A 57,345-nucleotide genomic window follows, 5' to 3' on the forward strand; every position below is an offset into this window, starting at 1 on the left:
AGCCATCACCGACGGCATGACCATCGACGGCCTGGGCAAGGTGAAGGTGGATAGCCAGACCCACACCATCCTCGGCAACACCACCGAGAGCCTGGATAAAACCAACCTGCCGAAACTGGTCAAGATGGGGCTGTAAGCGATGAACGCGGCCGAACCACAGACGCTGATTGCGCTGGATAATCTGTCGAAGACCTTTGGCGGCAACCGGGCGCTGAGCGATATCTCGCTGTCGCTGATGGCGGGCGAAGTGCACTGTCTGGCCGGCACCAACGGCTGCGGCAAAAGTACCTTGATCAAGGTGATCGCCGGGGTGCATGCCCCGGACAGCGGCAGTTGCATCCGGCTGGGGGAGGGCGACACGATCTCCCGTCTCACCGCCCGGCAGGCGCGCGATTTTGGCGTTCAGGTGATCTATCAGGATCTGTCGCTGTTTCCCAACCTGAGCGTGGCGGAAAACATCGCTTTCGAGCATAACCTGAACGGGCTGTTCGGCTGGTACAGCGCCCGCCGGGTGCGGGACACCGCGCAGCGCATCATCAGCGAGTTGCAGTTTGACTTGCAACTGGATGCAAAGGTAGCGGCGCTGTCCATCGCGCAGCGCCAGCAGGTGGCGATCTGTCGGGCGCTGGTGGCGGACGCGCGGTTGGTGATCATGGACGAGCCGACCGCCTCGCTCACCCGCACCGAAGTCAATCAACTACTGCGCACCGTGCGCTACCTGAAGGACAAAAACATCTGCGTGGTGTTCGTCAGCCACCGGCTGGACGAGGTGCTGGAGATCTCCGACCGGGTGACGGTGATCCGCGATGGCCGCAAGGTCGGCACCTGGCCCGCCAGCGAGATGGACGGCGCCCGGCTGACCGAACTGATGACCGGCCTGAAGCTCGACTACCAACTGAAAACGCCTACCGGCGATCCGGATCGGGTGCTGCTGGAGGTGGAACGGTTGAGCCGCGCCGGGCAGTACCACGATGTCAGTTTCCGGCTGCATCAGGGCGAAGTGCTGGGGCTGTGCGGCCTGCTTGGCTCCGGGCGCACCGAGCTGGCGCTGTCGCTGTTCGGTATGACCCAACCCGACGGCGGCAAAATCTGGCTCGACAGCAAACCGGTGCGCTTTCGCAACCATGAGGACGCCATCAAATCCGGTATCGGCTATGTATCGGAAGACCGGCTGACGCTGGGGCTGATCCAACAGCAGTCGGTGGCGGACAACATGGTGCTGACCATCCTCGATCAACTGCGCAACCGCTTCCACCTGATCGACGAATACCGCAAGAACACGCTGATCCTGCGTTGGATCCAGCAATTGGGCGTGCGGGTGGCGGATCCGGAACAGGCGATCTCCACGCTGTCCGGCGGCAATCAACAGAAGATCGTGCTGGCGAAATGGGTGCTGACGCAGCCGCGGATCCTGATCCTCGACTCGCCCACCGTCGGGGTGGACGTGGGCGCCAAGGCCAGCATCTATCAGTTGATCCACCAACTGGCCCGCGAGGGGCTGGCCATCATCCTGATTTCCGATGAAGTGCCGGAGGTCTACTACAACTGCGACCGGGTGCTGCATTTTCAGGACGGCACCATTCACGCCGAATACCGGCCGCACGACATCGCGCAGCAGCAACTGGCGGAGGTGATCAATGCCTGACGTATCCTGGTTGAAACCGCAGTCGAGCCAGGGCTGGCTGGCCTGGGTGCTGCTGTGTTTCGTGGTGTTTTTCTCGCTCGCCAGCGACCAGTTCCTGACGTTGCAGAACCTGCTCGACCTGGCGGATACCTACGCCGTCACCGGTATTTTCGCGCTGGGGCTGTTCGTGGTGCTGGTGACCGGCGGCATCGACATTTCGTTCGCGGCGGTGGCCTCGGTGACGCAGTACCTGATCGCCTCGCTGTTCGTACGCGCCGGCATCGATAACCCACTGTTCGGCATCGGGCTGGCGGTGCTGTGCGGCGCGCTGTTCGGCATGATCAACGCGGTGCTGATCTATTCGCTGCGCATTGTGTCGATCATCATCACCATCAGTATGCAGTCGCTGCTGTTCGGGCTGCTGATGTGGCTCACCAACGGCCACAGCCTGTATAGCCTGCCGGAGTGGTGGGTGACATTGCGTAGCGTGCTGCCGTTTAGCGTCAATGGTCAGAGTTATCAGCTCGGCCTGCCGCTGACGTTGATGCTGGCGATCGCGCTGTTCACCTGGATCCTGCTCAACAAAACCCACCTTGGCCGCCAGTTGTACGCCACCGGCGGCGATCAGGAGTCGGCGCGGCGCATCGGTATTCGCGTCGGGCTGATCCACCTGTTGGCTTACGGTTACCTCGGCGTGATGGCGGCGGTTGGCGGGCTGGTGCAGGTTTACCGCGTCGGTGAAGTGGTGCCGAACGCGCTGGTGGGCGGCGAACTGGATGTGCTGGCCGCCACCGTGCTGGGCGGAGCCAGCCTGATGGGCGGCAAAGGCACCGTCACCGGCACGCTGATGGGCGTATTTCTGATCGCCATCCTCAAAAACGGCCTCAACCTGATTGGCGTCTCCAGCTACTTCATGAACATCGTCATCGGCGCGGTGATCATGCTGGCGATAACCGTTACCCACTACAAGAAACGGAAGGAAACCGATGTCAGTTTTACCTGAACGACAGGCGTATTCCGCCATGAACCCCGCAACCCGGTTACGCGCCGCTGCCCGTCTGGTGGGCGGCGCGCATCCCGGTCTGTTGCTGCTGATCGCCGTCGCTGTCGCCGCCTTTACGCTGGCGCTGCCGGGGCGCTTCTTCACCGGCTCCACCTTCATGAGCATGGCGTTCCAGTTGCCGGAGCTGGGGCTGTTCACGCTGGCGATGTTCGTCGCCATCCTGAGCGGCGGCCTGAATCTGTGCATCATCGCCACCGCCAACCTCACCAGCCTGTTTATCGCCTGGGTACTGCTGAATTATCTGCCGTCCGGCGCGGGCACCGCGCTGCAACTGCTGTGGCTCGGCATCGGCGTGCTGGGGGCGGTGGCGATTGCGGTGCTGATCGGCGGCGTCACCGGGTTGATGGTGACCAAAGTGGGCGCGCACCCGATTCTGGTGACGCTCGCCACCATGATGACGGTCAACGGCATCGGCATCTGGCTGACGCGCGGCGCGGCGGTGAGCGGTATGCCGGAGGTGGTGCGCACGCTCGGTTCCGACACCTTGCTCGGCGTGCCGCTGCCGCTCTACCTGTTCCTGCTGGCGGCCGCGGCGATGGCGCTGTTCCTCGGCAAAACCCGCGCCGGCAAGTGCATCTATATGGGCGGCAGCAACATCAACGCCACCTGGTTCAGCGGCATCAACACCCACCGCATGTTGGTGCTGGTGTACGTCATCTCCAGCTTGCTGTGCGTGCTGGCCGGGCTGGTGATGATGGCGCGCTTTAACTCGGCGCGCATCGGCTACGGCGATTCCTACCTGCTGCTGACGGTGCTGGCGATTATCCTCGGCGGCGCCGACCCCAACGGCGGTTTCGGCCGCGTCACCGGCGTGGTGCTGGCGCTGGTGGCGCTACAGATCCTCTCCACCGGTTTCAACCTGCTGAACATCAGCCAGCACTTCAGCCTGGCGATGTGGGGCGCGGTGCTGATCGTGGTGCTGTCGCTCAAGTTCTTCAAAAACCAGTACATCCATTACCGGGCCGTGCGCCGCAGCGTGCGGCTGGCCCGCCAGTCACCGTTAAACGATAAAAAGGACGTCTGATGCGTACTCAACTCTCCCCCTCGCTGATGTGCATGAATCTCATGGAGATTAAGCAGCAACTGGCGGTGCTGGACACCCGGGCCGATTTTCTGCATGTGGACATCATGGACGGGCACTACGTCAAGAACATCACCCTGTCGCCGTTTTTCATCGAGCAAATTCGGCCGTTTACCCGCGTGGCTATCGACGTGCATCTGATGGTGGAAGCGCCGACCGATTTTATCGACGCGGTGGCGAAGGCCGGTGCGGACGTAATCTGCCCGCACGCCGAAACCATCAACCGCGACGCGTTCCGGGTCATCAACCAGATCCGCGCGCTGAATCGCCGGGTCGGCGTGGTGCTCAACCCGGCGACGCCGGTGTCGTTCATTCGTCACTACATTCACCTGCTGGACAAGATCACGGTGATGACGGTGGATCCCGGTTATGCCGGCCAGCCGTTTATTCCGGAAATGGTGAACAAGATCGAGGAACTGCGCGATCTGAAAGCGCGACACGGCCACCGCTATCTGATCGAGGTGGACGGCTCCTGCAACCAGCGCACTTACGGCACGCTGCTGGCGGCTGGGGCTGAGGTGCTGATCGTCGGCACCTCCGGTCTGTTCGGCCTGCACGACCGGCTGGAGCAGGCATGGGACCTGATGCAGGGGCACATCGCGCAGGCGAAGGGCGCGCTAAGCGAGTCCGCGTGATGACCGGCTGGTTGGGGGTGGATATCGGCGGCACCAGCACCCGGCTGCTGGTGATGGACGCGCAGCGCCGCTGGTCAGGATTTCACAAAGTGCCTACCGCCAGTTGGGCGCGTCAGCCGGACGCGCTCGGCGCGCTGGCCGGGGAGCTGCGCCCGGCGCTGGCGGCGGCTGACTGCACTATCGGCGGCGTGATGTTAGGGCTGCCGGGTATCCTCAGCCACGACCGCCAGCAGGTGGTGTCGCTGCCGTTTATCCCCGCGCTGGATAATCAACCGGTAGCGCGCCAACTGGCGGAGCGGGTGGGCGTGCCGGTGGCGATGGACAAAGACGTCAACCACCTGATGCTGTGGGACCTGCTGCAACTGGAACGCCTGCCGCAGCATGCGGTGGGGGTGTACCTCGGCACCGGCATGGGCAACAGCCTGTGGCTCAACGGCCAGTTTTACCACGGCCGGCACGGCGGCTCCGGCGAACTGGGGCACATTCCGTGGCCGGATAATCCGCTGGCCTGCCCGTGCGGTAACGAGGGCTGCGTAGAGACTATCGCCAGCGGTCACTGGCTGAGTCAGTGGGCGCAGGCGCACTGCCCGGAACTGCCGCTCTCAGCGCTGTTTTCGGCGCAGCGTGACCACCCGGATCTGCGCGCGTTCATCGACCGACTGGCGAAAACCATCGCGGCGGAAATGAATATTCTGGACCCGGAATACCTGATTCTGGGCGGCGGGGTGCTGGCGATGGCGGACTTTCCGCTCGAACAGCTTCAGTCGCTGCTGGTGCGCCATCTGCGCCCGCCGGTGACCAAGCGCGGGCTGAAACTGGTCGTCAGCGCCGCCACCGATCACACCGGGTGCCGCGGCGCCTGTCTGGCGGCGGAACGTTATTTCGGGAGATAACGTTGTTTGAGGCGATGGCATATGTGGGGAGAGCAAATATGAAAGGCAAGGTGTGCGTGTTTGGCTCGTTCAATCTGGATATCGTCTCGCACATGCAGCGCTTTCCGGCGCCCGGCGAGTCGTTGATTGCCCAGCACAGTATGATGGGGCCGGGCGGCAAGGGCGCTAATCAGGCGATGGCGGCGATGCGGGCCGGGGCGCGGGTGCATTATATCGGCAAGGTCGGGCGCGATGACTTCGGCTCCTACGCCCGTCGCCATCTGGAACACAGCGGCTTTGACGCTATCACCCTGTTCACCTGCAAGGAAAAACCGACCGGCAACGCGCTGATTTATGTGGCGGGCGACGACGCCGAGAACATGATTTCGGTCTACCCCGGCGCCAATCTCACCGTCACCGCCGCCGAAGTCGCCCGCTGTCGGCCGACGGTGGCGGCGGCCGACATCCTGCTGATGCAACTGGAAAATAACCTGAGCGCCATTCAGCGCATGATGGACACCGCCCGCGAGGCGGGCACCTACGTCATCGTCAACCCGGCGCCGTGGCAGAAGGTCAGCAACGCTTTTCTGCGTCACGTCGATCTGCTCACCCCCAACAGCACCGAAGCGGCCCAGCTCACCGGCGTCGCCGTCAGTGACTGGGACAGCGCCCAACGCGCCGCCGAGGTGTTGCACGACAAAGGCGTGGCGAAACTGCTGATTACGCTGGGTACGCAGGGCGCGCTGCTGTCCACCGGCGACAGCCTGGCGCGCATTCCGGTATTCCCGGCGCAACCGAAAGACACCACCGGCGCGGGCGATGCCTTCAACGGCGCGCTGGCGGCCCGGCTGGCGGCGGGGGAAGCGCTGGCCGAGGCGGCGCTGTTCGCCTCCGCCTACGCGGCGGTGTGCGTTGAACGGGAGGGCGCAGCCAACGCCATGCCGCTCTACGCCGATGCGCTGGCGCGCCTGCAAGCCTGGCCGACGCTGGCAATCGAGTGGCTGCGCGGCGGAGCGGCCGCGTCGGATAGCGTTATTGCTGATACAGAAAACGACACAGCTGAAACGCCATAAAAATCATGTAGCAGCCGATCAGGCTATCGATGATGCGCCAGGTGAGCGGATTGGCGAAATAGCGTGAGCAGGCGGCGGCTGTATAGCCAATGGTGTAGAACCAGATCAACGACGCGCTGATGGAGCCGGCCAGATAGAACAGTTTCAGGTCGGGGGCGATGCCGGAGGAAATGCCGCCGATGATCGCCACCGTGTCCAGATAGACATGCGGATTCAGCAGGCTGACCGCCAGGCAGGCGCCGATCACCGTGCGCCGACGGCGCAGGCCGTCGCCCTGCGTGGTGAGCGTCAGCTGATTGTTGCCGCGCCAGGCGCTTTTCAGCGCGTTGTAACCGTACCACAGCAGAAACAGCACTCCGGCCAGCGTCAGCGCGGTGATCGCCGGTTTGTTGTCGTTGATGATTTTGCCAAGACCCAGCACGCCGAGCGTCATCAGCGCCATATCGCATAAAAAGCACACCGAACTGACCCAGAACACGTGCTCCCGGCGCATCCCTTGGCGCAGCACGAACGAATTCTGCGCGCCGATCGCGACGATCAAACCGGCACTGGTCATAAAACCGGTGATAAAAACAGGCATTGGCATAGTTTCTCTTTAATCCGAATGAATCAATAACGTGAGGAATGAGGCCGGGCCGGGCATTATTCCCCGCGTCCGGCGTGCATCATTGATAAATTACGGGGCTAAGGCCAATGAATAGATTTAATCGGCAATCAGGCAGGCTAATGCTTTAAAAAGATATTATCCCGATGGTGCTGAATATGTGCGAGCTTCGGCGTATGTTTCTCTTCTTTGGGTAGATGCAGCGGCTTGCCTTCATATTGTTCGAACTGGCTTTGAATAATATCGCTGTTCAAGACTTTGATACGCGGCGAGAGCAATAACTCCAGATGATCGTTAAAACCGATCAGCCCTTGGTCAAAGGCTTTGTCGTGCAGTGCGGACAGGCATAGTCCATTGCTGGGGTCCAGCCGATGTTCAGCGATGTCTTTCCACGGGCGAATATGACTGGCAATCAATAAGATCGGCTCTTCCAGCCCGGTAATACAGCAGCGTTCGTTGTACGCATTCAACACCCGCTTGCGAAACTGTTGCTGGCCGACGCGTACTTTGGTGGCGGTCAGACGTTCGTGGCCGTAGTAATCGGGCGCCTCTTCTTCCTGCGCGTGTTGCGGTGTTTCATCCGGTGCCGTCAGCGCAGCGATCGCCTGTTGGCATTGCTGGTCGAAAGCGTCCGGGTCGTGCTCCAATTCCTGCCAGAGTTCCCGGTCGGCTTTGGAGGCCTGACTTAATCCGGTACGACCGGAGTTGATGATCACCGGGTCCAGACTGGCGATATTCACCAGCTTCATCGCTAACGCGGAAGGGGTTCTGCCAATCAGCTTGGCGTAGTGGATAATCTCGGGATTGCGCGAGTGGAGCTTGCCGAACGGTAATTGGCTGTACAACGTAAACGCAACCAATAATTGGTCACGCGTCCAGAGTGTGGGGGCTGCCATGCATTTTCCTGCGAGTTAGCGTATCGCGTTAGTCGATGCGTTAACTATGCCAGGCGAGGTCGGAAAAATCATGCGCTTCGTCAACGAGATGAAGCACGAATTGCCGGGCGCATCAATTGCACCCCCCAGCCAAACCCAGTAGGGTAACGGGTACGAAAAACGTGCGGCGGCGGTCTGCCGCGCACTCCACGCCTTTCATCTTCGGACACTATTTTGAACGCTGCTGTTACCTCTCAGAACGCGGGACCCGCCGTCGACGGATTACCGATGCCGGCGCGTATCGGCGCCATTTTCGCGATTGCCTTCGGCATCGCTATGGCGGTGCTGGACGGCGCGCTCGTCAACGTGGCGCTGCCTACCATCGCCGCCGATTTCAACACCAGCCCGGCGTCGTCTATCTGGATCGTCAACGCCTATCAGCTGGCGATCACCATGACGTTGCTGTCGCTGTCGTCGCTTGGCGATATCGTCGGTTATCGCCGCGTCTATCTGGTGGGGCTGGTGCTGTTTACGCTGATGTCGGTGGTGTGCGCGCTGGCGGATTCGCTGCCGACGCTGACGCTGGCGCGCATTCTGCAAGGGCTGGCGGCCGCGGCGCTGATGAGCGTCAACACCGCGTTGATCCGGCTGATTTACCCCAAAGTCCGGCTCGGGCGCGGCATGGCGATCAACTCGCTGGTGGTGGCGGTGTCCACCGCCGCCGGGCCGACCGTCGCGGCGGGGATTCTGGGCGTGGCGTCGTGGCAGTGGCTGTTCGCCATCAACGTGCCGTTCGGTATTGTGGCGCTGCTGCTGGGCTGGCGTTTCCTGCCGCGTAACGACGGGGTGAAGTCGCAGCGCTTCGATGCCCCGAGCGCGTTGCTGAACGCGCTGACCTTCGGGCTGTTTTTTATCGCGCTGGGCGGATTCGCTCACGGTCAAAACCTGTGGCTGGTGCTGGGCGAACTGGCGCTGACGCTGCTGGTCGGCGGCTATTTCTTCCGGCGGCAACTGAATCAGTCTTACCCGCTGCTGCCGGTGGACCTGCTGCGCATCCCGGTGTTTGCGCTGTCGATGGGCACGTCGATCGGTTCGTTCTGCGCGCAGATGCTGGCGATGGTGTCGCTGCCGTTCTATTTCCAGAGCGCGCTGGGGATGAGTGAAATCGAAACCGGCCTGCTGCTCACCCCCTGGCCGCTGGCGATCATGGCGACGGCGCCGCTGGCGGGGCGCTGGCTTGAGCGCGTCAACGCCGGGGTCTTGTGCACCATCGGGCTGTCGTTGTTCGCGCTGGGATTGTTTTCGCTGGCCTGGCTGCCGGCTTCGCCGGGCTATCTGGATATCTGCCTGCGAATGATGCTGTGCGGCGTCGGTTTCGGGTTGTTCCAGTCGCCGAATAATCACACCATCATCAGCGCGGCGCCCCGTCATCGCAGCGGCGGCGCCAGCGGTATGCTGGGCACCGCCAGGCTGGTGGGGCAGACCACCGGCGCGGCGCTGGTGGCGCTGATGTTCAACCTGTTCGGCGGGCAAGGCACCCATGCATCGCTGATCGCCGCCGGGATATTCGCCACGGTGGCCGCCGTGGTCAGCGGCCAGCGGATTTCGCGTCTGGCTTCGTCCTGAGGTGTGTCAACGGCAGGAATAGGTAACGGATGCAACCGCTGGTGGCAGGGAACGGATGATTTGCTCCATTCCCTGCATTTTCTTAACGATATACCAGCTGCAATAGCATGGTCACCAGGTCGGTTTGGATATACGCGTTGTGGTCAGGATATTCCCTTCGCTTAGCGGTTTCATTATCAATCACGCTGGCGTCAGTACGTATGTTCCACATTTTTCCCCTGGCAGGTAGCGGGTTGGGGTGTGCGGCCGTGTCAAAATCTTCTCTTAATCCAGGGCAGAGAGGCGAGCTATTGAGCGCCGCTTTTGCCTGCTCTGTTAATGGGTAGCGGGTTAACAGCACGCATTGGGTCAGCGGTGGGCGTTTGTTCAACCGTGGTTTGGCCCCATAAGTCAGAACGCTGAAGTGATAGGGTTCCGCTGTGGTCCAGACAGGGTGAATAGCGCTGAACAATTTTTCCCACGGCGCGCATTGAGACGGCGTGTTTTTATCCGGTGAACAAAACTGCACGCCGAGCTGGTGCGTGATGCGCTCCGTCGTATGACCGAGGGTTTTTATATTGGAGAATCCCCAGGGAGCGAGGTATCCCATTCGGTGGGCCCAGGGATAATAGACTTTGGTGGCGGTGTCTTCCTTTGAGGTCAGGTTGAGCCATATTGGGTAGTCAGGCTGCGATGAGAGCTGATCCGGGCGATAGGCATCGTCGAACGTGGTGGAATCGACGGCGGCGTTAATCGTGACCAGTAACGTATTATCGCCGAGGGTCTGAGCGTTATGGACCAGACCCGGCAAAAATGCGCGAGCGATCATTCGCCCGCCAAGCGAATGTCCCATGACAATCATATGATTGTCGGCGTTGGCTTTACGCATGGTGTCGGCCAGTTCTGTCAAATCCTGCTTTAAACCCCGGCCGGAATGATTGATAGCCGCTCCCCGGCTGCCGATGACGTCGGCAACGTTAGCCCGGTTACCAATCGTTTGAAAATTAAATGCCCCTTTGTATATCTCACCTTGCCAGCCGACATAAATACCCAGCACCTCAACATCTTTTTTGCCAAGTTGTTGCAGCCCGCCGACATAACGAGCCAGCAGATTATCGAACTGGATAAGATTACTATCTTTCGGGGCGGCATTATGGTGCCAGCCATGAATATAAACGGCGATCAGTATGTTTTTCCCGCTATCGACCTTTTGTTGAATATATCCCTTAATTGCCTTGAGTTGCTGCGGGTCTCTGAGAGAACCATCTACTGCGTTGTATTCAAGGTAGCTCTTTTGGAAGGCGGTAATGGTGCGTGTGCTGGTCATCGTATTATCAGGGCATTTAGCATTCCTGTTATTGGTGTCTATAGTGCAATACTTTGTTTGAATGAAATTGGCCAATTCCTCTTTGGTGCACACGCCGCTTTTACATACGTGTTGCCATTGTTTATCCGGGATTGTATTAACACAGCCGGTTAACAGCAGACAAGAGGTAATCAACATGAATAATAACGAGCGGTATTGAGTGGTAGTCAGCATAGTCGTCTTCCTCACTTGCAATGAATTATATGAATGGAAAACAATGAAATAATTTCTGCGTTTATTATGTGTTTTGTTTCGTACTGGGAAGGTCTCCTGTTATCGGGGTTTTTAAATTTAGACTATATGCTTTTTGTTTTTTATCCATTGGCGTGAGGAATGATTATTTTCATCAAAACAGGGTTTGTTATTTATTTAAATTATTTATTTTTCATAATGTTTTGATTGAAAGTCGGCTTTTAACGTTGATCTGTCTTTGGGGCTAAGACGTGAGGTGTTCGTCGAGGTTTTTATCAATATTTATGATTTTAAAGATTTTTCTGGAGAGTGAGGTTTTTATTGGCGAGGTTAATATGGATTAGCCATCAACGAATTATTTTTATTCCTGATTTTTATATACTCTGTTTTGCTTTCCTTTCCTTCTCTCGTAACGCTGTTTTCGCAAAACAAGAAATAACCTCCCCTTATCGATAATCACGCAAATGGTGCAGGCTGGTGGGTTTTTGCACTGAAATAGTACCCGGCGTTGTCAATGCGGCGTCGGCAGCGGCTTGCCGCGTAATCAATATCATTCATTTTTATTATTGTCTGGACAAATGAATCCAGCTGTTATCGGTGGTTTCTCTTTTTGAGAAAGTGTGTATCGAAAATCGGTAACGGTAATAATCCTTATCTGGCGCTGCTCTTGCAACGTAACGGACGAATGTTTTTGTTGGTGACCATTTTTATTCGTCCTTTATTGTGGTGGAGAACAGCATGGCTCGTAATCTGGCAAGACATATCCGTCAATATGCATTAACCGCGTTACTGGCAGGTTTTGCCTGCGCCAGTTATGCCGGCAAACAAAATGACACGCTGGTTTACGCCTCCGACAGCGAGGTGGAAAACGTCAGCCCGTACCACAATAACATGCGCGAAGGGGTGATTCTGGCGCATCTCGCCTGGGATACGCTGATCTATCGCGATCCTAAAAGCGGGGAATACAAAGGCGAGCTGGCGACCGACTGGAAATGGGAGTCGCCGACGGTGTTGCTGCTGCATCTGCGTAAAGGCGTGACCTTCCATAATGGCGATGCCTTTAGCGCCGATGATGTGGTGTATACCTTTCAGAGTATCGCCGGGCCGAATACCGCCTCGGTGATCCCGCAAAGCGTCGATTGGATCGACCACGTGGAAAAAGTCGATGACTACAGCGTGCGTCTGCATCTGAAAAAACCGTTCCCGGCGGCGCTGGAATACCTCTCCGGCCCGACGCCGATTTACCCCGCCAACTATTTCCAGCAGGTGAAGCTGGAGGGCTTTAGTAAAGCGCCGATCGGCACCGGCCCGTACAAAATCGTCAAAGTGACGCCGGGTCAGGGCGTATCGATGGTGAAAAACCCGGACTATTTCAAAGACAGTCCGATCGGGCAGCCGAAAATCGGCAAGCTGCAGTTTGTGGTGATCCGCGACCCGGAAGCGCGCGTAGCCCAGTTGATGACCGGCCAGGTGGACTGGATCTGGCGCGTGGCGTCGGATCAGGTGGAATCGCTGTCCGCCATGCCGAACATTGCGGTGAAAAGCGGCGAAACCATGCGCGTCGGCTTTCTGGAGCTGAACACCAACGCCAGCGGCCCGGAAGGCGCGCCGTTCAAAGACGTGCGCGTGCGTCAGGCCATCAATTACGCCGTCAACCGCCAGGCGATGGTGGATAATCTGGTGCGCGGCGGCAGCAAACCGGTGTATTCCGCCTGCTTCCGCACCCAGACCGCCTGCGACGCCAGCCAGGTGATCCAATACCCCTACGACCCGGCCAAAGCCAAACAACTGCTGGCGGAGGCGGGCTACGCCAACGGCTTCGACACCGATCTGTGGGCCTACCGCGAGCGTGATTACGCCGAAGCGATTATCGGCGATCTGCGCAAGGTCGGCATCCGCGCCCGTCTGCACTTCGTGCAATACCCGGTGATGGCCAACGCGCTGGCGTCCGGTCAGGCGCCGCTGGCGTTCAGCACCTGGGGTTCCTTCTCCATCAATGACGCCACCGCGTTCGTTACCCCCTATTTCGGCGGTAAAGGCAGCGATATCTGGAAAGACCCTAGAGTCATCGCCGAACTGGCGAAAGCGGACGAAGTGGTGGACCCGCAGCAGCGCAGCGCGCTGTACGCCGCACTGCTGGGCCGTATTTCAGCGCAGGCGTATATGGCGCCGCTGTTCTCCTATTCCACCCATTACGCCTTTACGTCCGATCTGAACTTCCAGGACTGGCCGGACGAACTGCCGCGCTTCGCCGAAGCGAGCTGGAAGTAACCGCCGCCGGGGAACCGGCCGCGCTTGAGTTGTGAGGAGTTCGCTTATGGTGAAGTACATGTTTCATCGGTTACTGGTGGCGTTGGCGGTGCTGTTCACCGTGGCGGCGGTCAGCTTTTCGCTGCTGCACCTGTCCGGCGATCTGGCGACCGCCATCGCCGGACCGGACGCCACCGCGGAAACCATCGCCCAGATCCGGGTGCAGAACGGGCTGGATAAGCCGCTGATGAGCCAGTTTTCCAGTTGGATGTGGTCGGCGCTGCATCTGGATTTCGGGCGCTCGTTCTACTTTGAAAACACGGTGATGGAACTGGTCGGCCAGCGGATGCCGGTCACCCTCAAGCTGGGCGGGGTGTCGCTGCTGCTGGCGCTGGTGGTGGCGATTCCGCTCGGGGTGCTGGCGGCGGTGTTCCGCGACACCTGGGTCGATCGCCTCGCCATGCTGGTGTCGGTGATAGGTCAGGCGATGCCTAATTTCTGGTTCGCGCTGGTGCTGATCCTTATCTTCGCCGTCGGGCTGAAATGGCTGCCGGTGGCGGGCAACGCCAGCTGGCAGAACTTCGTGCTGCCGGCGGTGGCGCTCGGTTACTACGCCATGCCGTCGCTGATGCGTCTGACCCGCTCCGGCATGCTGGACGTGCTCGGCTCCGATTACATCCGTACCGCGCGCGCCAAAGGGTTGAGCGCCTTTAAGGTGGTGGTCAAGCACGGCCTGCGCAACGCCATTATCCCGGTGGTGGCGCTGGCGACGGTGGAACTGGGGTTCATGCTCGGCGGCTCGGTGGTGATCGAATCGGTGTTTTCGTTGCAGGGGCTGGGACAGCTGGCGTGGGACTCGATCTCGCGCAACGACTTTCCGGTAGTGCAGGCCATCGTATTGATTATCGCCGTGTTTTATATCGGGCTGACGTTTCTGGCGGATGTGCTCAACGCCGCGCTGGATCCACGACTGCGCAGCAAATAAGGAGCCGTGATGAGAACTGCAATGGCACGACTGGCCGTGATGATGAAAACCGCTCCGCAGCCGGGCCTGCTGCCGGAACCTGGGCCGTGGCGGCGCTGGCAGCGCAAGGTGCTGGGTCACCACGGCATGACGCTGGGGCTGGTGATTCTGGGGGCGATCGTGCTGCTGGCGGTGCTGGCGCCGTTCATCAGCCCGCACGACCCTTACGCGCAGGAGGTCAGCCGCCGGTTGATCCCGCCGGTGTGGCATGAAAAGGGCAGTTGGGAACATTGGCTCGGCACCGACAAGCTGGGGCGGGATTACTTAAGCCGCCTGCTGTACGGCGCGCGGGTGTCGCTGACCATCGGGCTGGTGTCGGTCATGCTGGCGGGCACCATCGGCATTGCGCTCGGGGTGCTGGCGGGCTACTTCGGCGGCCGGGTGGACGCGGCGGTGAGCTATCTCCTCACCGTGCGCCTGTCGATGCCGGTGATTCTGGTGGCGCTGGCGCTGGCCTCGCTGGTGGGCGGTTCGGTCAAGGTGGTGATCATGCTGCTGGGCCTGCTGCTGTGGGACCGCTTTCTGATCGTCTCCCGCTCGGTGACGCGCCAGCTGCGCGAGGCGGAATTTATCGCCGCCGCCCGCACGCTCGGCGCCTCGTCGCTGTTCATCATGCTGCGTGAGATTCTGCCCAACCTGCTGGGGCCGCTCACCGTGGTGGCGACGCTGGAGATCGCCCACGCCATTTTGCTGGAGGCGACGCTGTCGTTCCTCGGCCTCGGGGTGCAGCCGCCGATGCCGTCCTGGGGACTGATGGTGGCGGAAGGCAAAGCCTACATGTTCTTCCAACCGTGGGTGATTGTGATTCCAGGCGTGGTGCTGGCGCTGCTGGTGCTGAGCATCAATCTGGTGGGTGACGGCCTGCGCGATATTACCGCGCTGGACGGGCGTGCGTAACTAAGAGCCTAGTGGGATAGGCGCTAAGGAGATCGCTATGCATTCTGCTGTTGAGACAACCCCGTCGGCCAGTCGCTCGGACGAGGTGGTGCTGGAGGTGAAGAACCTGCGGGTCGATCTGACGACGCCGCGCGGCACGTTGCACGCGGTACGCGGCATCGATTTTTCGGTACGGCGCGGCGAAATGCTGTGCCTGGTGGGGGAGTCGGGCTGCGGCAAGTCGATGACCTCGCTGGCGCTGATGGACCTGCTGCCGCGCAACGCGGTGCGCACCGCCGATACGCTGCGCTTTCGGGATACCGACCTGCTGTCGCTGCGCCCGCGTGAACGGACGGCGCTGCGCGGCAACCAGATGGCGATGATCTTTCAGGAGCCGATGACCTCGCTCAACCCGTCGTTCACGCTGGGGGACCAACTGTGCGAAACCCTGCTGGCGCACCGCAAGGTCTCTAAAGCCGAGGCGCGCGAACGGGCGGTGTACCTGATGGATCGCGTCGGCATCCCGATGGCGGCGGAGCGGCTGCGGCAGTACCCGCATCAGCTCTCCGGCGGCCTGCGCCAGCGCATCATGATCGCCATGGCGCTGATGTGCGGCCCGGAACTGATCATCGCCGACGAACCGACGACTGCGCTGGACGTTACCATTCAGGCGCAGATCCTGCGGATGCTGCGTGAACTGCAACAGGAGTTCGGCACCGCGGTTATCTTCATTACTCACGATCTGGGCGTGGTGGCGCGCATCGCCGACCGGGTGGCGGTGATGTACGCCGGGCAGGTGGTGGAAACCGCGCCGGTGATGGAGCTGTTTCATCAGCCGTGTCACCCCTATACCCGCGGGCTGCTGGAATGCATTCCGGTAGCCGGGCGCACCGTGCCGGGTGAGCCGCTGCACGCCATTCCCGGCGTGGTGCCGAGCCTGATTGGCCCGCAGCACGGCTGCGCGTTTCGCAACCGTTGCAGCCAGTGCCGCGATCGCTGCGCGCAGGAAACGCCCTACGTGCCGGTGACTGAGCAGCACGCGGTGCGCTGTGTCGATGCGCTGATGACGGAGGAGCCGGTATGAGCCAGATGACGGAAGAACGCGGTCGCCCGCTGCCGCACATTCCAGGCAACGACGATATCGCGCTGGAACTGTGCGCGTTAAGCCGGGTGTTTCGCCTTAATCGCGGGCTGTTCTCACGGCCCGGCGAGATCCGCGCGGTGGACAATGTGTCGCTGCGCATTCGCCGGGGCGAGACGCTGGGGCTGGTGGGCGAGTCCGGCTGCGGCAAGAGCACGCTGGCGAAAATGCTGCTCGGCCTGCTGGCGCCGACCTCCGGCAACGTGCTGATCGAAGGGCGCGAGATCGACGCCGGCGATCGCCGCGAGCTGGCGTCGCGCATCCAGCCGATCTTTCAGGATCCTTATTCCTCGCTCAATCCGCGCCGCACGGTGGCGGATATCGTAGAGGTGGCGCTGCGGCTGCACGACATCGGCACGCCGGCAGAGCGCAAGCAACGGGTGCGCGAGATGCTGGACGTGGTAGGGATGCCGGAGCGTACCCACGGCCAGTATCCCGGCCAGCTCTCCGGCGGTCAGCGTCAGCGGGTGGCGATCGCCCGCGCGCTGATCCTGCAGCCGGAGATCCTGATTTGCGACGAGCCGACTTCCGCGCTGGATGTGTCGGTGCAGGCGCAGATCCTCAATCTGCTGCTGACGCTAAAAAAAGAATTCGGCCTCACCTACCTGTTCATCAGCCACAACCTGTCGGTGGTGGAACATCTGGTGGATCACGTGGCGGTGATGCGTAAAGGCACGATTGTGGAGCAGGGCACCCGCGAGCAGGTGTTCGGCGCGCCGCAGCATCCTTATACCCGCGCGCTGCTGGCGTCGGTACTGACGCCGGAGCCGGGGCTGGGCATTCCGGATATTGGGGCGGCGTAAGCCGCAAGGCCGGTATGGCGTGAACAAAAAAGGACAGATGATGACACGTGAAGAGATGATGCAAGCCGCGGCGGCGTATTTCGAATCCGGCGCATTTCGCGACACTCTGGCGCGCCGGGTGGCCTGCCAGACCGAAAGTCAGAACGCGGATCGCGCGCCGGCGCTGATGGATTACCTAACCGACGAGATGATCCCATTGTTGCAAGAGATGGGGTTCGAGTGCCGGATTGTTCCCAACCCGGTGGCGGACCGCGGGCCATTCCTGCTGGCGCGGCGCATTGAACCGGACGCGGCGCTGACGGTGCTGAGCTACGGTCACGGCGATGTGGTGATGGGGGACGCGTCGCGCTGGCGCAGCGGGCTGTCGCCGTGGGAACTGACGCCGGACGGCAACCGCTGGTACGGGCGCGGCACCGCCGACAACAAAGGCCAGCACACCATCAATCTGGCGGCGCTGGCGCTGGTGCTGGAGGCGCGCGGCGGCCGGCTGGGCTACAACGTGAAGCTGATTCTGGAAATGGGCGAAGAGTGCGGTTCTCCCGGCCTGGAGGCGGTGTGTCAGCAATACCGCGACTGGCTGGCGGCGGACCTGTTTATCGCCTCGGACGGCCCGCGTGTATCCGCCGACCGGCCGACGTTATTTCTCGGTTCGCGCGGGGTGTTCAACTTCGGCCTGCAACTGACGCTGCGCGACGGCGCGCACCATTCCGGCAACTGGGGCGGGTTGTTAAGCAACCCCGGTATCCGGCTGGCGCACGCCATCGGCTGTCTGGTGGACGCCAACGGCCGTATTCTGGTGCCGGAATTACTGCCGCCGCCGCTGTCGGCGTCGATCCGCAGCGCGTTATCGGATCTGGATCTTGGCGGCGCGCCGGGCGACCCGGCTATCGATCCGCACTGGGGCGAGCCGGGGTTGAACGCGGCGGAAAAGGTATACGGCTGGAACACGCTGGATGTGCTGGCGTTCGTTACCGGCAATCCGGACAAACCGGAACACGCCATTCCGCCCAGCGCCCGCGCGCAATGCCATATGCGCTACGTGCCGGGCAGCGATGTCGATAATTTTGCCGGGCATATTCGCCGCCGTCTTGATGCCTGCGGGTTCGAAGATGTGGAGATCGTTAAACCGGATAACTGTTTTGAAGCCACCCGCATCGACCCGGACGACCCCTGGGTGCGCTGGGGCGTGGATTCTATCGAGCGCTCGGTCGGCAAGCAGGCGGCGGTGCTGCCCAACTTCGGCGGCGGCCTGCCCAACGCCTGCTTCCTGCGCACGCTCGGCCTGCCGACGCTGTGGGTGCCGCACTCCTATCCCGCCTGCTCCCAGCACGCCCCCAACGAACACCTGCTGGCGGACGTGGCGTGCGAAGCGCTGCAAATCATGAGCGGCCTATTTTGGGATCTGGCGGAAGAGGGCAGCAAGGTGAAGCAGTTAAGAGATCAACAGGTAATGGTGTAAGTTCGCAGATGTCACTCATATCTTGATACTAGCGTGTTGTCTTCTGGCGTAAAAAATTTTGCTGAGGGATAAGTGGCCGTAGGGTGAGCCGCATGGACGCGGCGAAAGCTCGTGCCGCGCCGGGAGCGCGTCACGAGCGGCCCGTTAAGCGGCCGCGTATTCCGAAGGGACCGCGTTAGCGGCAAAATTTAGCCAGCAGCCCGGGTTCACAGGGAGGCGGCGTTTGAGCCTCCCTGTGTCGGGCGGAGCGGTAGATATTAAAGAGAAAATATGAGGTTAATTCGCCCGAAATCCTCTCGGATTCTGAATGTGATGACATAACGTTTCCGAAAGATTCTATCTCTCGGAGATAATCCATGCACAATAGCGAAATTCGTTACTTTATGGCGGTGGTGAGTACCGGCTCCATCAGCGCCGCCAGTCAGCAGCTGTTTGTGGCGGTTTCCGCCATCAGCCGGCAGATCCAGCGGCTGGAAACCCGGCTGGGTATGCCGCTGTTTGAGCGCAGCACCCGCGGTATGGTATTGAACGACGCCGGGCACATTCTGGCGAATCATGTGCGGCGCAGTATGGCCGACATGGAACTGGCGATGGCGGAAATCGAAGGTATGAAGTCGGCGCGCCAGACTACCCTGCGGGTGGTATGTACCGACGGGCTGGCGCTCAACCTACTGCCGGCTCTCATGTCGCGCTTTCGCGAACAGCACCCGCGCGTCAATTTTTACCTGACGGTCGGCAGCGCCCGGCAGGTGCCGGAACTGCTGCGTAACGGCGAATGCGACGTCGCCATCAAATTCAGTCTGGCGCCGGAGCATGGCGTGGAGGTGTTGGCGTCGTTTCCGGCGCCGGTGCTGGTGTTCATGGCGGCGGACCACCCGCTGACCAGCCGGGATTTTCAACTGGCGGATCTCAACGCCTGGCCGGTGGTGCTGCCGGATCAGTCCGCTACCATTCGGCAACTATTTGATCTCTCCTGCCGGATGAACAACGTGTTTATCGAACCGGTATTCACCTGTAATCACTTTTCTTCGTTGTACGAGTATGTGCGCAACACACCGGCAGCGGTCAGCGTGTGCAGTCATTTCTCTATCCTGTGCAGCGCCCGGCGCGATGGCCTGACGATGAAGGCGGTCAATCTGGATCAACTGAGCCAGCGCACGCTGCAACTGCAAACCGAAATGGGTAAACCCCGCAGCGCCATTCTCAACAGCTTTTTCACCTTCCTGAAGCAGGCGTTGCAGCAATACGACCTGCAATGCCGGCAGGATTTCGGGCTGCCGCTGCGCTGAGCGGCACCGGTTTTAATGCGTCAGTCTGCGATTTAATTTTATTTCTATTTTTCGTTTTTATTTTTATTTTAAGTTTCATAAAAAGATAAATTGGTTAATTTTTTAAAAAATTAATGATTAAAAACGCAATTTAAATCAAGTTGGTTTTCTGTAATATCAGGGGTAAGCGATGACGCGGTTTTCCTGCCGGAAAGCAGTCATCTGATGCCTGATTGACCCACGTTAGCCACCGGAGCCTGACTATGAACCTGGAAAAATTTCCGCGTTATCCCTTAACCTTCGGACCGTCGCCGATTACCCCGATGAAACGCCTGAGCGAATACCTGGGCGGTGATGTGGAGATCTACGCCAAGCGTGAAGACTGCAACAGCGGCCTGGCGTTCGGCGGCAACAAGACCCGCAAGCTGGAGTACCTGATTCCGGAAGCGCTGGCGCAGGGCTGCGACACGCTGGTGTCGATTGGCGGCGTGCAGTCGAACCAGACCCGTCAGGTGGCCGCCGTCGCCGCGCATCTGGGCATGAAATGTATTCTGGTGCAGGAAAACTGGGTGAATTACGCCGACGCGGTGTACGACCGGGTGGGGAATATCGAGCTGTCGCGTATTATGGGCGCCGACGTGCGTCTCGATCCGGCCGGTTTCGACATCGGCATCCGCGAAAGCTGGCAGCAGGCGATGGACGAAGCGGCGCAGAACGGCGGCAAACCGTTCCCGATCCCGGCCGGCTGCTCCGAGCACCCTTACGGCGGTCTGGGCTTCGTTGGCTTCGCTGAAGAAGTGCGCCAGCAGGAAAAAGAGCTGGGCTTCAAATTTGACTACATCGTGGTGTGCTCGGTAACCGGCAGCACCCAGGCCGGTATGGTGGTCGGGTTTGCCGCCGACGGCCGTTCCCGCAACGTGATCGGCATTGACGCCTCCGCCAAGCCGGAAAAAACCAAGGCGCAAATCCTGCGCATCGCGCAGAACACCGCCGGGCTGGTGGAACTGGGCCGCGAGATCACTGAAGAAGACGTGGTGCTGGATACCCGCTACGGCGGCCCGGAATACGGCTTGCCGAACGACGGCACGCTGGAAGCGATTCGCCTGTGCGCGCGTCTGGAAGGGGTGCTGACCGACCCGGTGTACGAAGGCAAATCCATGCACGGCATGATCGACATGGTGCGCAACGGCGAATTCCCGAAAGGCTCCAAAGTGCTCTACGTCCACCTCGGCGGCGCGCCGGCATTGAGCGCTTACAGCTATATTTTCCGCAATGGCTGAGTGTCGTTGTGATGTACCACGCCGGGTATATCCCGGCGTTATCGTTTGTGTGCTCGCCTTTAAAACACCAACTGCGTCGTCGACAGCACTTCCCGCAGGCCGATAAACGAGCGGATCTGGCGTACGCCCGGCAGGAACAGTAACTGTTCGGCGTGCAGTTTGTTGAAGCTCTGGTTGTCTTTGGTGCGGATCATCAGGATGTAATCGAACTCGCCGGTGACCACGTGGCACTCCATGCAGCCGCTGATTTTCTGCACCGCCGCTTCAAAGTCTTCAAAGCTTTTCGGGGTCGAGCGGTCAAGCACCACGCCGATTAACACCACCATGCCGACATTCAGCGCCTGCGGGTTCAGCAGGGCGACATAACCTTTGATCAACCCTATCTGTTTTAATCGTTCCACTCGGCGCAAGCAGGCCGGCGCGCTGAGCTTGACCTTTTCCGCCAGCGCCACGTTGGAGATAGAGGCGTCGGACTGGAGATAACGCAGGATGGCGAGATCAAAACGGTCGAGATTGAGGCTTTTTTCGTCCGGGCTATCGGCGGCGGCGGTTTTGGTTTTCATGGTGGTTGAGTCTCCACTGGACGTCACATTGACGCAGCAAAATTGCGCAATAAATGAGTATGACGCAATTTCCTTCAACATCATACGGCTATTCCAGTGCGACGCGCCTGATGGCGGATAAGGGGATGTGCGGACGGCGTAAAACGGCGCGCATGGAACGCGCCGTCTGAGGGTTACTTCTGTAATCTGGCCTGCTTCAGCGTGGTGTACAACCGCGCCTTGTCGTGCTCGCTGAGGTTCTGCTGGGTCACGGTGTGCATAAACGCTGCGTGATTCAGCCGGCTCAGGCTGCCGCCCTGTTTGTGCAGGGTATCGGCGAGTTGCTGTAGCAGCACGCCGTTCAGTTTGGCGATTTGAGCGCGCACCTCGTCCAGCGGGCGCGGCTGCCAATCTTTCTCCGGCACAGCCAGCCAGTCGGCGCGGTAGCGATACTGAATCGCCTTGGCGGCATCCATCTGCGCCTGAATGAACGGCGTAACCGAGTCGGCGTCCAGCCCGTACTGCGTCGCCTGCTGTCGGCTGGCTTTCAGTACGTTGTCTTCCTGTTGCAGATCCTCAATCGCCAGATGATGAGCCGCTTTGTAACCCGCCACATCCTTCATGTAGCCGAGGCGTTGGTTAACCAGTGATGCCAGATCGGCGCTTTCCGCTGCCAGCGCACCGGTGCTGATCAGGCAGGCTACCAGACACATTGTCCGTAACATATTGTCTCCAGATGGTTGAGAGTAAGAAGGCAACGCCGCCAATCGGCCCTGCCGTCGCCACGGCCGCCTGCGGCGAACACGGCAATCATCGCGTCACCATCTTAAGTGCATGGCATAGCGTTGTGATCAACGCGGCGATGGCGGATTCGTAACCAGACGTACATATTCTTTTGCATTCTGTGCGGTGATTACTGGATGTGATTGTATGAATTCGTGTTATCAGCCGATACGGCTACCCTGATTCCGCGCGCGCTGCCGCTGCTTATTTCACCCGCAACCGCTGGCGACGGAAAGGGAAGCGATAGTGGAAGCCGCTTCATTTTTATAAAATTTTCATACTGTTGGACATATATTGATACGTTCCGCCAGCGGGCGTGGCGGAACGAGGCATCATCCGGAGTGGTCGGGGCGGGGCGATGGCAGCGATGCGTCCGCCAGTTTGCGCCGCAGACCGATCAGCAGCCCGATGCCGGCCAGCAGTGAGAGCGCGATGGCGATATGCATGAACCAGGTCAGCGGCCAGTCGTAGCGTTCGGACAGAAACAGGAATACGCCCATCAGCGGCAGCACCGACTGGTTCAGCATCAGGATCAGCGAGGAAACGCTGGCCAGCCGTTCGTAGGGAATCAGCGTCAGGCGCAGGGTGCGCAGGATATTGCCGGTGAAAACCTTACCGACGATGCCCAGTGCGTAGAACGTCAGAAACGGCCCCAGGTGGTCGAGCGTGGTGGTCAGCAGCAACGAGGCGACGACAATCAGGCCGAGTCCTGCCGCCAGCAGCGCTTCCCGGCTCAGGCGACTGAGCGCCGCGCCGTAAACCAGCGTGGATAAAAATCCTGCCGCGCCGGCGCAAATATCAATGAAACCAAAATATTTCACTGATAACCCCATCTGATTTTCAATCAGGGCGGCGCCACCGGACTCGACCAGCCCATCGAACATATTATTTCCGGCCGCCAGTACGATCATCAAAATAATAAATGGATTTCTGATTATCATCAGTAACGGGAATAATTTTTTTGGCGCTGGGCGAGACGAGCTGATTTTATTTTCCGACGACGGGTCCGGGGTGAAAGAAAACAGGCGAGAGGTGAGGAAATAATAAGCGTTGCATAAATAGAATGTGGCGGCGATATACAGCAGCGTCAGAAAACCGTACTCATACAACAGTATGCCAATCAACGGCCCCAGCACCATGCCGAGTAAATCCAGCCGGGTCAGCAGGTTGGCATCCCGATCGATGTGGCGGCTATGGGCGGCAATCAGCTTTTCCACGGCGGTGATAGTTTGCGCGTTGCCGATGGATACCCCGGCGCCCAGCAGCCCGCAGGCCAACGCCAGCGTCAACGGTTGTTCGGCAAAATTCAGCACCAGACAGAGCAGCAGGCAGCCAAATGCCTTGACCGCGTCGGAAGCGATAGAAATGGGGCGGACGCCCCAGCGATCAATCAGCGCGCCCAGCGCCGGGATCAGCACAATGCGCGGCAGCCACCATAAGGTATAAGACAAACCGGAGTAGGTCAGGCTTTGGGTTTCGGCGTAGACCAGCACCGGAATCAGGAACACCATCAAACCATCGGCGATAAACACCAATGCAAGAAAAAAAAGCAAAACCGGACTCATGGGATAAATACCCCTGACAGCATAACCCACCATAGCCGCAAGTTGCGGGGACATCGGTTTTCTCCGCCACCCCGGTCGCCTGCTGTTGTAAGCGCCTGGGGATTCGCTGCGTCGTCGCCGTCCTGCCACTCGAATTATTTAGGGTATATCAGGTCATGTTTTGTAAATTAAAAAAATGACGTAAGCGGAAACGAAAAATAAACGCTACGGCACCGTATAAGCGCCTCAATATAATAATGTGTCGTTGAGAAAGTAAATGTTTATTTATTGACAAAACCGGGGTAAACATTTTTTGTTTAAAATAATTTTACCGCTTATTATCAATTTTGAAAAATGCGCTGCCCACATCAGTCATGTTGCTGTCATTACTTTTTGGCTATTCTGTGGTGATCTAAATGGATTGGTGCAGGAGAACGGCATGGATTTACTTGGTTTTGAACAGACGCTCAGTCAGTACGTCGCCCGGCATCTGGCGGACTCCGTGGATAGCGCGCACGATCACCACCATCTGGTGCGGGTGGCGAACAGCGCCCGGCACATTCAGCGCACGGAAGGGGGAGACCTGCGGGTGATTATCGCCGCCGCCTGGCTGCATGACATTGTTTTAATACCGAAAAATCACCCGGATCGCAGCCGGGCCTCGCGCATGGCGGCGGAAGAAGCGGTACGTATTCTGTCGCGGGATTTTCCTGATTTTCCCCCTGAATTACATCCGGCGCTGTTTCATGCGGTTGAGGCGCACAGCTTCAGCGCCGGCATTACGGCGGAAACGCTGGAAGCCAAAATCGTGCAGGATGCCGATCGGCTGGATTCGCTCGGCGCGCTGGGGCTGGCGCGGGTGTTTTATGTGGCGGGCATGATGGGGCGGCCGCTGTTTGATCCGCAGGATCTGTTCGCCTGCGATCGCGAGCTGGACGATCGCCTCTACACGCTGGATCACTTCCGCGTCAAACTGATGCGCTTGCCGGAAACCATGAATACGGCGGAAGGCAAACGCATCGCCGAAGCCAATGCGTCCTGGCTGGTGGATTTTCTGGCCAAGCTGGCCGGGGAAGTCAATGGCGACCCGACCCTGCTGGATCCGCAGGTTCGCGCGCAATTCAGCGCCTGGCATCCCTGGCTGACCTGACGCGCGCTACCTACCCGAATCGCCGTACCGGCTGTTGTCGGCACGGCGCTCATCTCACACTGGCCACTGCGCCAGCCGGATGCCGCGCGCAGGCGCGTTATCGCGGAAATCCTGCAACACGGCCTGTACATCCGGGTCGATATAGTCCGCGTTATCGTGCTCCACGATCACCACGCTGTTGGCCGGGATACGGTTCAGCAGGCCCTGCAGACGCGGGTTGTGGACAAACGTCAGGTTCTGCTGGAAACGCAGCACGAAGTGATCGCTGTAGCGGGTGAGCTGCAGCGCGTTGCGGTGGCTGCCGTAGAAATTGATCAGCAACTGCGTCACCATCCCCAGCGCGATCCCCGCCAGCATGCCCAGCGCGATAATGCCGACGATGGTGGTGATAAACGGCACGAACTGTTGCCAGCCCTGCTTCCACTGCTCGACAAACAGCGACGGCGACGCCAGTTTGTAGCCGGTATAAAGCAGTACCGCCGCCAGGCTGGCCAGCGGAATGGCGTTGAGCAGGTCGGTCAGGTAAAGCACGCTCAACAGCAACAGCGCGCCATGCAGCAGGATGGAGATTTTGCTGCGCGCGCCGGCGTTGACGTTGACCGAACTGCGCACGATCACCGCCGTGATGGGCAGGCCGCCGAGAAAACCGCTCAGCAAATTACCGATCCCCTGGGCGCGTAGTTCCTTGTCCGGCGATGGGGGCGGCGTCTGCGGCTTGATTTTCTTCAGCGCTTCCTGACTCAGCAGGGTTTCCAGGCTGGCGACCAGCGCCAGCGTCACCGCCACCGCGTAGACGGCCGGATTGCTCCATGCCAGCCAGTCCGGGCGCAGCAGCTCATCGGTCATCTCGGTGACGCTGGCGAATTCCGGCAGCACGATGCGCGGCATGCTGCCGAGGATCTCCGGCATCGCCTGCGCGCCATACAGGGTGAATACCCCGCCGAACAGCACCGCGACCAGCGGCCCTGGCAGCCAGGTCAGATAACGGTGATTTTTTACCGCCGAGGTCCCCCACAGCCATTGCAGCAGCAAACCGCCGCCCGCGACGACGATAGCGCCGATAGAGAGCGCCGCGGCCGGGTTTTGCCACAGACTGCTGAATTTGGCTTTGGCGTCCGCCCCCAGCGCCAGCGGGAACTGCTGGATGATCAGCAGCAGACCGATGGCGGCCAGCATGCCGCGGATGACGCTGCCGGGAATCACCGAAATGAAACGTCCGGCGCGGGCGACCCCCATCAGAAACTGCAACACGCCGGCCAGCATGATCGCCAGCAACAGCGCGGAGAACGAGCCCAGCGTTTCGATGGCGCCGGAAACAATGGTGACCAGCCCGGCGGCCGGGCCGCTGACTGCGAAACGGGACGGGCTGAACAGGGTGACCACCAGCCCGCCGATCAGGCCGGTCAGCAGGCCGACGAACGGCGGCAGACCGCTGGCCTGGGCGATGCCGAGGCACAGCGGCAGCGCCACCAAAAAAACCACCAGACCGGCGGGAATATCCTGCCGAAGCGTACTCAGGTTCATGACGATTCCTCCACGGCGTATTGATGAATAAGCTCTTTCAGATGGCCGTTGTGCAGGTCGTAAACACAGCCATAGACGCCCAGTTCGACGCCGTCGCGCCAGGCTTGCAGCACCGGCGGCGCGTTCACCAGCCGGGTGAACTGCTCCAGCACGTTGGCTTCCACCAGTTGATTCTGGCGTTGGGCCGCGTCGTCCGCGTCGTCGTCCGGCAAGGCGATATGGTGGGCCAGCGAGGCGCGCAACGATCGGATGCGGCGGGACAACGGCGAATCTTCATTTACCAGCCCCATGTCCGGCAGGTTGACCGCCGCCTGCACCCCGCCGCAGCCGTAGTGGCCGCACAGGACAATGCGCGACACTTTCAGGTATTCCAGCGCGTATTGCAGTACGCTCATGAAGTTGTCGTCGTCGTGGTTCACCATGTTGGCGATATTACGGTGCACGAACAGCTCGCCCGGATCGGAACCGGTGAGCACTTCCGCCGGCACCCGGCTGTCGGAACAGCCGATCCACAGCGAATGTGGTTTTTGCACCAGCGCGTGCTTCCTGAAATAGTGGGGGTGGCGCTGCCGCCGTTGCAGTGCCCAACTGCGGTTTTTGGCGAGCAAAGGTTTTAGCGTCGTCACAATAGAACTCTCTCTACCAGGTTGAACATAACTCACAATGAGAAGGTGCCTCGCCGGATAAATAGCGGGACACGGCCTAATTAACGCATCGCATATTTACGGCACGTATTTATCCGATACCGGAACTGTCACATCCGTTCTTATTCGGAATGATTTTTCTGTTAAATAAGATAATTCCGAGCAGTAATTACTGCGGCTTATCTCTGTCATCCTTTCTATAATAAGAAAAAAGAATGACGGCATCTGTCGGTTGCTGCTGTAGGAAAATAACGACAGGTCAGAAGGTAATAATATTACCCAGTCCCGCTTAGCATTATTCTTATATACCCGTCATACTTCAAGTTGCAGGTGCGTTGGCTTTTACGGTACCAGTCGTTCTGCATCATGGATCGCCGTCTGGTTTATTCATGGCAAACGCCAGCCGCCGCAGGCGATAGCAGATAAGCCTGTGGGGTGATGTCATAAAAAATTAACAGTATGATTTTTATCAAATTATCTTCTAGTTTAAGTATCGGATTTCTCTGTAAAAATCATCGTATGTACAGCGGAAATACGCCGGAGGGAAAGGCATCCTTACCCGTTTTAACACAGCGATTATCACCAGGGTGACAATGTGTTTTTCTGTTGTGTTGTTGTCCTTTTACGTCGTCGTCCTGTCACGGTTCGACTATCACCCTTATTTTCAACACTGTCTAAATGTATAGCAACAATAACCTGACAATACCAGTCCGATGATGAAATTTATTTTCAATAAAACCACATCAAGCGGCGGGTTTTATTTTTAGTTAAGACGATTAATCCCGAAAGTGAATTGCCTTTGGACTGATTTTATTCCAGGTGTGTATTATTTTTCTTATCGAATAAATAACGGATAATATTTTTATCTTCTTTTTTGAAGATAAAAAAGGCGACGCGAATTTATTCGGTATTGCGGGAATGGATAATTTTTTCTTTTTCGTTGTAAATGATTGTCAGTTATTGTCGCGTCGCGTAGACAGTGTCCGTGCCGCTAGGCGGCTTTTTTTCTGACGATGTGAAGCAGAGCGGGTCGGGATCACGTCATGTTGCGCTGAATCGTGGTATCGATAGGCGCTAATGTTTAGCCAGAGGGAGCGATGCATGGAAACGATATCGCGCGGTCATGACAAACCCGCGGGGAACCAAAGCCTGCTGCGGGGATTTCTGCTGCTTGAGATTTTAAGCAATTACCCGAACGGGTGCCCGCTGGCGCATTTGGCCGGGCTGGCCCGGCTCAACAAAAGCACCGTGCATCGCCTGTTGCAGGGATTGCAGGCGTGTGGTTACGTCACCCCGGCGCCCGCCGCGGGCAGTTATCGTCTCACCACCAGGTTCATTACTGTTGGGCTGACATCGCTGGCGCCGCCTGAGGTGATCCGGATGATTGCGCCGCCGCTGCAGGCGCTGAACGCCGCGACCGGAGAAACCGTCAATTTTTCCAGGCGCGACGGTGATTACTGCATTCTGATCCACAAGCTGGAGCCCACCACGGGTATGTTGCGTACCCTCGCTTACCTCGGGCAGCAGATGACCTTGTTCAGTTCGGCGATGGGGAAACTGTTTCTGGCTGACGATACCAAAGACGCGCTCTTTTCCTACTGGGGTCGCCATCAACCGCATATCCGCAAGCTGACCCCGTATACCATTACCGATCCGGGGCACATGCAGCGTGAGCTGGAAGACGTGCGCCAGCGCAAGGTGGCGTTCGATCGGGAAGAGCACGAAGTCGGCGTGTCCTGCATGGCGGCGCCGGTATTTGATGCGCATCAGCGCGTGAAATACGCCATTTCGTTATCGCTTTCTTCGGCCAAGCTGCGCCAAATCGATGAGGAAACCCTGTTGGCGCCGTTACGCCAGACCGCTGACGCGCTCTCTCAGGCGCTGAAAACCCTGCCTGACGACATATAAGAAGACAGATAAATAGACGCGAATCCACAACGAGGCGAGAAGAGGGTAAGCCGACAAACCGGGCCGTCGACGCGACGACCCGGCGGGATGGATCAGTTGAGGCGCAGCGTAGACTGCTGTGCTTCCAGATGGAAGAAGCGCACGGAGTCGCGTAACTGCTCGCCCTGTTCCGTCATGGACTGGGCGGCGGTGGCGGCCTGCTCGACCAGCGCGGCGTTCTGCTGGGTCACGCGGTCCATTTGGTCAATGGCGATGCCGATTTCCTTGATCCCCTGATGCTGTTCGTTGGACGCCATCGAGATTTCCGCCACGATGTCGGTGACCTTGGTGACCGAACTGACGATCTCTTCCATTGCGTGGCTGGCGGTGTCGGCGTGGCGGGAGCCATCGGTGATTTTCTCCACCGTGCCTTCGATCAGCGTTTTGATCTCTTTGGCGGCGTTCGCGCTCTTCTGCGCCAGATTGCGCACTTCCCCGGCGACGACGGCGAACCCTTTGCCTTGCTCACCGGCTCGCGCCGCTTCCACCGCGGCGTTAAGCGCCAGAATGTTGGTCTGGAAGGCAATGCCTTCGATCACCGAGATAATATTGACGATTTTCTGCGAGCTGTCGGAAATTTCATGCATACGCTTGAGCATGTCGTCCACCACGTTGCCGCCGTGCACCGCGGTTTGCGACGTCTGACGCGCCAGTTCGCTGGCCTGATGGGCGTTATCGGCGTTGCGTTTCACGGTTTCGGTGATCTGCTGCATGTTGGAGGAGGTTTGCACCAGCGACGCCGCCTGTTCCTCGGTACGCTGCGACAGGTCACTGTTGCCCTGAGCGATTTCGCTGGCCGCCAGCGAGATGGATTCGCTGCCGTTCACGATGTTGTGGATGATGTCAGCCAGCTTTTCATTCATGTTCTTCATGGTGGCCAGCAGGCTCTGGGTGTCGCCAGCGCGCAGGTTGATGGCGGTATTGAGGTGCCCGGCGGCGATCTGGTTCATGATCGATACCGCATAGGCCGGCTCGCCGCCAAGCTGACGGGACAGGTTGCGGGCAATCAGCGTGGCGATAACGCCGGTTGCGATCAGCGCCAGCAGTAACAAACCGGACAGAATATAAAGCGCGGTACGATAACCCGTTGCTGCCTCAACGGCGGCCTGATCGCCGCTGGCGATCTCCATTTCCACCAGTTTCGCCAGATCCTTCATCAACTGGGTGCGGTATTTAGCCGAAACCGCGCCGCTGATTTTGCTGGCATCGTCCAGTTTTTCACTGTTGACCGCGTCAATTACCTTGGCGTTGACGTCCACGAAATTCTTGAAATTATCCGTTACCTGGCTGAACAGCGCTTGTTTGTCCTGTGCGTCGTTCTTCACCAATTTGGCGTAATTGGCCTGGGCGTTCAGAAATACGTCCTGATTCTGCAACAGTTCCTTGCGATGGCCCTCTCGCTCGTCGGGCGTTTTGGAAGAGATGTACTGTATCTGCTGCAGACGCAATTCAGACAGGACGCCACGCATTTCCAGCGTATAGCGCACCCCCGGCAGGCGATTGTCGCGGTAGGCGTCGATACGATCATTATTGGCGCTGAGTTGATAGATGGAAACGGCGCCAATCAGCAACATCATAACGATCAGCACGGAAAAACCGAACAGCAGCTTGGAAAAGACGGTTAATTGCGAGAATTTTTTCATAGTTTTTTTCTTGGCAAGGGAAAGTATCTTTAATAACGGCAGGGTAATTCAAAAATTTATTCCCTTCATAGCGGGAGTCGTCATTTTGGCGAATTGTTTTTTATTTTTTGAATAGTGATTTTGTGATGCCGATTTATGATTTTTTGTACTTTTTGTGAATATGCCCAAAATAATGCAGGTTGCAGGAGCAGCGCCTCGCGTGGTGCAAAATGCGGGTGCTTTGTCCTGCGTTTCAAGTCATTGGGTATAAAGGAAATTTTTTATTTGCGAGACAATTTCATACAAAATAAATAATCGTATGATTAGCGATGTGGATTTTAGCGGCAGGCGTGCCGGCGCGAATTAATCCAGATAAAAAACCGCCTTGAGCTCGGCGCTGACCGGGCTATTATCCGGGTTGGCGGGCATCACCTCTTTCATGTATTTCCACCAGCGCCGGCAGGCGTCGGTTTGCGCGACGGCGTTCCAGCGTTCTTCCGATTCGATTTCCACGTACGCGAACAGCAGGTTGCGCGCCGGGTCGAGGAAGATGCTGTAATGGTGTGCGCCGTGCGCTTTCAGTTCCGCTTCCAGTTCCGGCCAGATTGGGTTGTGGCGACGCTGGTATTCCTCGTGGCAATCCGGGAAGACCTGCATCACAAAGGCTTTTTTCAACATAGTCGTCATCCTGTAGACAGTGACAGTGGCCCGCATTCGGCGGGAAACATCCTTGTGTTCCATGCCGGCAGACGACGCCAGGGTTCCGCCTGCTTTTCACCATTACCGGTGAACCCCGACGGCGTTTCTGCCCGCATGGTATCCTGATGGTGATATTCACCCGGCATGACGCCATTTACCCGGCATGGTGCTCTTTACCCGGCATGACGCTATTTACCCAACATAGCGCCATTTACCCGACACGTAAGGCGGACGCCATCGGCGTGACCCCAAATCGCTCGCCGAGCGCGATCAACTCTTCAGTTGAAATCGTCTGCTTCTTCCCGCCCATCGCACGCACCTTGACCATTACCTCTGCCGATTTTTCGGCGGTATCGATCAGACCGAAGGCGTCATCCAGCGACGGACCGGTGCCGAAGATCCCGTGAAACGGCCACAGCACCAGCGAATGGTGTTGCATTTGTTCGGCGGTGGCGCTGCCGATGGCGTCGGTGCCCGGCACCATCCACGGGACAATGCCGACGCCGTCCGGGAATACCACCAGACATTCGGTGCTGCCTTCCCACAGCTCGCGGGTAAACGCCGCGCTATTCAGTTCCAGCACGTAGCTCAGGGCGATCAGGTTGGTGGCGTGGCAGTGCATGATGACCCGATCCCGCCCGCCGCTGACGTTCATGCGCACGATGTGCGACTGAAAATGCGCCGCCAGCTCCGAGGTCGGCAGGCCGCCGTGGGTCAGCCCCCAGAAGATACGGTAACCGCGGCCGTCGTCATCCACCTGCAACAGCGCCAGACTGTCGGCCGGGTCCAGTTGGACGTTGCGAAAGAACTTGCCGGAGCCGGTGGCGATAAACCAGCAGCCCGCCAGTTCCGGCATCGGCTGGGACAGCGCTTCGTGCCGCGGCTGCGGATAGAAGTCGCTTTCGAACGGCGTTACGTCGTCCACGGTCAGACGCAGGCTGATGTTGCCGCCGTTGCGTTCATCCCAGCCTTTGAGCCACATGTCGCCGGTGGCCTTGATCATTCCCTGTACAAACCAGGAGGTGAGTAGTGATTGCATGGCGAATCCTTAACGTTGACAGAGAACGGTGTTTTCGTAGTGACGCACGGACTGTAGCCAGTCGCCGCCGGGCGTGACGTCATGCTGCTGGCAGTAGTGTTCCCACACCGCCTGCCACGGCAGCGATTTTTGCTCTTCCAGCAGCGCCAGCCGAGCGGTGTAGTCGCCGTTTTGTTCCAGCGTGCGCAGGGTCTCGGTGGGTTCCAGCAGCGCGCGCAGCAGCGCTTTTTTCATGTTGCGGGTGCCGATAATCCAGGCGGCGATACGGTTGATGGAAGCATCGAAGAAATCCAGCCCGATATGCACCCGATCGAACAGCCGGTGGCGTACGACTTCGTGGGCGATGGCCTGAGTTTCGTCGTCCAGCAGCACCACGTGGTCGCTGTCCCAGCGCACCGGGCGGCTGACGTGCAGCAACAGGCGCGGTACGAACAGGCTGGCGCTGGAGATTTTGTCGGAAATCACTTCGGTGGGGTGGAAGTGTCCGGCGTCCAGACACAGCGCGGTCTGGCGGCTGGTGGCGTAGCCCAGGTAAAACTCGCTGGAGCCGACGGTAAAACTTTCCGCCCCCAGTCCGAACAGTTTGCTCTCCACCGCGTCGATGTGATGCGCCGGGTCCAGTTTTTCGGCGATCACCTCGTCCAGCGACGCCAGCAGCCGCTGACGGAACGCCAGCCGGTCGACGGTCAGGTCTTTCATGCCGTCCGGAATCCAGATGTTCATCACCGAAGCGGTGCCCAGTTCCTGGCCGAACCAGGCGGAAATACGACGGCTGGCCTGGCAGTGCTCAATCCAGAAACGGCGCACGTTCTCATCCGGGTGCGACAGGGTAAAACCGTCGCGGCTAAGCGGGTGCGAAAAACAGGTGGGGTTGAAGTCCAGCCCCAGTTGATGTTCTTTGGCCCAGGCTACCCAGTGACTGAAGTGGTGCGGCTCGATGGCGTTACGCGCCACCGGCGTATCCGATTCCAGATAGATGGCGTGCAGATTCAGCCGTTTCGGGCCGGGAATCTGGCGAAACGCCTGCTCCAGGTCGGCGCGCAGTTCAGCGGCGTTGCGCGCTTTACCGGGATAGTTGCCGGTGGCCTGAATACCGCCGGTCAGCGCGCCGCTGTCGTGCTCGAAGCCGGCGACGTCGTCGCCCTGCCAGCAGTGGATGGAGACCGGAATCTGATCCAGTTGGCGCAGCGCGGCATCCACATCAATATTCAGTCGGGCGTAACGTTCTCTGGCCAGCCGCCAGGCGGTTTCTATCGCGGTATTCATACGGTAAGCTCCTCGTTAACCTGGCACAGCGCCTGAAAACGGCGCCAGTGACCAGCAAAATCACTATCCTGTCGGGGGATAAACGGTTGCAGCGGGATGTTGTCGGTGAGCAGACGGCGAAAGGCGTCCAGATCCGCCACGTCGCCCTGCGCCATCAGCTGGCAGCCGATGTTGCCGAGGGTCGAGGCTTCGGTCGGACCGGCCAGCACCGGCACCTGACAGACATCGGCGCACAGTTGATTCAGCAGGCTATTACGACTGCCGCCGCCCACCACATGCAGATGGCGCAGCGGCGCACCGCGCAGCTCGCTCAGCGTTAGCAGGCCCTGCCGGTAGGACAGCGCCAGGCTGTCCAGAATGCAGCGCGCCAGCGCGGCGGTATTGGCAGGCCGCGGCTGGCCGTGTTCGCGGCAGAGTTCATACAGCGCGTCGCTCATCGACGGCGGATTTATCAGCCGCTCGTCGTTCGGATTGATCAGGCTGACGAAGCCCGGCTGCGCCGCCGCGGCGTCGAGCAGCGCCGGCAGGTCCGCGATCTGCTGTTCCTGACACACCTGCTGCAGCAGCCAGAGTCCCATAATATTTTTCAGTACCCGGTAACGGCCGCCGACCCCGCCTTCATTGGTGATGTTGGCGGCCAGCGCCGCCGGACCGGTCAGCGGTTCACGGCTTTCAATACCGATCAGCGACCAGGTGCCGGAGCTGAGGTAGGCGCTGTCCGCGTCGGTCAGCGGGGTGGCGACCACCGCGCTGGCGGTATCGTGGGTGGCGACCGTCACTACCGGCACGGCGCGGCCGCTGGGCGCTACCCAGTCGCCCACCCGGCGGCCCGGCTGGCATGGCGCGGCGAGCCAGTTGGGCGGCACGCCCAGATAATCCAGCAGGCAGCGGTCCCAATCGCCGCTGCCCAGATTCAGCAACTGAGTGGTGCTGGCGTTGGTGTATTCGCAGGCTATCTGGCCGGTCAGCCGGTAGTGGAAGTAGTCCGGGATCATCAGCAGGTGCGCCACCTGTCCCCAGACGTCCGGATCCTGCTGGCGCAGCGCCCGCAGTTGGTAAAGGGTGTTGAACGGCAGAAACTGGATGCCGGTTTGCCGGTAGAGGCGCTCGCGGCCCAGTTCGGCGATGACTTGCGCCATCTGGCCGTCGGTGCGGTGGTCGCGATAGGAGTAAGACAGGCCCAACCGGTTGCCTTGCCGGTCCAGCGGCACCATGTCTACGCCCCAGCTATCGATACCGATGCTGACGGGGTGAATGCCGCGCGCATCGACGGCTTCAAGCCCGTGGCGAATATGGCGCTCCAGTTCGTCCAGATCCCACAGATGATGCCCCTGCCAGTGCCGCAGCGGATTGTTGAAACGGTGAATTTCCGCCAGCGTCAACCGCCGGGTTTCGGTCTCCAGCGACGCTAACATCACCCGTCCGCTGGATGCGCCGAGATCGACCGCTACGTAATGCCTGACCGCCATTGCCGTTCTCTCCGTTGTCGTTATGGTGTGTTTGTGACTGTGTTCGGCAGTGTAGGAGAGTTGGAACGGCGGCACCTTTGGGTGAGTGCCATCTGAAAAATGGGGTTGGCAAAATGGCAAAGTTGACTGTGAATCGGCTCACAGTTTATGGCGATAGCCGGCCTGTAACCCTGTAATAACCGGGTATAAATGCTTGTGATCCTGCACACAGTTCAGTGATTTAACCGCCGGATCTTGAAAAAATGACCTCGCGACGGCGATGTCGCGGCGCTATTTTAAGGCGCGGGGGCCTGCCTTCTGACTACTATCCGGACATGCGGATGCGTCAGGCTGAGGGGAGGAGCGCGACATGACACAACTTCATGGCGAAGAGTTTTTTGCTTCACAAGCGGCGACGGTGGCGGTGGAACCTCGTATGCCGCAATGCGCCTTTCCTGAGCATTATCACGACTTCTGGGAAATCGTGCTGGTGGAGCAGGGGGCCGGTGTGCACGTGTTCAACGACCAGCCTTTTGCCCTGTGCAGCGGGGCGGTGTTTTTCGTGCGGGACAACGATCGCCATCTGTTTGAACAGGTGGAGGAACTGCACCTGACCAATGTGCTGTATCGGTCGCCGCGCGGGTTTCGATTTCTGTCGGACATCGCGCCGTTTCTGCCGTATGGCGCCAATGGCGAGTGGCTGGGGCAGTGGCAGGTGAACGCCGCCGCCCAGCAGCAGGTCAAACAGTTGATTCTGCAACTGGCGGCGCTGGCGCATCACGATCAGCCGGAGGATATCGCCGCCAGCGAAAGTCTGTTCCTGCAGATTCTGGTGCTGCTGCGGCAAAAGCGTTTCCAGACGCAGGGCGACGGCAGTGCACAGCAGGGCATCCAGGCGTTGCTGGGCTGGTTGCAGCACAACTTTTGTGAAGAGGTGGATTGGGAAACGCTGGCGGACCGCTTTTCGCTGTCGCTGCGTACGCTGCACCGGCAACTGAAGCAGCACACCGGCATGACGCCGCAGCGCTATCTGAATCGTTTGCGGCTGCTGGAAGCCCGGCGTCGGTTGCAGCACAGCGATGACTCCATCACCACCATCGCCCATGATTGCGGCTTTAGCGACAGCAATCATTTTTCCACGCAGTTTCGCAAAGCCTTTTCGCTGGCCCCCAAAACGTTGCGCCATCAGGCGCTGTGTGAGGACTAAGAGCCTATCCCAGTAGGCGTTATAGGGGCGACAGGCTGTGCCATCCCGCGGGTTGAAGTTACAAACGGAAGATTACTTTCTTACCGACAAGAATACGGTCACGGTGGCGGAGCGCAGCCCGCAGCCGGTGTTTCCGTTGCATCATCACGACTTCGACGAACTGGTGATCGTCTGGCGCGGCAATGGCCTGCACCTGTGGAATGATGTTCCCTACCGTATTACCTGCGGCGACCTGTTCTACGTCACGGCCCGCGATCGTCACAGCTACGAATCGGTGCATGACCTGGAGCTGGACAATATCCTCTATATCCGTGACCGCCTGACTCTGCCCACCGACTGGCAAAACCTGCTGCCGGGCGGCGAGGTGCCGCAGCAGCAGCGCTACTGGCGGCTGGCGACCCAGAGCATGGATATCTTGCGCGACAAAGTGGAAAATCTGACGCAGGAATGCATGAAATCGGACCCGTTGTCCTTGCAACTGAGCGAAGTGTTGCTGTTGCAGATTGCGTTGCTGGCGCTACGTTATCGCTACGCGCCGGACAGTACGCAACTGGCGGATGCTCAACAGCTGGACCTGCTGATGAATGCGTTACGCGCCAGCATCGCCCGGCCGTTCCGGCTGGAGGATTTCTGTCAGTTGCATGACATCAGCATGCGCAGCCTGCGCAGTCGCTTCAAACAGCAGACCGGCATGAGCGTTGCGCAGTATCTGCGCCAGTTGCGGCTGTGCCGGGCGATGGAGCTGCTGCGCCACAATCGCCAGACCATCAGCGAAGTGGCGGCCGAATGCGGCTTTGACGACAGCAACTATTTTTCCGTGGTGTTCCATCAAGCATTCGGCGTCACGCCAAGCGGTTACCGGCAGCGTTTTCAGGCTGGCGGCAAAGCGTGAAGCGGTGGGCGGCTATCGTTATTTCGATGACGGCTGACGTGTTGAGCGCGAGGTGTGATAATAACGCCAGAGTTTTATGATTGCTAAATAAACGAGAATGGTGACGATAAGATCGATGATTGACATCACTGTGATATAGAACAGCTCTGGGTCTTTCCAGCCAGCTTTTTCCGATAGTGTCACTAACAAATCAGTTTGCTTTCGAGTCAGTGGAACGGGGTAAGTATGAACATAACGAATAGACAGAAGAAATAAGGAAATAAATAATAGTGTCTTAAATGCCCTACGAATAAATGTTGCCATTGTTATTATCTCACTATTCTAACCGATTAATGTTTTTTCTTAATTGAGGATTTATCCATGCTCGCATAAATAGCTCGTATAATACTACAGTGATAATGATATTAATCAGCAGTATTGCCAGCAGGTAAAACCACTCCGGATCACGGAACCCCAGACTGTTGGCAACCGTGACAAGCCGGTCGGTCATGTTCCGCGTGAATGTTATCGGATAAGGGTGAATATACCTCAGTGATAAATAGTAAAGTGTGAGGAATAGCAGTGTCTTAAGTACCCTACGGGCAAGTGTTGCCATAAGTGATAACCTCAATAATTCCGTAGGCTTCCAAACCGGTATTGTGTACAGGCTGTTTTCTTGTCCTTAATAATGCTGCACGAATAGCTGCAAAGTCAGAATAATGTTGGAGCGTAATACAACCAAGAGATACTCCTTGGCCGCCAATGGGATGTAGCCGAAAATTCCCCCGCCTGACACCATTTATCCATGTATAATCGTCAATCTGACCATCATCTCTATACAAAGCAAACCATTCGGAGTGATTAGAATCATAACCCCATACTGTATTCCATGAGTCCTTTAACCAAGCTGTAGCTTGCGAGCGAATCCCACCGGTTGGCCTGTCCACTATCCAATAGCGTCCTTCAGGAATAGGTCCTGCTTCGGGTACATCGGTACATCCTCCCCGGTTTCGATAGATTTTATCACCAGAAAACGCCATAAACGTGCCAACGCCCAACAGCGTCAGCGGTGAGTAGTCAGCATTATTGACGATGAACTTTCCTTGTAACGCCATAGAGTCCCTTTTTTAGGAATATCCGCCCATTGGTGAGGTACCAGATAACTTATCATTGCTGGCCGTTAACTTGCGGCGTCTTTCCAGAACAGGTATGAGTTAGTTCTGGCGACAACATGTTCCCATTCAATGGTATGGAATTTGAAGTGTACACTTTCGTGTGGTTGTTCACCGTTGTCTGTTAATGAATTCGGGTAAACATAACTGATATCGGTAATAATGGCACCGAGTAGTTTTATTTTGAAATACAGTTCGTTACCACCCGTGGTACTGGTTCGATAGAATGAAAATTCACAGGTTAGCGTCTCGTTGTCATTGAGTGCTTGTGCAATTAACGGCGTGGATTTATCAATCGGCTTTTTTATCTGTATAGGCAGAAAGGACACGTTACCGGCACGGTTTAAATGACCAAAGAACTCATAAATAAAAATTTCATCTTCATGGCCAGATTGATATTTATTGCCTATTGATGAAAATGTAGAGCACCCGGCAGAGATTAAACCTTGTTTTTTTCCATTTAGTGTCAGGTAAATAATATTAGCCATACGTATCCCAGAGGTTGTATTAGAATTCCATTTTTTTTGCATTTATATCAGAATGATAGTTTTAATAGCAATCGATTTATTGTTTTCCGATTGTGATTGTTTTTGATTTTATTAATGAAGGGGTTAATTAATAAAGAATAGCGTGCCATCATGAACTACATTCTCTTTTTAATTGAAAACGTAACGTGCATGATGGCGCGCTGAAATAACGTCAGGCGTAAATATCGTTATTTTGTCGGTTAATCGCCACCGGGGCGACGGTGGAAAGTAATTGCCGGGTGTACGGGTGTTGCGGTTGATTAAAAATCTGCTCCACGGTGCCGCGTTCCACCACATCGCCGTCTTTCATAACCGCAATCCGGTGACTCATGTGTTGCACCACCCCCAGATCGTGGGAGATAAACACCATCGACAGTTGCAAACGTTGCTGCAACGCCACCAGCAGGTCCAATACCTGCGCCTGAGTGGTGACATCCAGCGCCGATACCGGTTCGTCGCAAATCAGCACATCCGGCTCCGCCGCCAGCGCCTGTGCGATGGAGATGCGCTGGCGCTGCCCGCCGGATAACGACTGTGGTCGTCTGGAGAGCAACGTCGGCGATAACCCGACCAGTTCCAGCAGAGCAAGGATACGCTGCTGGCGGACTTGCGGGCTGAGATCGCGCCGTAAGCGCAACGGTTGCTGTAGGAGCTGCTCAATGGTGAACTGCGGATCGAACGAACTGAGCGGATCCTGCGTGATGGTTTGAATACGGGCGCGTAACGGGCGGCGCTCTCGCTCGGCCAGCGAGCTCCACGGTTGGCCGGACAGGCGCACTTCACCGTTGTCCGGTTGCTGCAATGCCAGGATCACTTTCCCCAGCGTGGTCTTGCCGGAGCCGGATTCGCCGACAATACCCAGCGTTTCACCCCGTTCCACTGTCAGCGAAATGTTGTTCACCGCCGTCATACGGCTGCCGTCCGGGCGTTTGAACGAGACGGATACGCCGTCTACCTGCAACGCCAGCCCGCTCTTGTCGCCTGACTCGCCGGCGGAAGAGAGCAGGGTCGATGCCTGCGGGCTGAGCGGGTTTTCCCCTGCCAGCCAGTTGCCGCGGGTGGCGGCGGTCGGGATAGCGGCCAGCAGCCTGCGGGTGTAAGGATGCTGGGGAGCGGACAGCACCTGTCGGGCCGGGCCGCGTTCCACCAGCGCGCCTTTCTGCATCACCATCACCTGATCGGCGACCTGCGACACCACCGCCAGATCGTGGGTGATCAGCAGCACGCCGTGTCCGGCCTGCGCCAGCGCGGTGAACAGTTTCAGCACCTGCTGCTGGACGGTGGCATCCAGCGCGGTGGTGGGTTCGTCGGCGATCAATAGTTTTGGCCCGGCGGCCAGCGCCGAGGCGATCAGCGCCCGCTGGCGCAGCCCGCCGGATAGCTCATGCGGGTACTGCGCGGCGCGGTTGGCCGGATCGGGAATTCCGACCTGGGCCAGCAACTCGGCGACGCGCGTCGCCACATCATTACGCGACGCCAGTTTATGGGTCAGCAGCGGTTCCGCCACCTCTTGCCCGATGCGCCGCAACGGATCGAGCGACACCAGCGCGTCTTGCAGCACGAAGCCGATCTCCCGGCCGCGCACCTGTTGCCACTGCCGATCGCTGAGTTTTTGCAGGTCGCACCGGTTGCCGTCGTGGCGCACCAGTTCGATGGCGTTGGCCTGAATCTGCGCCCGTTCACCCGCCAGCCCGACCAGCGTTCGGGCGGTAACTGATTTGCCGGAGCCGGATTCGCCCACCAGCGCCAGAATTTCACCCGGATTGACCTGAAACGACAGGTTGCGCACCGATTCCACCGGCCCGTGCGGGCTGGGGAAGGTCACGTTTAATCCATCAACGCGCAGCAACGGCTGCAAAGCAGACTGACTCATGCCGCCCCCTTAGCCAAAATGGCCTGCAAACGCCGGCCCAGCAGGGTGATGACGATCACCGACAGCGCGACGACGCTGGCGGGAAACAGGCTGACCCAGGGCGCGATATCCAGGAAGTTGCGGCCGTCGGCCAGCAATGCGCCCCATTCCGCCGTGGGCGGCACCACGCCAAGCCCGAGGAAACTCAGCGCGGAGGCGGACAGCACCGCGTTGCCGACGCCGATGGTCGCCAGAATCAGCAACGGCCGTAATGTGTTGGGAATGATATGACGCACCACGATGTACAACGGATGTTCGCCCAGCGCGACGGCGTGTTCCACGTAGCCGGACAGTTTCACCTGCAGCACCTGCGAGCGCACCAGCCGTGCATAGCTGGCGACGCCGGCCAGCCCTACCGCCAGCAGCGTATTTTCCGGGCCGCGCCCCAGCACCGCGATCACCAGCAGCGCCAGCAGCATTTCCGGGAACGCCAGCATGATATCCAGCAGCCGCACCAGTACGCGGCGTACCGGCAACGGCACCAGCGCCGACAAGGTGCCCAGCAGCACGCCGCCGAGGCAGGCGATCAGCATCGCGCCGACGCCGATACTCAGCGACAGTGAAGTGCCATAGACGACGCGGGTGAACACGTCGCGCCCGAGCGGGTCGGTACCGAACCAGTGGTCCGTGCTGGGCGGCTGGAGCACCGCCCCCATGTCCATCTCATCCGGCAGGCGATGGGTGAACAACGCAGGGAAAAACACCGCCAGCAGTAAAAGCAGTACGGCGGCGGCAGGAAGCAAGGTTGCCGGCGCCAGCCAGGGGCTGCGATAGCCCGTGCGATAAGGGGTATGCATCAGCGTCAGAGGCTCACGACGGGTTAAAGGTTCACTGCTCATGGGCGCTCGCCTTTTTTCTCAAACGGGGGTCGATAATCAGATACAGCGCATCCACCAGCAGGTTGATGACCACAAACAGCAGGGCGGACAGCATCACCAGCCCCAGCACCAGCGGCATGTCGCGGCTTTCGATGGCATGCAGGGTAATCTGGCCGATGCCGGCGCGACCGAACACGGTTTCGGTCAGCACCGAGCCGCTCAGCACGCCCGCCAGCAGGGTGCCGGTCAGGGTCGACGCCGCCAGCGCGCCGTGGCGCAGGCCGTGCCGAACGCGCAGCCAGGTTTCACTGACGCCGCGGGTGCGCACCGTCAGTGCGAACGGCTGCGACAGCGCCTCTTCCAGCCCGTCGCGCAGCACCTGGCTCAGCAGAGCAGCCAGCGGCAGGCTCAGGGTGACGACCGGCAGCACCAGCGATATCAACCCGTCGTTGCCCATCACCGGGAACCATTGCAGGCGGAAGCTGAAAACGCTGAGCAACACGATACCGACCCAGTAGACCGGCGTGCTGAGCAGCGTCAGTTCCAGCCAGGACATCAGCGCCCGCAGCCGGGCATGGCGCCCGGCGGTCAGCAAGGCGTTGAGGATCGACAGCAGCAATGCCAGCACCAGCGCGCTCAGCGCCAGCTGGACGGTTTCGCGCATGGCGTCGCCAATCAACGCCACCACCGGCTGTCGGTATTGATAGCTGATGCCGAAATCGCCTTGCAGCGCCTGTCCGCAGTAGCGCAGGTATTGCATCCACAGCGGCTGATCGAGCCCGAATTGCTTGATCAGCGCCGCCCGGTACGCCTCATCCACCACGTTATCGCCGCCGCTCAGGATCGCCACCGGATCGCCGGGGATCAGTTTGACGGCAATAAACGTCAGCGTGGCTGCGCCCCAAAGCACAGCCACGATGGTGAAGAGTCGCTGGAGAGCCGTGACGGCCAGGTTACGGTTTAATCCAGACATCATAGAAGTTCGGTTTAGCGTTGGTGGCCCAGCTGATGCCCTGTACTTTCTTCGACAGGCCCAGTTGGTAGGCCGGGACGAACAGCGGCACGGCATAAGCCTGGTCGAGCAGTTCATGCTGGACCTGGCTGTAGAGCTGCTGACGCTCGGCGTCGCTGGCGCCGATGGCTTTTCTCAGCTTGTCATCCAGCGCGTGGGTGCGGCTGAAGTTGTTGCCGTTGGGCGGAATATAGTTGGAATCAAACACGGTGCGCAGGATATCCGGCTCGGCGCGCACAAAGTAGTTGGACGCGATGTCGTAGTCGTTATCGTTGGTGCGGCTGATGAAGCCCCCGCTGTCCACCGGATTAAGCTGGACATCGATACCGGCCTGTTTCACCTGGAACTGCACTGCCTGGAACAGGGTGATTTCCGCGGCTTCCGATGAACCGGTGCTGTAGACGAAATGTACGGTCAGGCGTTTGCCGTCTTTGGTGCGGTAGCCTTCGCCGTCTTTGGTTTTCCAGCCTGCCTCATCCAGCAACTGGTTGGCTTTCTTCAGATCAAAACCGCTCAGCGATGCGGCTGACTTGTCGTAATACAGCGTGGAAGGACCAAGAATATTATCCGCGGCCTTCAGGGTGCCGAAGAACGCCACTTTTGTCGCTGACGCGGCATCCACCGCGTGCAGGAAGGCGCGGCGCACGCTGACATCCTGGAACGGGCCTTTGGAGGTATTCAGGTACAGCACGCGGTTAACGCCCGGGTTCTCGCGGGTGATCAGTTCCAGACGGTTGTCTTTTTTCAGCGCGGCGGCGTTGGCGGGCGGCACGGCGTCGATCGCCTGTACCTGACCGCTGCTCAACGCGCCAAGACGCACTGAGGATTCCGGCAGGTATTTGAATTCGATTTTATCCAGATAGGCCGGACCAGAGTGGGCGGCATAGCCTGGTCCCCAGTGGTAATCAGGACGTTTTTTCAGGCGGCTGCCGCTGCCTTTTACGAAGGATTCCAGAATGAACGGACCGGAGCCGACGATGGTGTTGCTGGTATTCGGGGTGTTTTTCAGGTACGTCGGCGACTGAATGCCCAAATACGGCAGGCTCAGCCCCTGCAACAGCGCGGCGAACGGGCTCTTATAGCTGATCACCAGCGTGTAGTCGTCCGGCGTGGTAATGCTGTCGATTGGCCCCAGCAGGGATTTGGCGTAGCTGGAGGTGGTTTTCGGGTCGAGAATACGGTCCAGATTGTATTTTACCGCCGCCGCGTCCAGCTTGGTGCCGTCGCTGAACGTCACATCGTTGCGCAGGTGGAAGGTATACCGGGTGTTGTTGTCGCTGATTTCCCAGCGTTCGGCCAGCCAGGGTGTGAAACGGTTGTCTTCCGCCTGACCAACCAGCGAATCCACCACGTTGCGGGCGACCAGCGCCGCCACGGAATAAGCGGTGATGGACGGATCGATGACCGGGGTATCGCTGCCCAGCCCGATATTCAGCGTGCCGCCTTGCACGGGCGTAACGGTGGCGTCCGCCGCGTGGGCGAAAGGCGATGCGCCGACTGCCAGAGACAGCAACCCTGCGGTGAGTAAGGAAATCCGTGATGTTTTGCTTGCCGGAGATAATGTCGCCATTCCCTGAGTCCTCGAAATTAGCATAGTAATAAGGAGTGTAGTCTTAATGACTTACTCTAGGGAGTTGCCGGAAGCGTGTAAAAGTATAAAAAATTATTTTTAATTCCCAAAAGGATATAAAGAAGGCTGTTTTTATAAGGTCGTTTTTATAAAGCTGCTTTATAAAGCATGAGAACACAGGCCATCCTGAATAGATGGCCTGATAAGGCAGGAAACTTACTGCGCGTGTTGTGTAGTCAGCGCGTTGTCTTCTGACTGATGGGTGATGCGGTTACGCAGATCGCGCCGCGCCAGTTCGGCAACCCAGAAGCAGAACATGTGGCCGAAGATTTCTGAGAAGTGCTCGGCGAACGGCTGGTCCCACGGTGCCGGTACGGTACCGAACAGCGGCAGCAGCACTACATGGAAGACGGCCCACAGCACCAGACCGTAAAAAGCCCCTTGCCAGAGCTTGATGCGCGGCCAGAATTCCGCTGCTACGCAATAAAGCACGGTAAAGGTAATCGAGAAGCCGAAATGCATGATGAAACTCATGATCGGCCGCGGATTGCCGTTGAACAGATAGGTCAGATGCGAGAGATCAAACGACATGCCAAGCTGTTGCAATAGTTGCTGAGGCGGGTTGGTAAGATCCCTTTCCGGGGTACGGGGCGGGAAGGGAATTTCCCAGCCGAATTTGGCGATCGCGCAAATGATGCCGGCAATAATGCCAATCATCACCGCCAATATGATTTTTTCTTTAACGGTACGAGCCTGCATGGTATTTCTCCTTGGGAACAAAACAAAAAAAAGAAAAGACGAACAGTGAATAATTCACTCTCCTTTAAATAGTTACGATCGTCTTTGTTGATAGCATACGCCTTTAAATCACGATGTTCGAGTGTTAGTCATCAAGGCTATCTATCTGATGTGTTAATTGTTTTTTCCAATCATGATAGATGTTCTTTTCATGCGCCAGATATTAACCGCTGTAGTTTGTTGTGACGGAAATGTATGGTGATTTATCTGAGGAATGGATAATTCTGCCGGTAAATATTAATGCGTTATCGAATGTGGCGAAAATAATTGGTGGTGCTTATTTTACTGTTATTATGAAATCTGCATGTTGTGTAACTGCCTGGACATTATTCAGACGAAAATAACATCTGTGCCTGACAAGGATGATCAATGAGAAAAGTGATGTGGCTGGCGATGTTGCTGGTCGTGCCGTTGCTGGCGTCCTGTATCCGTTTTTCCAATCCCGCTCCTTATAAAAAGATGCTGCGCGCCCAGTTCGGCGAGCAGTTGCAGTACCTCGATATGACCCGGCTTTCCCCCTCGGAACCGTTTAAATCCTGGCAAGGCGCGTATGCGCTCTACCTGCTCGATCGCAGCGACGACCAGACCTTTATGGTCCGTTTTGCCGAGACCGACTCACCGGCGCAGTTTTTGGCGCGGGTGCAGGCGGAGCGGGCAGAGAAGACCGCGTTCGTCAAACGGCAGCAGGCGTACCTCGATCGGTTGCTGAAACTGAACCTGACGGGCGATTTTTTCTCGCTGGCAGGCAAGGATTTGCAGGATCGCGATGAGTGGCTGGTGGCTTATTTTGCCGATCTTTCACAGCTCGGTCAGGATCGGTTTTTTATGTCCGACGCCAGTCTGAAAGCGCTGGCGGCCGCGCTGGCGCAGAACCGCGATCCCAAACCGACGATCCGGATTTACGACGTCAGCCTGAAAGACAGGTACGCCGGCGTGTTGAAAAAACACTATCACGGCATTAATGAACCGATCGGCGGCGAGCGTTATACCTATCGCATCAGTCTGGCGGATGGCGGCGCAGTCGCTTATGGCATTGATAATACGGTTTCTCCCGCGCCCGGCATTGTCGAAGAAAAAAAGACCCCGCTCTATGAGCGCTGCTATCAGGTTATTGCCCGGCAGATTAGCGAAAACTATTTTTATCGCACTTATGGCGTCTATATTTCACCGCTTGGTTTTTATCTGGGCGATTCGGTTATCCGCGAACGTATTCAGGAAAAATTGGGAACCCGGCCTTATTTTTCCTTTTCGCTGCTGGATCAGTTGAACGGTCAGCAGGTTGTACGAGGCATTGTGGAATATACCGACTGGAAGAACGGCGACGGCAAACAGCAACTGTTTGAATATACCTATTTCTTTGCCGGCGAGCGGGTCGTGTTGCGGGATTTACGGGCCGCGCCATAACGCACGCGGCCCGATATTCTCAGGTTATGCGGCATGGATCAGCCGGCATGATCCAGCCAGTCCGGTAGATCGTTAAGCCCCATCGCCTGACGCACCAGCGTCGGTTTTATGCCCGGCAGGGTGTCCGCCAGTTTCAGGCCGATGTCGCGCAGCAGACCGCCGACCGGATGGGAAGCGGCAAACAGAGTGCGAAAGCCCTGCATACTCGCCAGCATCAGCGCGGCGCTGTGCTTGCGGCGCCTTTCATAGCGCCGCAGGTACAGGTGCTGGCCGATGTCTTTGCCCTGCGCTTGCAACCGCTTGAGTTCGGCAATCAGCTCCGCTACGTCCATAAAACCGAGGTTGACGCCCTGACCTGCCAGCGGATGAATGGTGTGCGCCGCATCGCCCGTCAGCACCAGCCGGTGAGCGGCAAAGCTGCGGGCATAGCGCGCGGTGAGCGGGAAGGTTTGACGGTCGCCCTCTAACTGGCACAGCCCCAGCCGCATATCGAAGGTCATCGCCAGCTGTCTGGCGAACTCGTCGGCGGGCAGCTCGCGCATCTGTTGGGCGCGTTCCGGCGGCAGCGACCAGACGATCGAACAGAGGTGCGGATCGCCGAGCGGCAGAAACGCCAGAATGCCGTCGCCGTGGAACACCTGGCTGGCGATGGCGCCGTGCGGCCGCTCGGTGCGGATGTTGGCGACCAGCGCATGATGGCCGTAATCCCAGAAAGTCAGCGGAATGTCGGCGTGCTGGCGCAGCCAGGAGTGCGCGCCGTCTGCACCCACCACTAGCCGGGCGGTGAGCATGCCGCCGTCTTCCAGCGTAATGAAGGCTTCGTTTTCGCCCCAGGCGACCTGCCGCAGCGCGGCGGGCGCCAGCAAGGTGATGTCCCGCGATTGGGTTGCCTGCTGCCACAGCGCCCACTGGATGACGTCGTTTTCAATAATGTGGCCTAGACGAGAGAAGCCGAACTCTTCACCGCAAAAACGGATATTGCCGAAGCTGTCTTTGTCCCAGACATACATTTCGTTATAAGGACTCAGCCGCTGCGCGGCAATGCCCGGCCAGACGTTGAGCTTGCGCAGCAGCGCCTCGCTGGCGGCATTGATGGCGGAGACGCGCAGCGCGTGCGGGCCGTTCGCCAGCGGTTCGGTCGCGGTCTGTTTTTCCAACACGGCGACGCTCAGGCCGCTGCCTTGCAGACCGCAGGCCAGCGCCAGTCCAACCATTCCCCCGCCTGCGATGACCACATCAAATGATTGCATAGAGCATGAATTCCTGTCTGTGTTAACGTTCCACCCAACCCAGCGTGCGCCGCGCCAGCACATCCCGCAGCAGCGGCAGACTGTTCATCGCCATCAGCCCCAGATTCCGCCCGACTTCCATCGGGAACAGGTGGTTGGAGAAGACGCGCACCAGCCCGTCGGTCAAGGCCACCGTGGTGTGCTGATCCGGCTGGCGGCGGTGCTGATAGCGTTGCAACACCGCCTGACTGCCCAGGTCTTCACCCTGTTCAACGGCAGTCGTCAGCGTTTCCGCCAGCGTCATCACGTCGCGCAGACCGAGGTTGAACCCTTGCCCGGCGATGGGGTGCAGGGTTTGCGCCGCGTTGCCCACCAACGCCAGCCGGTGGCTGATATGTTGACTGGCGGTCACCAGCGCCAGCGGATAACTGTGGCGATCGCCGACCTGCGTTATCGCGCCCAGCCGCCAGCCGAAAGCGCGCTGCAACTGCTGGCGAAACTGTGCGTCGCTCCAGTTATCCACTTCGGCCTGTTGCGATAGCGGGTGGCACCACACCAGCGAACTACGGCCTTTGCTCATCGGCAGCAGCGCCAGCGGGCCGTGCTCGGTGAAGCGCTCATAGGCGCGGCCCTGATGCGCTTCGGCGGTGGCGACGTTGGCGATAATCGCCACCTGTTCATAAGGCGCCTGCTGCCACTGAATGCCGGCGTGTTGCGCCAGTTGGGAACGGGAGCCGTCGGCCGCCACCAGCAGTTGCCCGCTGAGGCGGGCGCCGTTGTCCAGCAGCAGCGATGCGCCGTCAGCCTCCCGGTTGACCTCCACCACCGTTGCCGGGCAATGCAGCCGCACGCCGGGCGCGTTCTGTAGCAGTGAAAACAACCGCTTGCCGGCGTCGTGCAGTTCGACCACGTGGCCCAGCGCCGGCACCCGGTAATCGCTGGCCTGTAACCGCACCCGTCCCGCGTGGCCCCGATCGCTGACGTGCACGCTGGCGATGGGGGTGGCGACGGGCGCCAGCGCCTGCCAGACGCCGATGGCGTCCAACTGCATGCAGGTGCCCTGCGCCAGCGCGATGGCGCGGGCGTCAAAGCCGGGGTGGTGGTGTTCCTGCGGCGAGCGAGCTTCGATCAGATCCACCGGGATCCGGCCGCCCGACAGCCGGGAGATCGCCAGCGCCAGCGTTGCGCCCGCCATTCCGCCGCCGACAATCATGACGGTCATGAGGCTTGTCCTGCCGCCCTTGCCATCAATGCTTCAATCTCGTCCGGATCTTTCACCACGTCGCCGGTTAGTACTTCATTGCCGTTCTCGGTGATGACGATATCGTCTTCGATACGAATGCCGATGCCGCGATACTCCGGCGGCACATCGGCGTCCGGCGCGATGTACAGACCCGGCTCGACCGTCAGCACCATGCCCGGCTCCAGCGTACGGCCGCGATCGGCGGTGCCGTAGTCGCCGACGTCATGCACATCCATGCCCAGCCAGTGGCTCAGGCCGTGCATGAAGAACTGGCGGTGCGCCTGCTCGGCGAACAGGGTGTCGACATCGCCTTGCAGGAGGCCGAGTTTGATCAGGCCGCGCAGCATGATGCGTACCACTTCCTCGTTCACTTCGCGGATGCTGCGGCCCGGCGCGAACATCTCGATAGCGCGCACTTCCGATTCCAGCACGATGTCGTAAATGGCGCGCTGCGCCGGGGTGAATTTGCCGTTGACCGGGAAGGTGCGGGTGATGTCGCCGGCGTAGCCCTGATATTCGCAACCGGCGTCGATCAGCACCAGATCGCCGTCGCGCATCTGACATTCATTTTCGGTGTAGTGCAGAATGCAGGCGTTTTCGCCGCTACCGACAATGGTGTTATAGGACGGGTAACGCGCGCCGTAGCGGTTGAATTCGTGGTGGATTTCGCCTTCCAACTGGTATTCGAACATACCGGGACGGCAATTCTCCATGGCGCGGGTGTGGGCCAGCGCGCTGATTTCACCGGCGCGGCGCAGGATGTCGATTTCCGCCGGCGATTTAAACAGGCGCATATCGTGCACCCACGGCCGCCAGTCGGTCAGCGTCGCCGGCGCGTGGAAGCCTTTGCGCGTACCGCCGGTGCGTAGGGTTTCCAGCGCGGCGAACACCAGCTTGTCGGCATAGGCGTATTCGCCCTGCGCATGGTAGACCACATCCAGGCCGTTGAGCAGCAGATGCAGCTGTTCGCCGATTTCGCTGAACGGCAGCGCGCGGTCTATGCCCAGTCTGGCGGGGGCCGCTTCCTGACCGAGGCGACGGCCGAACCAGATTTCAGCGGTGACGTCGCGCACCCGGTTGAACAGCACGCTGTGATGGTGATTCTCGTCGCTCTTGATCAGCAGCAATGCCGCTTCCGGCTCGTTGAAACCGGTGAAATACCAGAAATCGCTGCTCTGGCGATAAGGGTGGTCGCTGTCCGCGTTACGTTGCGCTTCCGGCGCGGCAAACAGGATAGCCGCGCTGCCGGGCGCCATCTTGTCCAGCAGGGCCAGACGGCGGCGGAAGTATTCTTGTTGATTCATTACCTGCTCCTGAAAAGGGCATCAAATGCAGAATGTGTGTTAATGCAGTGTCGGTTTTTTCTGCTCCGGCGCAGTGACCACCGGACGGGTGAATTCGTTATGGCACATAATGGCCGCCACCCGTACATATTCGATCACTTCTTCCAGCGACTGTTCCAGTTCATCTTTATCTTCGTCTTCGTCGTAACCGAGCTGGGCGATGTTGCGTAGATCGTCAATCGCTTCTTTCAGCTCGCCCTGCGTTTTGCCGAGGCGGGGCTGGACGACGCCGAGGCCGAGCAGAAAATGGTTAACCCAACCTGCCAGCGCGTCGGCGCGGTCGAATACGCTGACGTGTTCCAGCGTGTCATCCGGCAGGAACAACTGGAACAGAAAGCCGTCGTCCTCCAGCGCGTCGCGGGTAACCTGATACAGATGTTGCAGCGGCTGGGCCAGCGTCTGCGGGAAGGCCATGCCGTCGTTGGTCAGTTCGAACGTCAGCGTTTTCCAGCTATCGTCGTGGTTGCCGCCGCACAGCATGCCGCTTATCAGTCCGTGCATTTCGGCGGCGGTCAGGGCCACCTGATGTTGTTGCAGTAGCTGGTCGATAGCTTCGTAACCGGGGAGTGTATTCTGTATAGACATGAGCATTCATCGTCGTTGGCAGGTCGTTCGTGTTATGCTACCACCAAGCTCCGCTGCTATACCAGCAAGCTCCGTCGCCAGACCCGATACCCAATAGATTTCAAGCGACAGAAAGGCGGCAAGTGAGCGAATCCCGATGAGCTTACTCAGGTAAGTGACTCGGGTGAGCGAGCGCAGCCAACGCACCTGCAACTTGAAGTATGACGGGTATAAAGGGCTTGTATCTTCTATTGTGGATATATATAGTAGCGCCCGCTTTTTCCCGGCCCCGTCACGGGCCGCGCAGCGGATGTCCCTTATGCGGGCGTGAAACGAAATAAGGCAGGAAGGTGACATGTCTGCACAACCGGTAGATATTCAGATTTTTGGCCGTTCGTTAAGAGTCAATTGTCCGCCAGAACAGCAGGATGCGCTGAATCAGGCTGCGGAGGATCTTAACCAGCGGTTGCAGGACCTCAAAGTTCGTACCCGAGTGACGAACACAGAGCAGCTGGTGTTCATCGCGGCGCTCAACGTGTGCCACGAGCTGGCGCAGGAGCGGTTGAAAACCCGCGATTATGCCGCCAATATGGAACAGCGTATTCGCATGTTGCAGCAGACGATTGAACAGGCGTTGCTGGAGCAGGGCCGTATTACCGAGCGTCAGGGCGCGCAATTTGAGTAGCGTGTCTCGTTTTGACAAAAGTACGGTTTTTTGGGGTAACACATCGCTGCCAGACATGATAAGGTAGCGTTGAAAGAACAAAATTTCTCTGAGATGTTCGTCAGCGGGCAAGTCCCCTGAGCCGATATTTCAACCAACAGAATGTAACGATCCGTGGTTGGTGAGCATGCTCGGTTCGACCGAGAAGCCTTAAGACTGCGACGTTGCGTTCACCTTGAACCAAGGGTTCAAGGGTTACAGCCTGCGGCGGCATCTCGGAGATTCCCTCTCGTTTATTCCCCTTTAATTGCCTGAACATGAAAGTGACTGCGCATGACTCCAGCCAGTGCTTCTTCCGACCTTTCTTCCGTAGCGGCATTACGCCAGCAAATCCGTCAGCAGGTTCGCCAGCGTCGTCGCGCGTTAAATCGTGAACAGCAAGCCGCTTTTGCCGATCAGGCCGCCGAACGGGCGATGGCGCACCCGCGTCTTGGCGACGCCAGTCGGGTGGCGCTGTTTCTGTCGTTTGACGGCGAGCTGGATACCCGGCCGTTGATCGACGCGTTGTGGCAGCGACAAAAACAGGTTTACCTGCCGGTGCTGCACCCGTTCTGCAATGGGCATCTGCTGTTTTTGCGTTATGCGCCGGATACCGAACTGGTGTGGAACCGGCTGAAGATTCAGGAGCCGCAGCTGGATGTGCGCCAGGTGTTGCCGGTTGAGCAACTGGATGTGCTGCTGACGCCGCTGGTGGCGTTCGATGCTACCGGGCAGCGGCTTGGCATGGGCGGCGGGTTTTATGACCGCACGCTGCAGCACTGGCGGTCGCGCGGCCCGTATCCCATCGGGCTGGCGCACGACTGCCAGCAGGTGGATGTGCTGCCGGCGGAAAGCTGGGATGTGCCGTTGCCGGAAATTATCACCCCGTCCCGCTGCTGGCGTTGGTGAATACTCGGCGGGGTTAACTCGCCGCCGGCATCGGCGTTTGCCGGTCGTGCCCCAGCATTTGCTGCACCAGCTCCACGCAGCGCAGAAAGCGGCTGTCGTAGTCTGATTCGGTGACGTGGACGTACGGCACGTTATTTTCCGCCAGCATACTCTTGAGCACGTCCTGAAACGCCTTGCGATCCGCCGCGCTGCCCAGACTGCGCAGGCCGTCCGCCACCCAGGGGGTGTTGTTCTCCAGCAGAATCACCAGATCAAAGCGGTACTCCTCAACCAGCGCCTGCACGAACGGGTGCTCACGGCCTTCGTATTTTTTGCAAAACGCCTGCGTGGTGATGAAGTCGGTGTCGATAAACGCCACTTTATTGGCGTATTTCACTGCAAAATCAATGTACTGGGCCTGTCCGAGCGCGATTTTGTCGTAGTCCGAATACTGTAGCGCCATTTCGTCGCCGCCCAGGTGGGAGAACACGTAATCGCGGCCGTATTCCCAGGCGCTGGTGGTATTGAAAATATTGGCCAGCTTGTTGACCAGCGTGGACTTACCGCTGGACTCGCCGCCCAAAACCGCCACGGTGCGCACGAAGAACGGTTTCACCTCGGTGGGGATATATTCCCAGTAGCGGAATGGATCCTGACGGATCTGCGCGCCGCTGATGCTCATAAAGGAGCGTTTGGGGTCGATCAGCACGGTTTCGATGCCGAGATGTTCCTTGTACTGCTGCGCGTCCTGCTCTTCGCTGGTGTAGACGTAGCGGGGGTCGATGCCTTTTTCCGACATGAACTGCTTAATGCCGCGGCTCCACACATCCCAGCCGTGCGGGTAGGGTTCCATACCCTGCTCGTTGAAGGCGTGAATGTGGATATTTTTCTGATACTTGAAGGTTTGTAGCAGCCAACGCAGGCGGTCGCTGACGGTCGGCTGTTGCGACATGGAACTGTGCTCGAACAGCAGGCGGTCGCGCGGCTCGTCGTAGCCCAGAATCACGTGCAGTTCGTCTATCTGGCTGCAGGCGCGCTGAATCAGGTAAATGTGGCCGGTGTGCAGCGGGTAAAACTTGCCGAATACCACGCCGATGCTTTTTTGCTGATAAGGAAATTCCAGCTCCAGAAAACGGTGCAGCGACTCCAGCTTCTGGGCGCTGGGGCTTTTGATTTTGGCGTTGAGCAACTGACTTAAGTAGCCTTTGGTCATACCCGCGGCATCGGCGACCTGTTGCAGGGTACAGCCTTTTTGTCTGATGGCTGTTTTCAGGTAATCGTAGGGAGACATGGTCTGATACTCCGATGTGGCGGATAACGCGCTATACCTTTCGTACTCTACGTTGCAGGCCGCGGCTCACCCGCCGCCTGACTTCGGCAAGCGTCCGGGATTCACTCGGTTATCGCGTCCTGCAACTCGAATTATTGTGGGTATATATTATTAAGGCTCTGACGAGTAAAGCCTAATGGAAATTACAGATCATCAAGGATCGCCAGCGCGTCCGACAGTTTTTTCACGCCCATCACCTGCATGTTGGTGGGCGGTTTTTTCGGCATGTTGGCAAACGGCACGATGGCGCGTTTAAAGCCGTGCTTGGCGGCTTCGGTGATGCGTTCCTGACCGCTCGGCACCGGGCGGATTTCTCCGGCCAGCCCGACTTCGCCGAACACCACCAAGTCCTGCGGCAGCGGCCGATCGCGGAAGCTGGACACCAGCGACAGCAGCAGCGCCAGGTCGGCGCTGGTTTCCGTTACCTTGACGCCGCCCACCACGTTGACGAATACGTCCTGATCCGACATTTGCAGCCCGCCGTGACGGTGCAGCACCGCCAGCAAGATCGCCAGCCGGTTCTGTTCCAGCCCGACCGCTACCCGACGCGGATTCGCCATCATCGAGTGATCCACCAGCGCCTGAATTTCCACCAGCAGCGGTCGGGTGCCTTCCCATACCACCATCACCGAACTGCCGGAGGTGATTTCATCGCCCCGGCTCAGGAAGATGGCGGACGGGTTGCTGACTTCCCGCAGTCCCTGTTCGGTCATGGCGAAGACGCCCAGCTCGTTGACGGCGCCGAAGCGGTTCTTGTGGCTGCGCAGGGTGCGGAAACGGGAGTCGGCGTCGCCGTCCAGCAGCACCGAACAGTCGATACAGTGTTCCAGCACTTTCGGGCCGGCCAGCGAGCCGTCTTTGGTGACGTGGCCGACCATGATGATGGCGACGCCGCGGGTTTTGGCGAAGCGTGTCAGGTAGGCGGCGGTTTCCCGCACCTGCGCCACGCTGCCGGGAGACGACTGAATGTCCGCCAGATGCATCACCTGGATGGAGTCGATCACCATCAGTTTCGGCTGTTCCTGTTCGGCAATCAGGCAGATCTGCTCGATGCTGGTTTCCGACAGCATATTGATGTGCTGGGCGGGCAGGCCAAGACGGTGAGCGCGCATCGCCACCTGCTGGAGGGATTCCTCGCCGGTGACATACAGGGTTTTCATCTGTTCGGCCAGTTTGCACAGGGTTTGCAGCAACAGGGTACTTTTGCCGGCGCCGGGGTTGCCGCCGATCAGAATGGCGCTGCCGGGTACTACGCCGCCGCCCAGCACCCGGTCGAACTCCTGAAAGCCGGTGGAAAAACGCGGCAGCGCTTCCAGGCTGATGTCCGACAGTTTCTGTACCCGGCTGACGTTGCCGCTGTCCCCGGCGTAACCGGAGAAACGGTCGCTACGTGACGAGGAGGACGCGGCGGCCAGACGCACCTCGGTGATGGTGTTCCAGGCGTGACAGGCGCTGCACTGCCCCTGCCAACGCGGATAGTCGGCCCCGCATTCATTACAGACAAAGGCGCGTTTGACGGCTTTGGCCATGAATTACCTCCTTTCTACTGCTCTTTACTGCATCAGTACTCTTTATGCATCAGTACTCTTTATGTATCAGTACTCTTATAGCATCAGTGCTCTTTACTGCATCTCGATACGGCGCGGCTCAGCCTTTTTCATGCCTCAGGCTGCCGCTGAGAATGCACAGCACGCCGGTCAGGTCGGCATGACGGATGCTGACCGCGCTCTGCTCGTTGACCTTGGGTTTGGCGTGGTAGGCGATGCCTAATCCGGCCGCCTTGATCATCAGCAGGTCGTTGGCGCCGTCGCCGATGGCGACCGTCTGGTGCGGCGGGATCGACAGCTTTTCCGCCAACTGACGCAGCGTATCCGCTTTATATTTCGCATCGACGATTGGGCCGACCACGTCGCCGGTCAGTTTGCCGTCGCGCATGCCCATTTCGTTGGCGACCGCCGCCACCAGCCCGAGTTCATCACGCAGGTAGTCGGCGAAATAGGTGAAGCCGCCGGAAGCGATGGCCAGATGCCAGCCCGCCTCCTGCAACTGTTTGACCATGTTTTTCAGGCCCGGCATCAGCGGCAGGGCGTCCCGCACCTGACGCAGAATGTTGGCGTCAGCGTCTTTCAGGGTGCCGACGCGCTGACGCAGGCTGGCGGAGAAATCCAGCTCGCCGCGCATGGCGCGCTCGGTGACCTCGGCCACTTGCTCGCCGGTGCCCGCCAGTTTGGCGATTTCATCGATACATTCGATCTGGATCGCGGTGGAATCCATGTCCATGACCAGCAGGCCGGGCGAACGCAGACTCGGGGTGTTGTACATCGGCGTCACGTCCAGCCCCAGTTCGTGGGCTACCTTGGTGATGCGCGGCGTCAGGGTGCCGGCCAGCCGTACTACCTGATAGTCGTCCACGCTCCAGGCGCTGACGATCACCAGCGGCTCATCCAGACGGCGCTGAATGCGGGATAACAGATATTTGTCGAGCACGTCGCCGTACATCAGCCAGCCGGTATTGCCGGCGCGGTAGTCGAGCGGCATCACCTCGTCGTCACTCAACGACAGCGGTAAATTTGGCCAGCAGTTGATCTCATCGGGCAGATCGCTATAGGTCAAACGGTTCGACATGGGTTAAATATCCTTTCCTGCGGGTAGTGAAGAATTGACGGGGTGGACGGTCACAAATCAACGCAACAAGCTATCCTATCGCCAACGCTTCTGGCAACATGAAAGTATCCAAATCGCGCAGGTATTCCCATGGTTCGGGCCCGGATAAAATTTCGCTTACATCGTACGGCCATTGTGCTGATCTGTCTGGCTCTGCTGGTGGTGTTGCTGCAGGGCGCGTCCTATTTCAGCCTCAGTCATCAAATGGCCCGTTCCGAGCAGGTGGAAGAACTGGCGCGCACGCTGGTGAAGCAGGTGGCGTTCAGTCTGACGCCGCTGATGGAAAGCAACAGCGACAACAGCGGCAGAATCGGGGAAACGCTGCGACAGCTCACCGACCACAACCGTATTCTGGATGCCGCGTTGTACCAGCAGGACGGCACGCTGGTGGCGCGCGCCGGCGAACAGATTGAGGTGCGCGACCGGCTGGCGCTGGATGGCAGCCGCGCCGGCAGCTACTTCAACCACCAACTGGTGGAGCCGATCAACAGTAAGGACGGGCCGATCGGTTTTCTGCGCATCACGCTGGATACCCACGTGCTGGCGACCGAAGCCCGTCAGGTCGACAACACCACCAATATCCTGCGATTGATGATTCTGATGGCGCTGGCCATCGGCATTATTTTGGCCCGCACCCTGCTGCAGCATCGCCGTTCCCGCTGGCAGCAGTCTCCTTATTTGCTGACGGCCAACGCGTCGGCGCAGGATGATGAACCGGCTAACGACGATGAGCCGTCCACGCAGGATGGCGATCAGACCCGCAAACCCTGAGTTGGGCTGTCGTATCACTG

The 57,345-nt window shown here is 58.9% G+C and carries 52 protein-coding genes and 1 other RNA gene (2 of these 53 cut by a window edge); 25 read left to right on the plus strand and 28 right to left on the minus strand.

Features of this window, described 5'->3' with window-relative positions:
• The 7 genes in view from DXX3274_RS02740 to DXX3274_RS02770 are tightly spaced (at most 38 nt apart) and all read left to right on the plus strand, a layout consistent with a single transcriptional unit that may run on beyond the window.
• Positions 1-136 carry the end of a substrate-binding domain-containing protein gene (locus tag DXX3274_RS02740; protein WP_042858441.1) on the plus strand. Its footprint begins 845 nt before the window's first position, so only the last 136 of its 981 coding nucleotides appear in the window; the start codon falls outside the window, past its left edge; it ends in the stop codon at positions 134-136.
• A gap of 3 nt (positions 137-139) precedes the next feature.
• Positions 140-1,645 (plus strand): sugar ABC transporter ATP-binding protein, encoded by a 1,506-nt coding sequence (locus DXX3274_RS02745; protein WP_042858442.1) that lies wholly within the window; start codon positions 140-142, stop codon positions 1,643-1,645.
• Positions 1,638-2,627: an ABC transporter permease gene (locus tag DXX3274_RS02750; protein ID WP_042858443.1), complete on the plus strand. Its 990-nt coding sequence runs from the start codon at positions 1,638-1,640 to the stop codon at positions 2,625-2,627. Before DXX3274_RS02745 ends, DXX3274_RS02750 begins: the two co-directional genes overlap by 8 nt.
• Positions 2,628-2,646: 19 nt before the next feature.
• The gene (locus DXX3274_RS02755; RefSeq protein ID WP_050569790.1) at positions 2,647-3,711 is read left to right on the plus strand and encodes an ABC transporter permease; all 1,065 of its coding nucleotides are present in this window, start codon (positions 2,647-2,649) and stop codon (positions 3,709-3,711) included.
• A complete protein-coding gene (gene alsE / locus DXX3274_RS02760) occupies positions 3,711-4,403 on the plus strand; it encodes a D-allulose 6-phosphate 3-epimerase (protein WP_042858444.1) in 693 nt (230 codons plus the stop codon). Before DXX3274_RS02755 ends, alsE begins: the two co-directional genes overlap by 1 nt.
• On the plus strand, positions 4,400-5,296 hold the full coding sequence (alsK, locus tag DXX3274_RS02765; protein ID WP_152495299.1) for an allose kinase: 897 nt from the start codon (positions 4,400-4,402) through the stop codon (positions 5,294-5,296). The genes alsE and alsK overlap by 4 nt, the downstream gene beginning before the upstream one ends.
• A 38-nt stretch (positions 5,297-5,334) precedes the next feature.
• Positions 5,335-6,348, plus strand: a complete 1,014-nt coding sequence (locus DXX3274_RS02770; RefSeq protein ID WP_042858446.1) for a ribokinase — start codon at positions 5,335-5,337, stop codon at positions 6,346-6,348.
• Here the strand turns inward: DXX3274_RS02770 and DXX3274_RS02775 are convergent.
• The gene (locus DXX3274_RS02775) at positions 6,308-6,934 is read right to left on the minus strand and encodes a LysE/ArgO family amino acid transporter (RefSeq protein ID WP_050569791.1); all 627 of its coding nucleotides are present in this window, start codon (positions 6,932-6,934) and stop codon (positions 6,308-6,310) included. The two genes, DXX3274_RS02770 and DXX3274_RS02775, sit on opposite strands and share 41 nt — an antisense overlap.
• A 137-nt stretch (positions 6,935-7,071) precedes the next feature.
• Complete coding sequence (locus DXX3274_RS02780) at positions 7,072-7,848, minus strand: HNH endonuclease (RefSeq protein WP_042858450.1); 777 nt, start codon at positions 7,846-7,848, stop codon at positions 7,072-7,074.
• 267 nt (positions 7,849-8,115) lie between these two features.
• Between DXX3274_RS02780 and DXX3274_RS02785 the strand changes: the two genes are divergently transcribed.
• A complete protein-coding gene (locus DXX3274_RS02785) occupies positions 8,116-9,453 on the plus strand; it encodes an MFS transporter (RefSeq protein WP_050569792.1) in 1,338 nt (445 codons plus the stop codon).
• 82 nt (positions 9,454-9,535) lie between these two features.
• Here DXX3274_RS02785 and DXX3274_RS02790 read toward each other — a convergent pair whose 3' ends face one another.
• Positions 9,536-10,972, minus strand: coding sequence for an alpha/beta hydrolase (locus tag DXX3274_RS02790; protein ID WP_042858455.1), 1,437 nt, complete (start codon positions 10,970-10,972; stop codon positions 9,536-9,538).
• Positions 10,973-11,728: 756 nt separating this feature from the next.
• Here DXX3274_RS02790 and DXX3274_RS02795 point away from each other — a divergent pair.
• The 8 genes from DXX3274_RS02795 to DXX3274_RS02830 all read left to right on the plus strand — a co-directional run bounded on the left by DXX3274_RS02795 (position 11,729) and on the right by DXX3274_RS02830 (position 21,091).
• Positions 11,729-13,261: an ABC transporter substrate-binding protein gene (locus DXX3274_RS02795; RefSeq protein ID WP_042858456.1), complete on the plus strand. Its 1,533-nt coding sequence runs from the start codon at positions 11,729-11,731 to the stop codon at positions 13,259-13,261.
• A 46-nt stretch (positions 13,262-13,307) separates the two neighbouring features.
• Positions 13,308-14,225: an ABC transporter permease gene (locus DXX3274_RS02800; protein ID WP_042858457.1), complete on the plus strand. Its 918-nt coding sequence runs from the start codon at positions 13,308-13,310 to the stop codon at positions 14,223-14,225.
• A gap of 9 nt (positions 14,226-14,234) precedes the next feature.
• A complete protein-coding gene (locus DXX3274_RS02805) occupies positions 14,235-15,161 on the plus strand; it encodes an ABC transporter permease (protein ID WP_038662855.1) in 927 nt (308 codons plus the stop codon).
• Between the two features lie 37 nt (positions 15,162-15,198).
• On the plus strand, positions 15,199-16,224 hold the full coding sequence (locus DXX3274_RS02810; RefSeq protein WP_042858459.1) for an ABC transporter ATP-binding protein: 1,026 nt from the start codon (positions 15,199-15,201) through the stop codon (positions 16,222-16,224).
• The gene (locus tag DXX3274_RS02815; protein WP_042858460.1) at positions 16,221-17,084 is read left to right on the plus strand and encodes an ATP-binding cassette domain-containing protein; all 864 of its coding nucleotides are present in this window, start codon (positions 16,221-16,223) and stop codon (positions 17,082-17,084) included. Before DXX3274_RS02810 ends, DXX3274_RS02815 begins: the two co-directional genes overlap by 4 nt.
• A gap of 40 nt (positions 17,085-17,124) precedes the next feature.
• Entirely contained in the window at positions 17,125-18,543 is a 1,419-nt protein-coding gene (locus DXX3274_RS02820) for a M20 family metallopeptidase (protein WP_042861820.1), read from the plus strand.
• Positions 18,544-18,899: 356 nt separating this feature from the next.
• Positions 18,900-19,832 (plus strand): LysR family transcriptional regulator, encoded by a 933-nt coding sequence (locus DXX3274_RS02825; RefSeq protein ID WP_042858461.1) that lies wholly within the window; start codon positions 18,900-18,902, stop codon positions 19,830-19,832.
• Positions 19,833-20,074: 242 nt separating this feature from the next.
• The gene (locus DXX3274_RS02830) at positions 20,075-21,091 is read left to right on the plus strand and encodes a 1-aminocyclopropane-1-carboxylate deaminase (RefSeq protein WP_042858462.1); all 1,017 of its coding nucleotides are present in this window, start codon (positions 20,075-20,077) and stop codon (positions 21,089-21,091) included.
• A 59-nt stretch (positions 21,092-21,150) separates the two neighbouring features.
• Here DXX3274_RS02830 and DXX3274_RS02835 read toward each other — a convergent pair whose 3' ends face one another.
• The 3 genes from DXX3274_RS02835 to DXX3274_RS02845 form a co-directional block, all read right to left on the minus strand.
• Positions 21,151-21,654 (minus strand): Lrp/AsnC family transcriptional regulator, encoded by a 504-nt coding sequence (locus DXX3274_RS02835; protein ID WP_033568499.1) that lies wholly within the window; start codon positions 21,652-21,654, stop codon positions 21,151-21,153.
• A gap of 173 nt (positions 21,655-21,827) precedes the next feature.
• Positions 21,828-22,358, minus strand: coding sequence for a chorismate mutase (locus DXX3274_RS02840; RefSeq protein ID WP_042858463.1), 531 nt, complete (start codon positions 22,356-22,358; stop codon positions 21,828-21,830).
• A 390-nt stretch (positions 22,359-22,748) separates the two neighbouring features.
• A complete protein-coding gene (locus tag DXX3274_RS02845; RefSeq protein WP_042858464.1) occupies positions 22,749-23,981 on the minus strand; it encodes an MFS transporter in 1,233 nt (410 codons plus the stop codon).
• Positions 23,982-24,399: 418 nt separating this feature from the next.
• On the opposite strand from DXX3274_RS02845, the gene DXX3274_RS02850 reads away from it, so the two are divergent.
• Complete coding sequence (locus DXX3274_RS02850) at positions 24,400-25,110, plus strand: HD domain-containing protein (RefSeq protein ID WP_042858465.1); 711 nt, start codon at positions 24,400-24,402, stop codon at positions 25,108-25,110.
• Between the two features lie 54 nt (positions 25,111-25,164).
• On the opposite strand, the gene DXX3274_RS02855 is transcribed toward DXX3274_RS02850, so the two are convergent.
• Positions 25,165-26,634, minus strand: coding sequence for a SulP family inorganic anion transporter (locus DXX3274_RS02855; protein WP_042858466.1), 1,470 nt, complete (start codon positions 26,632-26,634; stop codon positions 25,165-25,167).
• Positions 26,631-27,260 (minus strand): carbonic anhydrase, encoded by a 630-nt coding sequence (locus tag DXX3274_RS02860; protein ID WP_084478676.1) that lies wholly within the window; start codon positions 27,258-27,260, stop codon positions 26,631-26,633. The genes DXX3274_RS02855 and DXX3274_RS02860 overlap by 4 nt, the downstream gene beginning before the upstream one ends.
• 1,119 nt (positions 27,261-28,379) lie before the next feature.
• Here DXX3274_RS02860 and DXX3274_RS02865 point away from each other — a divergent pair.
• Positions 28,380-29,186 (plus strand): IclR family transcriptional regulator, encoded by an 807-nt coding sequence (locus DXX3274_RS02865; protein ID WP_042858467.1) that lies wholly within the window; start codon positions 28,380-28,382, stop codon positions 29,184-29,186.
• Positions 29,187-29,278: 92 nt separating this feature from the next.
• On the opposite strand, the gene DXX3274_RS02870 is transcribed toward DXX3274_RS02865, so the two are convergent.
• The 5 genes from DXX3274_RS02870 to rhaB all read right to left on the minus strand — a co-directional run bounded on the left by DXX3274_RS02870 (position 29,279) and on the right by rhaB (position 35,320).
• Complete coding sequence (locus DXX3274_RS02870) at positions 29,279-30,868, minus strand: methyl-accepting chemotaxis protein (RefSeq protein ID WP_042858470.1); 1,590 nt, start codon at positions 30,866-30,868, stop codon at positions 29,279-29,281.
• Positions 30,869-31,210: 342 nt separating this feature from the next.
• Positions 31,211-31,525: an L-rhamnose mutarotase gene (gene rhaM, locus DXX3274_RS02875; protein ID WP_042858471.1), complete on the minus strand. Its 315-nt coding sequence runs from the start codon at positions 31,523-31,525 to the stop codon at positions 31,211-31,213.
• A gap of 232 nt (positions 31,526-31,757) precedes the next feature.
• Positions 31,758-32,585, minus strand: coding sequence for a rhamnulose-1-phosphate aldolase (gene rhaD, locus DXX3274_RS02880; protein ID WP_042858474.1), 828 nt, complete (start codon positions 32,583-32,585; stop codon positions 31,758-31,760).
• Between the two features lie 9 nt (positions 32,586-32,594).
• Positions 32,595-33,851 carry an L-rhamnose isomerase gene (locus tag DXX3274_RS02885; RefSeq protein ID WP_042858475.1) on the minus strand — a complete coding sequence of 419 codons (1,257 nt, stop codon included), beginning with the start codon at positions 33,849-33,851 and terminating at the stop codon, positions 32,595-32,597.
• Positions 33,848-35,320, minus strand: coding sequence for a rhamnulokinase (gene rhaB, locus DXX3274_RS02890; protein WP_042858476.1), 1,473 nt, complete (start codon positions 35,318-35,320; stop codon positions 33,848-33,850). Before rhaB ends, DXX3274_RS02885 begins: the two co-directional genes overlap by 4 nt.
• 349 nt (positions 35,321-35,669) lie before the next feature.
• Here rhaB and rhaS point away from each other — a divergent pair, with 349 nt between their 5' ends.
• Complete coding sequence (rhaS, locus tag DXX3274_RS02895) at positions 35,670-36,506, plus strand: HTH-type transcriptional activator RhaS (RefSeq protein ID WP_038917687.1); 837 nt, start codon at positions 35,670-35,672, stop codon at positions 36,504-36,506.
• A 37-nt stretch (positions 36,507-36,543) separates the two neighbouring features.
• Entirely contained in the window at positions 36,544-37,398 is an 855-nt protein-coding gene (rhaR, locus tag DXX3274_RS02900; RefSeq protein ID WP_042858477.1) for an HTH-type transcriptional activator RhaR, read from the plus strand.
• Between the two features lie 575 nt (positions 37,399-37,973).
• On the opposite strand, the gene DXX3274_RS22590 is transcribed toward rhaR, so the two are convergent.
• The 7 genes from DXX3274_RS22590 to DXX3274_RS02935 all read right to left on the minus strand — a co-directional run bounded on the left by DXX3274_RS22590 (position 37,974) and on the right by DXX3274_RS02935 (position 45,147).
• The gene (locus DXX3274_RS22590) at positions 37,974-38,492 is read right to left on the minus strand and encodes a DUF2778 domain-containing protein (protein ID WP_071603898.1); all 519 of its coding nucleotides are present in this window, start codon (positions 38,490-38,492) and stop codon (positions 37,974-37,976) included.
• A 65-nt stretch (positions 38,493-38,557) separates the two neighbouring features.
• Positions 38,558-39,037 (minus strand): Hcp family type VI secretion system effector, encoded by a 480-nt coding sequence (locus tag DXX3274_RS02910; RefSeq protein ID WP_042858478.1) that lies wholly within the window; start codon positions 39,035-39,037, stop codon positions 38,558-38,560.
• Positions 39,038-39,248: 211 nt separating this feature from the next.
• The gene (locus tag DXX3274_RS02915; protein WP_042858479.1) at positions 39,249-40,949 is read right to left on the minus strand and encodes an ABC transporter ATP-binding protein; all 1,701 of its coding nucleotides are present in this window, start codon (positions 40,947-40,949) and stop codon (positions 39,249-39,251) included.
• Positions 40,946-41,785: an ABC transporter permease gene (locus DXX3274_RS02920; RefSeq protein WP_371206894.1), complete on the minus strand. Its 840-nt coding sequence runs from the start codon at positions 41,783-41,785 to the stop codon at positions 40,946-40,948. Before DXX3274_RS02920 ends, DXX3274_RS02915 begins: the two co-directional genes overlap by 4 nt.
• A 31-nt stretch (positions 41,786-41,816) precedes the next feature.
• Complete coding sequence (locus tag DXX3274_RS02925) at positions 41,817-42,782, minus strand: ABC transporter permease (protein WP_039692645.1); 966 nt, start codon at positions 42,780-42,782, stop codon at positions 41,817-41,819.
• On the minus strand, positions 42,760-44,388 hold the full coding sequence (locus DXX3274_RS02930) for an ABC transporter substrate-binding protein (protein WP_042858482.1): 1,629 nt from the start codon (positions 44,386-44,388) through the stop codon (positions 42,760-42,762). The genes DXX3274_RS02925 and DXX3274_RS02930 overlap by 23 nt, the downstream gene beginning before the upstream one ends.
• A gap of 216 nt (positions 44,389-44,604) precedes the next feature.
• Positions 44,605-45,147, minus strand: coding sequence for a DUF1440 domain-containing protein (locus DXX3274_RS02935; RefSeq protein WP_042858483.1), 543 nt, complete (start codon positions 45,145-45,147; stop codon positions 44,605-44,607).
• 408 nt (positions 45,148-45,555) lie between these two features.
• On the opposite strand from DXX3274_RS02935, the gene DXX3274_RS02940 reads away from it, so the two are divergent.
• Positions 45,556-46,590 (plus strand): hypothetical protein, encoded by a 1,035-nt coding sequence (locus tag DXX3274_RS02940; RefSeq protein ID WP_042858484.1) that lies wholly within the window; start codon positions 45,556-45,558, stop codon positions 46,588-46,590.
• A 38-nt stretch (positions 46,591-46,628) separates the two neighbouring features.
• Here the strand turns inward: DXX3274_RS02940 and ubiI are convergent, their stop codons facing one another.
• The 4 genes from ubiI to DXX3274_RS02960 are packed head-to-tail and all read right to left on the minus strand — an operon-like array spanning position 46,629 to position 50,990.
• Entirely contained in the window at positions 46,629-47,840 is a 1,212-nt protein-coding gene (gene ubiI, locus DXX3274_RS02945) for an FAD-dependent 2-octaprenylphenol hydroxylase (protein WP_042858485.1), read from the minus strand.
• 22 nt (positions 47,841-47,862) lie between these two features.
• Positions 47,863-49,041: a 2-octaprenyl-6-methoxyphenyl hydroxylase gene (ubiH, locus tag DXX3274_RS02950; protein ID WP_042858486.1), complete on the minus strand. Its 1,179-nt coding sequence runs from the start codon at positions 49,039-49,041 to the stop codon at positions 47,863-47,865.
• Positions 49,038-50,366, minus strand: coding sequence for a Xaa-Pro aminopeptidase (pepP, locus tag DXX3274_RS02955; protein WP_042858487.1), 1,329 nt, complete (start codon positions 50,364-50,366; stop codon positions 49,038-49,040). The genes ubiH and pepP overlap by 4 nt, the downstream gene beginning before the upstream one ends.
• A gap of 39 nt (positions 50,367-50,405) precedes the next feature.
• The gene (locus DXX3274_RS02960; RefSeq protein WP_038662769.1) at positions 50,406-50,990 is read right to left on the minus strand and encodes a YecA family protein; all 585 of its coding nucleotides are present in this window, start codon (positions 50,988-50,990) and stop codon (positions 50,406-50,408) included.
• A 334-nt stretch (positions 50,991-51,324) separates the two neighbouring features.
• On the opposite strand from DXX3274_RS02960, the gene zapA reads away from it, so the two are divergent.
• From zapA to DXX3274_RS02970, 3 genes are all read left to right on the plus strand, one after another.
• Entirely contained in the window at positions 51,325-51,654 is a 330-nt protein-coding gene (gene zapA, locus DXX3274_RS02965; protein ID WP_012883229.1) for a cell division protein ZapA, read from the plus strand.
• An 82-nt stretch (positions 51,655-51,736) separates the two neighbouring features.
• Positions 51,737-51,919: non-coding RNA, 6S RNA (gene ssrS / locus DXX3274_RS22600), on the plus strand.
• A 47-nt stretch (positions 51,920-51,966) separates the two neighbouring features.
• Positions 51,967-52,581, plus strand: coding sequence for a 5-formyltetrahydrofolate cyclo-ligase (locus DXX3274_RS02970; protein WP_042858489.1), 615 nt, complete (start codon positions 51,967-51,969; stop codon positions 52,579-52,581).
• Between the two features lie 13 nt (positions 52,582-52,594).
• Here DXX3274_RS02970 and nadR read toward each other — a convergent pair whose 3' ends face one another.
• From nadR to serB, 3 genes are all read right to left on the minus strand, one after another.
• On the minus strand, positions 52,595-53,851 hold the full coding sequence (gene nadR / locus DXX3274_RS02975) for a multifunctional transcriptional regulator/nicotinamide-nucleotide adenylyltransferase/ribosylnicotinamide kinase NadR (protein WP_042858490.1): 1,257 nt from the start codon (positions 53,849-53,851) through the stop codon (positions 52,595-52,597).
• Positions 53,852-54,033: 182 nt separating this feature from the next.
• Positions 54,034-55,419, minus strand: a complete 1,386-nt coding sequence (gene radA, locus DXX3274_RS02980; RefSeq protein WP_042858491.1) for a DNA repair protein RadA — start codon at positions 55,417-55,419, stop codon at positions 54,034-54,036.
• A gap of 118 nt (positions 55,420-55,537) precedes the next feature.
• A complete protein-coding gene (gene serB, locus DXX3274_RS02985; RefSeq protein WP_042858492.1) occupies positions 55,538-56,515 on the minus strand; it encodes a phosphoserine phosphatase in 978 nt (325 codons plus the stop codon).
• Positions 56,516-56,644: 129 nt separating this feature from the next.
• On the opposite strand from serB, the gene DXX3274_RS02990 reads away from it, so the two are divergent.
• On the plus strand, positions 56,645-57,325 hold the full coding sequence (locus DXX3274_RS02990) for a YtjB family periplasmic protein (protein ID WP_038917706.1): 681 nt from the start codon (positions 56,645-56,647) through the stop codon (positions 57,323-57,325).
• A 14-nt stretch (positions 57,326-57,339) separates the two neighbouring features.
• Here the strand turns inward: DXX3274_RS02990 and tam are convergent, their stop codons facing one another.
• On the minus strand, positions 57,340-57,345 hold the end of the coding sequence (gene tam / locus DXX3274_RS02995; RefSeq protein ID WP_042858494.1) for a trans-aconitate 2-methyltransferase. Its footprint extends 771 nt past the window's final position; only the last 6 of its 777 coding nucleotides appear in the window; its start codon lies off the right edge, out of view — the gene reads right to left on this strand; it ends in the stop codon at positions 57,340-57,342.

Origin of the sequence: Dickeya sp. NCPPB 3274, from assembly GCF_000406205.1 — a bacterium.
Taxonomy (GTDB): Bacteria; Pseudomonadota; Gammaproteobacteria; order Enterobacterales; family Enterobacteriaceae; genus Dickeya; species Dickeya fangzhongdai.

Coding starts and splice junctions, on each gene's coding strand:
- DXX3274_RS02960 (WP_038662769.1), bottom strand. CDS start 50,990: ATGTCTATACAGAATACACTCCCCGGTTACGAAGCTATCGACCAGCTA.
- DXX3274_RS02800 (WP_042858457.1), top strand. CDS start 13,308: ATGGTGAAGTACATGTTTCATCGGTTACTGGTGGCGTTGGCGGTGCTG.
- DXX3274_RS02870 (WP_042858470.1), bottom strand. CDS start 30,868: ATGAAAAAATTCTCGCAATTAACCGTCTTTTCCAAGCTGCTGTTCGGT.
- DXX3274_RS02920 (WP_371206894.1), bottom strand. CDS start 41,785: ATGCATACCCCTTATCGCACGGGCTATCGCAGCCCCTGGCTGGCGCCG.
- DXX3274_RS02755 (WP_050569790.1), top strand. CDS start 2,647: ATGAACCCCGCAACCCGGTTACGCGCCGCTGCCCGTCTGGTGGGCGGC.
- DXX3274_RS02805 (WP_038662855.1), top strand. CDS start 14,235: ATGAGAACTGCAATGGCACGACTGGCCGTGATGATGAAAACCGCTCCG.
- DXX3274_RS02815 (WP_042858460.1), top strand. CDS start 16,221: ATGAGCCAGATGACGGAAGAACGCGGTCGCCCGCTGCCGCACATTCCA.
- DXX3274_RS02785 (WP_050569792.1), top strand. CDS start 8,116: ATGCCGGCGCGTATCGGCGCCATTTTCGCGATTGCCTTCGGCATCGCT.
- DXX3274_RS02820 (WP_042861820.1), top strand. CDS start 17,125: ATGACACGTGAAGAGATGATGCAAGCCGCGGCGGCGTATTTCGAATCC.
- DXX3274_RS02935 (WP_042858483.1), bottom strand. CDS start 45,147: ATGCAGGCTCGTACCGTTAAAGAAAAAATCATATTGGCGGTGATGATT.
- DXX3274_RS02940 (WP_042858484.1), top strand. CDS start 45,556: ATGAGAAAAGTGATGTGGCTGGCGATGTTGCTGGTCGTGCCGTTGCTG.
- DXX3274_RS02930 (WP_042858482.1), bottom strand. CDS start 44,388: ATGGCGACATTATCTCCGGCAAGCAAAACATCACGGATTTCCTTACTC.
- DXX3274_RS02775 (WP_050569791.1), bottom strand. CDS start 6,934: ATGCCAATGCCTGTTTTTATCACCGGTTTTATGACCAGTGCCGGTTTG.
- rhaM (WP_042858471.1), bottom strand. CDS start 31,525: ATGTTGAAAAAAGCCTTTGTGATGCAGGTCTTCCCGGATTGCCACGAG.
- DXX3274_RS02790 (WP_042858455.1), bottom strand. CDS start 10,972: ATGCTGACTACCACTCAATACCGCTCGTTATTATTCATGTTGATTACC.
- radA (WP_042858491.1), bottom strand. CDS start 55,419: ATGGCCAAAGCCGTCAAACGCGCCTTTGTCTGTAATGAATGCGGGGCC.
- ubiH (WP_042858486.1), bottom strand. CDS start 49,041: ATGACCGTCATGATTGTCGGCGGCGGAATGGCGGGCGCAACGCTGGCG.
- DXX3274_RS02990 (WP_038917706.1), top strand. CDS start 56,645: ATGGTTCGGGCCCGGATAAAATTTCGCTTACATCGTACGGCCATTGTG.
- DXX3274_RS02855 (WP_042858466.1), bottom strand. CDS start 26,634: ATGAACCTGAGTACGCTTCGGCAGGATATTCCCGCCGGTCTGGTGGTT.
- DXX3274_RS02795 (WP_042858456.1), top strand. CDS start 11,729: ATGGCTCGTAATCTGGCAAGACATATCCGTCAATATGCATTAACCGCG.
- DXX3274_RS02845 (WP_042858464.1), bottom strand. CDS start 23,981: ATGAGTCCGGTTTTGCTTTTTTTTCTTGCATTGGTGTTTATCGCCGAT.
- DXX3274_RS22590 (WP_071603898.1), bottom strand. CDS start 38,492: ATGGCGTTACAAGGAAAGTTCATCGTCAATAATGCTGACTACTCACCG.
- DXX3274_RS02810 (WP_042858459.1), top strand. CDS start 15,199: ATGCATTCTGCTGTTGAGACAACCCCGTCGGCCAGTCGCTCGGACGAG.
- DXX3274_RS02745 (WP_042858442.1), top strand. CDS start 140: ATGAACGCGGCCGAACCACAGACGCTGATTGCGCTGGATAATCTGTCG.
- DXX3274_RS02780 (WP_042858450.1), bottom strand. CDS start 7,848: ATGGCAGCCCCCACACTCTGGACGCGTGACCAATTATTGGTTGCGTTT.
- nadR (WP_042858490.1), bottom strand. CDS start 53,851: ATGTCTCCCTACGATTACCTGAAAACAGCCATCAGACAAAAAGGCTGT.
- DXX3274_RS02840 (WP_042858463.1), bottom strand. CDS start 22,358: ATGTTACGGACAATGTGTCTGGTAGCCTGCCTGATCAGCACCGGTGCG.
- alsE (WP_042858444.1), top strand. CDS start 3,711: ATGCGTACTCAACTCTCCCCCTCGCTGATGTGCATGAATCTCATGGAG.
- DXX3274_RS02850 (WP_042858465.1), top strand. CDS start 24,400: ATGGATTTACTTGGTTTTGAACAGACGCTCAGTCAGTACGTCGCCCGG.
- DXX3274_RS02750 (WP_042858443.1), top strand. CDS start 1,638: ATGCCTGACGTATCCTGGTTGAAACCGCAGTCGAGCCAGGGCTGGCTG.
- zapA (WP_012883229.1), top strand. CDS start 51,325: ATGTCTGCACAACCGGTAGATATTCAGATTTTTGGCCGTTCGTTAAGA.
- DXX3274_RS02925 (WP_039692645.1), bottom strand. CDS start 42,782: ATGATGTCTGGATTAAACCGTAACCTGGCCGTCACGGCTCTCCAGCGA.
- pepP (WP_042858487.1), bottom strand. CDS start 50,366: ATGAATCAACAAGAATACTTCCGCCGCCGTCTGGCCCTGCTGGACAAG.
- rhaB (WP_042858476.1), bottom strand. CDS start 35,320: ATGGCGGTCAGGCATTACGTAGCGGTCGATCTCGGCGCATCCAGCGGA.
- DXX3274_RS02865 (WP_042858467.1), top strand. CDS start 28,380: ATGGAAACGATATCGCGCGGTCATGACAAACCCGCGGGGAACCAAAGC.
- DXX3274_RS02970 (WP_042858489.1), top strand. CDS start 51,967: ATGACTCCAGCCAGTGCTTCTTCCGACCTTTCTTCCGTAGCGGCATTA.
- DXX3274_RS02915 (WP_042858479.1), bottom strand. CDS start 40,949: ATGAGTCAGTCTGCTTTGCAGCCGTTGCTGCGCGTTGATGGATTAAAC.
- serB (WP_042858492.1), bottom strand. CDS start 56,515: ATGTCGAACCGTTTGACCTATAGCGATCTGCCCGATGAGATCAACTGC.
- rhaS (WP_038917687.1), top strand. CDS start 35,670: ATGACACAACTTCATGGCGAAGAGTTTTTTGCTTCACAAGCGGCGACG.
- DXX3274_RS02825 (WP_042858461.1), top strand. CDS start 18,900: ATGCACAATAGCGAAATTCGTTACTTTATGGCGGTGGTGAGTACCGGC.
- rhaD (WP_042858474.1), bottom strand. CDS start 32,585: ATGCAATCACTACTCACCTCCTGGTTTGTACAGGGAATGATCAAGGCC.
- DXX3274_RS02910 (WP_042858478.1), bottom strand. CDS start 39,037: ATGGCTAATATTATTTACCTGACACTAAATGGAAAAAAACAAGGTTTA.
- DXX3274_RS02830 (WP_042858462.1), top strand. CDS start 20,075: ATGAACCTGGAAAAATTTCCGCGTTATCCCTTAACCTTCGGACCGTCG.
- DXX3274_RS02770 (WP_042858446.1), top strand. CDS start 5,335: ATGAAAGGCAAGGTGTGCGTGTTTGGCTCGTTCAATCTGGATATCGTC.
- DXX3274_RS02885 (WP_042858475.1), bottom strand. CDS start 33,851: ATGAATACCGCGATAGAAACCGCCTGGCGGCTGGCCAGAGAACGTTAC.
- ubiI (WP_042858485.1), bottom strand. CDS start 47,840: ATGCAATCATTTGATGTGGTCATCGCAGGCGGGGGAATGGTTGGACTG.
- DXX3274_RS02835 (WP_033568499.1), bottom strand. CDS start 21,654: ATGAAAACCAAAACCGCCGCCGCCGATAGCCCGGACGAAAAAAGCCTC.